Raw genomic sequence first — 57,671 nt, forward strand, 5'->3', positions numbered from 1 at the left:
CCGGGGTCGTCCCCCGACACCGCGTCGTGTACCTGGTGCAGGACTACGAACCCGGCTTCAGCCCGTGGTCGACCGAGTACGCGGTCGCTGCCTCGACCTACCGCGCCGGCTTCCGCATGCTCGTGAACTCCGAGCCGCTGCGCCGGTACCTGGCCGACGTCGAGGGCCTCGACGTCCCCTCCGAGCACACCTTCGCACCGCACCTCGACCTCGAGCTGCTCGAACGCGTGGCCGCTGCCCGCAAGCACGAGGACGTGGTCCGGGTCCTCTTCTACGGCCGTCCGAGCAAGCACCGGAACCTGTTCCGCCTCGGCGTCGCCGCGCTGCGGGTCGCGGTGCAGGAGCTGGCCGACGACGGCATCCGGGTCGAGTTCCACTCGGCCGGTGAACAGCACGGCGACGTCGAGCTGGACGGGGGCCGAGGCGACGTGAAGCTCGTCTCGCACGGCACCATGCCCTGGGACGACTACTTTCGGTTCATCGCATCGACGAACGTGGTGCTGTCGCTCCAGCACAGCCCGCACCCGAGCCACCCGCCGTTCGACGGCGCGGTGTCCGGCGCACTCGTCGTGACGAACGAGTTCCGCGGCACCCGGGCGCACCTGCACCCGAACCTCGAGGCGGTCCCCGCCGACGCCCGTTCCCTCGGCCTGGCCGTCGCCGACGCCGTCCGGCAGGCAGCTGCGGATGGCCCGACCGGGCACGTGCCCCTGGCCGCGGGAGTGCTCGGTGGCCCGCTGGAGACCGCCGTCGACGCCCTCGCACGTGCACTCGAAGCAGAGGAGTCCACCCGATGACCCGCTCCACCCTCGTCGTCGTGCCCGTGTACGGCGACCTCGACTCCCTGCTGCGGTGCGTCGACGGGCTCCTCGAGCACCTCGACACCGAGCGGCACCGCGCCCTGTTCGTCAACGACTGCGGGCCCGATGCGGACACCATCGAGCGGGCGCTGCTCGACCGGATCGGCGACCGCCCCGGGTTCCGGTACGAGCGGAACGACCACAACCTCGGGTTCGTCGGCACGTGCAACCGTGCTGTGGACGAACTCGACCGCGGTGCCGACGAGCCTGACACCGAGGCCGTCCTGCTCCTCAACAGCGACGCCGTGCCGACGGCGGGGTTCCTCGACGCGATGCTCGCGGTCCTCGACGAGGACCGCACCGGCGTCGTCACCGCGCGCAGTGACAACGCGACGATCGCGAGCATCCCCTACCGCCTGACCAACCGGGGTGCGGCCCGCACCGAGGACCGCACCCGACGGGTCTGGGGCGAGCTCGCACCGCTGCTCCCGGTGTCCCAGGTCATGCCCGTCGCGATGGGCTTCTGCTTCCTCACCCGCCGCGAGCTGATCGCCGAGCACGGTCTGTTCGACGAGGCCTTCGCGCCCGGCTACGGCGAGGAGAACGACTACTGCCTCCGGATCGCCGCCCACGGCTGGCTCGCCAAGATCGCCAACCGCGCGCTGGTCCTGCACGCCGGCGGCAAGAGCTTCTCCGGCAACCGCAGCGCCCTGCGCGCCGCGCACCAGCGCGTGCTCGAGGGCCGCTACCCGTTCCTGCCGGAGGCAGTGGCCGCGTACCAGCGGCACGGCATGACGGCGACCGAGCGGTTCGCCGACGTCCTCGTCCCCTCGGGGCAGCGCCCGAGGCTCGCCGTGGACCTGCGGCACGTCGAGGACGCCGACACGCTCGTCCGCCAGGTCGACGCGGCCTTCGGGGACGGCTTCGACCTGGAGGCCCGGCTCCCCGCCGGCACGTCGGCACCGGCCGCGTGGACCGTGACCACCGGAGACCCCAGCCCCGACGACCTCGTCACCGTCGCCGTGCTCGTGGACCCGGCGCCCGCGGACGTCGTCACGGCAAACCGCCGGGCGCTCCACCTGGTGGTCGTCCGGGCCGCGCAGAACGCGGTGCCGTGGTCGTCGCGAGCGCACCGGACGGGCGCCGACACCCTCGCGGCCGTCGTGGACCACTTCGCCGTGGTCGTCGCACCGGGCGCGGTCACCGACGCCCGTGCACGCATCGAGGACGCGCTGACGGCCCCGCTCGCGGGCACGACCGAAGCGCTCGAACGTCGGTGGGCGGCGCTGCTCCCCCTCGACCTCACGGCCGCCGACGTCGCCGCAGCCAGCGCAGCGGACGAGGTCGTGCGCCTGCGCCGCGAGCTCACCGACCTGCGGGCGAGCAGGTCCTTCCGCACCGGCCAGGCGATCGCGAAGGTCGCCGCACGACTGCCGGGGCGCCGCTGATGGCCGAGGCGAAGGGCATCGGCCGCGTCGCACGGCGCCTCGCCCGACCCTTCCGGGGCCCGGACAGACCGCTGACCGTGACCGACCGGCTCGACCGCTGGGCCCGTCGGATCGCCGAGTTCGAGGTGCTCGACCGCGCGTACTTCGAGGCACAGACCGGACGGACGTTCGACACCGACGCCGACGCCGTCGCGTTCTACGTGCACAACGACGGGCAGCGGGGGCTCTCGCTGCACCCGCTCATCGAGCACGAGTGGATGCGCGAGCACCAGCCCGTCCCCGCGATGTCCTGGTACGACGCCCTGCACCAGGAGGGCCCCGAGCTCTTCCAGACCGGGCCGCTCTTCGACGCAGGCGTGTACGCCGCCTCGGTGCCGGGAGCCGACCGCCCGGCGTCCACGCTCGATGCGCTCCGGCACTTCCTGCGGAACGCGACCGACGCGACCACGCTCCCCGTGCCTCCAGGCCGCCGTGGCGACGCTCCCACCTGGGGTGCCGCACGCGACGCAGCCGTCGCCGATGCGCGCGCCTTCGCCGGTGCGCAGCACCGCACCCGGCGACGCTACCGGTCCACGTGGGACGGGCCCGAGGTCGCCGAGGCCCTCGGCCGGTACCCGCGCGGTGTCGCGCGGCGCGACGCGGAGCAACCGCTCGTGTCGATCGTGATGCCGGTGTACCGGCGCGCCGACGTGGTCGGTGCGGCGATCGCTTCGGTGCGAGCGCAGCAGCACACGAACTGGGAACTCCTCGTGGTCGACGACGGGTCCGGCGACCACACCGTCGACGTCGTGCGCGGGCTCGCTGCCGGAGACGGGCGCATCCGGCTCCTCGAGCGGGAGAACGGCGGTGCCGGCGCCGCACGGAACACCGGACTCGCGGCCGTGCGTGGCGACTTCGTCGCGTTCCTCGACGCCGACAACACCTGGCGTCCGGAACACCTGACCGCAGCCCTCGCGGCACTGCTCGAGACCGACGGGCCCGCCGTGCACACGGGGCTGCGGATGGTCGGCGCGAACAACGCGGACGACCGGACCGCTCCCGTCGAGACGTACCGCGGCGAGGACGGCACGCTCGACGACCTGCTCGCGGGCAACTTCATCGACCTCAACGCGCTCGTGGTCCGCCGTGACGTCGCCGCAGGGGTCGGCCCGTTCGACGAGACGCTCCGACGCTGGATCGACTGGGAGTGGCTGCTCCGCATCGGGCAGCGGTTCGGGGTGCCCGCGTACGTGCCCGTCATCGGCGTCGACTACGACAACGTGCGGGACCAGCGACGGGTCTCCTCCGCCCAGCCCGCGTCGTGGCAGGAGGTCGCGCTCGCCCGCCACCGCATCGACTGGGACGCCCTGGCGTCCGCAGCACCGACGCGCGACACCGGACTCGTCTCGATCGTCGTCCCGGTGTTCCGCGACTGGACGATGACCCGGCGCGCAGTCGATGCCGTCCTCGGCGCGGCCGACCACGACGGCGACCGCGTCGAGGTCGTCCTGGTCGACAACGGCTCTCCGCGATCGGTCTCCGCGATCCTCGGTGCATGGTTCCGTGACGAACCCCGGGTGGTCCTGCAGCGCGAGGACCGGAACCGGAACTTCGCCCTGGGCAGCGACCTCGGACTCGCCCGGTCCTCGGGCGGCACCGTCGTCATGCTCAACAACGACACCGAGGTCACCACCGGCTGGCTGCGGCCGCTCGTCAGCGCGCTGGACGACCCGTCGGTCCTCGGCGCGCAGCCCCTGCTCGTGTACCCGGACGGCGTCGTGCAGGCCGCCGGCACGGTGTTCGGCGGGGACAAGGTGCTGCCCTGGCACTTCCTCGGCGAGCACCCGCGGCACGACGCCGACCGCGTGTTCGGGTCGGGCTCCGCCGGCGCAGTGCGGTTCTCGGCGATCACCGCAGCCGCCGCGGCGTTCCGTGCCGTCGACCTGATCCGCTGGCACGGGTTCGACCCCGTGTACGCCAACGGACTGGAGGACGTGGACCTGTGCCTCCGCGCACTGACGGCGTCACCGGCGGGCTCCGCCTTCGTCGTCGTCCCGTCGTCGGTCGTCGTCCACCACGAGAGCCGCACGCCGGGCCGGGACGACGCCCGGGTCGACAACCGCCGCGTCTTCGACGAGCGCTGGCGCGGGCGCTACCCCGACGCCGACGCCGTCGACCGGTACGACGCAGCCGGACTGCGCTACCTCGGAGTGGCCCCCGGGCTCCCCAAGGGCCACGGCGTGATGGTGCGGTCCTCGCGACCGGTCATCGTCCGGGAGGAGGGGGCTGCAGGCTTCCGTGTCGCCGTCAAGCACGACGGCACGCGCGTCGCGGACGTGTCCGCACTGGTCATCGCACTCGAAGCCGCGGGACACGTGGTGCAGGTCGACATGCCGACGTCCTGGTACCGGGGATCCAGCGGGTTGGACGAGGTGACCGTGCTGGTCGTGGGGGCACCGTCTTCGGGGCCGGGTGGCTCGTCGTTCGTGCCGCAGCCGGGGGCGCGGAACGTCGTGTGGCTGGCGGAGGGGCAGTCCGTCGCGGAGGGGGACTTCGCCGTCGTGGTCGGTGCTGCAGCGGAGGCGGGGCAGGTCGTCCGGTCGCTGTGAGCCGAGGCTTCGTCGCGTACCAGGCGGACTCTCTGGCGTCGTTCATCCGGTTCCGAGGCGATCGCACCCCGTTGTTCACCTTCAGCGCGCAGCATGAACGCATGTCGCTGATCTCAGACGTCGTGCGGTCGACCTTCACGACCAAGTGCTCGGTGTGCGGTGCGGTCATCCGGAAACGCGATGCGCTCGACCACGAGGGACTGGCGTTCTGCTCGGTCCTGCACGAGGCCGAGTACATCGTCGCCACGCTCGACTGACACCACCCCGCCTCCGGCCGAGTCCCCGTAGGATCGGTCGGTGCCCGATCACCTCCTCGCGGTGTTCCCTGCCTACCGCGACAACCCGTTCCTGAACCTCATGCTGCTGGCCCCACGGGCACGCGGCAGGAACGTCCTCGAGAGCCTGCGTCTGGAGCAGCTCGAGCAGCACCTCGGTCGCCTCGGTACCGGTGACGTCTTCCACATGCACTGGACGTCCCCGATCGTGCAACGAAACGACGACGACCTCGACGAAGCGCAGGCTCGTCTCGATCGTTTCCGCACCGCCGTCGACGCGGCGCGCACACGCGGAGCTCGGCTCGTCTGGACGATCCACAACGTCCTCCCCCACGATGCGCGGCACCTCGAGCTCGAACTCGAACTGAACCGCTACCTGGCCGACGCCGCAGACGTCGTCCACGTGATGAACAGGGACACGCCCACGGCCGTGTCCTCGTACTACGAGCTCGACCCTGCAAAGGTCGTACACCTCCCGCACCCGAGCTACCAGGGCGTGTACCCGGACTCGGTTTCGCGCGAGGAAGCGCGCGCCTCGCTCGGGCTCACGGACCGCGACCACGCGGTCCTCGCCTTCGGCCAGATGCGCCCTTACAAGGGCATCGACGTCCTGGTCGATGCCGTGCGTCGGACGGAGCCGTCCGAGCGGCCAGTACTCCTGCTGGCCGGCCGGACCACGTCCGACGACCGCGGGGAGATCGACCGGCTGCTCGGCGACGACGTGCGTGCGGTGCGCGAGCACGATCAGGTCGAGGACATCGACGTCCAGCGGTGGTTCCGCGCAGCGGACACCGCCGTCTTCCCCTACCGGCGGGTGCTCAACTCGGGGGTCCTGCACCTCGCCGCGTCGTTCGGCGTGCCGTCGGTCCTGCCGGACGAGCCGCACCTGCGTGCCGAGTTCGGCGACGAGGCCTGGGTCAGGTGGTTCGACGCCGGCGATGCCGCGGAGTCCTTGCGGGTGGCGCTCGCGGCGCCCGCCGCGGGTGCTGACGAGGCCGCGGAGTTCAGCCGTCGGCTGGCGCCGTTCGCATTGTCGCGGCGGTACGCGAAGTTGCTCGACGCCGTTCAGGGGTAGTGGCGCGGCCCCTCGTCGGGGCTCAGGTGTCGAATGACCCGGGGCCGTCGGCTCAGAACAGGAAGCGCTTCGCCGGGGTCGCCCGCAGGACGAGCGCGACGAGGAGCGGCACGAAGTACGCGATGAGGAACGTCCACTTCGACGACGGCAGGCCGAGACGCTCCGTGATCGCCAGTGACAGCGTGTGCGTCAGGATCATCGGGATCGCGGAGGCGGCGACGGCGAAGACCACGGTCCGGCCCCAGCCCGGGATCCATCGTTCCGTCCCCTCAGCGACCAGGAGCATGCCACACGAGATCGCCGCCGCCATCAGCACGCTGAGCAACGGCGTACCGAGGTTGCCGGCCTTCATGTTGAGCGTGTCGAGGGCTCCCGACCAACCGAGCCACCACGACGGGATGAGCAGGACCAGCCCCGTGACGATCGGGCGGTCGATCGTGGTGCGGAAACGACGGAGGAGCATCCCGACGAGCATGAACGCGAGCGCGGGCATCGCCATGCCCGCCGACTCCGGGATGTGCGCGATGGCGAAGCGGTCACCGATGCACCAGGCGATCCCGACGCCTGCAACGAACCAGGGCAGGACCGGGTGGACGCGTTCGAGCCACCGCATCAGCACTGCAGCGACGAAGAGGCAGGTGACGAACCAGAACGCCGAGTACGGCCGCGAGATCCAGTCGCCGCCGAGGGGCAGCAGGGTGAGCGTCCTGGTGTCCAACGGATCGCCCAGCGCAGTACGGAACCCGAACCAGATCAGGGTCACGAGGACGAGCCAGCTGAGGTAGGGGACCAAGAGGGTGCGCGCACGCCGCCCGAGTTCGTCGGGGGCTGAACGACCGGGCTTCCACAGGTAACCGGTCAGGACGAAGAAGACCGGGACGTGCCACGTGTAGAGACCCGCCTGGGCGAAGTGCCGCTGGTCCCAGGTGTGCCCGGCGACGATCGCGACGACGCCCACCACCCGGACGAGGTCGACCGCGACCGAACGGTCCGATCGGCTCCGGCGCGTCGCGAGGTGTTCCGGGACGGCCGGCGTCGAGAGCATGCTTCATCGTACCGATCGACAGAGGACGGGCCGGCCGCAGCGTCAGCGGCGATCGTCCTGTGCGGCGGACGTCCCCACGGCCAGGATGATGCTCCGGAACGCCTCGCCGAGCTGCTGGTACTCGGCGGCGCCCGCCGGGTGTGTGCCGTCAGTGCTCACTCCGGCCGCCCACGAGGACCCGGACCGGGCGAACGTCCACGGGTCCGCCCACGTCCACCCTTCGTCGGCGACGAACTGCTGCAGCGCCGTCCGGTAGGTGGCCGCTGCTCCCGGCCGCCACCGGTACGGCGGCAGGTCCGCCACGATGACCTTGCGGGCGCCGACCGTCTCGACGATCCGCTCGTACGCCGAGCGCTCCTCGTCGAGCGACTTACCGACGCGGACGGCGTTCGTGCCCGCCAGGATCACCAGCACGTCGACGTCGACGACCGGTCTGACGGCTGCTGCCATGGCGTCCGGGGTCGCGCCGGCCCGTGCCCATCCACCGGCGTACTCGATGCCGTCGCCCCGTGCGTACGTCATCCAGCTCTCGTCGTCCAGGCCGTTCCCGAGGAAACCCGATCGTCCCGCGCTCAGGGAGTCGCCAACCACGGCGACACGCAGGTCGTGCTCGGGCGCGACCTCGGCTGCTCGGAGAGCGTTCGGTTCGACGGTCACCACGGGGATCGTGACGGCGACTGCCAGCGCAACGGCAGCCATCAGGTATCGAGAGCGACGCACGAATGACATTCTCTCGCACCAGGGGTCCCCGACGGCACGTGCGGGTACCCCCAGATCAGCCGACGACGCTGAGCGGCTGGGTACGGTCCAGAGCGGTCGCGAGCCACGGACCGAGCGAAGCGCTGTAGGTGTTGGACAGGTGGGACCCGTCGAAGTAGACGGAGACGCCGCCGATCGCCGAGTAACAGCGACCGTCGTGACAGAACTGCGACTCGACCGGGACCCAGCGCACGACGTCCCCGTAGCCTTCGTCCACGAGCAGACGCTGTGGCAGCGAGGTCGACGGCGGCAGAGCGTGTGCGACGTCGTTCGTGCACGACCCACCCGATGCAAGGCACGACGGGCCGATCACCTTGTCCTCGAGGGTCTGTCCTGTGAGCGGCACGTGCTGCAGCATCGTCACCGGCAGCCCAGCATCCCGAACGCCGTCGATGAGCTCGGAGTAGCCGTCCGCTTGGGCCGAGTCCGTCCCCGCGAAACGGTAGTTCGCCCAGAGGTCAGCGAGCACGACGCGATCGGCACGTGGGACCAGCGTCTTCATCACCCAGTCGTTCCGCGCCGCGCACCACCCGCGTTGATCGGCCGGGATCACGTCCCCGTAGGTCGTGCCGGTCGGGGCTTCCATGCTCGACGGGCACCGGTTCCGCGCCGCGACGATCACCTTCACGTGGTCGAGTTTCCCCGCGATGTCGAAGGCACTCGACCAGGCACCAGCGTGCGAATCTCCCCAGAGCAAGAGGGTCTCGGATGCGTCGGGGTCACCGTAGGTGCAGTACTTCTCGGTGTTCTCCGTGACGTCGTCGATGCAGTCGTCCTTCCAGACGAGCGGCTTGTCCGACAGTGGCGCTGGAACGTCGGCCACGTCGATGTCACCCCACGGGTCAGCGCACGACCGGTCGCCGATCGCACCTGCGCCGAGGCACGTCTGCCCTCCGGTGACCTGCGCGAGGAGTCGGTCGTCCGCAGCGTCCATCTGGGCGTTCGCCACCCCCACCGTGCCGAAGCACCCGGCGACCAACACGAGGAGGGTCGCACCGCCGGCGACGAAGCTGCGTCGACGTCGCTTCGTGAGGACCGCACTCCGACGGACCGGGTTCTCGACGTACCGGTGGGAAGCCCACGCCAGGACGACCGTGGCGCACAGGATGGCGAGCTTCAACCGCAGGCCGAGGTCCACTCCGAGCCACTGCGGAACGAGGATGATGAGGGGCCAGTGCCAGAGGTACGCGGAGTACGAGACGTCGCCGAGCCAGCGCACCGGTCCGAACGAAGCGAGGAACCCGAACGACCACGGTTCCGCTGCGGGTGCGCGTCCGGCGATCACGACCGCAGCGCCGACCGTCGGCAGCACCGCAGCGATGCCGGGGAACGGCGTGGCCTCGGAGTAGAGCAGTGCGGCGGCCGCGATGGCGGCCAGCCCCACCCACGGCACCCAGAGCCGTGTGCGCGGACCGGGCAGGGGCACGAACGCGACGAGCGCCCCGACCGCGAACTGCCAGGCCCGAGCGGTGGTGTCGAAGAACGCCGCATCCTGGTTGGTCGCGGTGTGGAGGAGCCCCCAGCAGAAGCTCACGATGCCGACCGCGCCGATCACGACGACGATCCAGGTCGCGCGACGACGTGCGAGGAGGGCGATCGCGGCCAGCAGGACGAGCGGCCAGACGATGTAGAACTGCTCCTCGACCGAGAGCGACCAGAAGTGCTGCACCGCGGAGGGGACGGCGTCGGCGTCGAGGTAGCTGACCGACTGGGCGGCGAGGAACCAGTTCTCGGAGAACAACGACGCGGCGAGCACGTTCGAGCCCGTCGCCGACCAGGTCGATGCCGGCAGCAGGAGCACCGTGAACACCAGGACCGCGACCAGCACGACGACCGCGGCGGGCGCCAGCCGTCGGATCCGGCGTGCGTAGAACCCGATGAGCATCGGGACCGGCCGTTCGCGCTCGGCAGCCTTCAGGATGTGACCGGTGATCAGGAAGCCGGAGATGACGAAGAAGACGTCGACGCCCACGTACCCGCCGGTGATCCGGTTCGGCCAGAGGTGGTACAGGATGACCAGGGCGATGGCGACCGCTCGGATCCCCTGGATGTCGGCTCGGAATCCTCGCTGGGGCCCATCGGACCCGTCCTTCGCACGACGCACCCGGCGATGCTACCGGAGCCGCGCTCAGGTCCGTGAACGGCGCAGTCGCTCCGCGGCCGACCGGACCCGGCTGAGCACCGATCGGGGCGCCCGGTGATCGACCAGGAAACGCCAGCCGTCGCGCCGATCGCTCAGTGGTTGCAGCACGTGGCGCGCGTCGAGCGGAGGCAACGGCATCCGCGCGGTCACGACCGGGACCTCGACGTCGATGGTGGACAGCCGGAACCCGGCGGTGACCGTCCAACGCCCCGCTGCGTCGGGACCCCCGTCGGCGGGGATCCGCCCCAGCCATCGGGGACCTGCCCCGTCGAGGTCGACCGTGCGGACCTGATCGCCCGAACGCAGCACCAGCCGCATGGACGATGACAGGGACGGTGACGGCGCCGGCCCCTCGACACGGAGCGCGTCGACGCTGGGCGTGACCTGGTCGACGACCACCGGAGCGTGGTGCCGCAACAGCGAGATGAGACGGACAGCCTCGGGATCAGCAGACAGCACAGCTCGACGGGTCGCCCCGAGGAGTTCGGACCCGCCGGGGCCCGTCGGAGCGCGCCGGACGACACGCTCAGCAGCGGCGACGAGCGGTGCGAGGCCCGGGGCATCGATCCGGTCCGCCGCGTGCAGCAGTGCGGTCAGGAGACCGTCATCAACCAGCGCCGACCGGTCGAGGCCAGCGGGTCCCACGGAGTCGAGCAGGACCGCGGTGGCCGACACCCATTCCCGGAGGAACCGTTCGGGCTCTGACTCCCGAGCACGCATCGCAGCGGCGAAGTCGGACGCGGCATCAGGCTGCCCGGCCCACAGCAGGGCGAAGAAGCACCGGCGCTCGGCGGCGACGTCGTCGAGGACCGCTGCGTCCAACTCGTCGAGCAGGCGGTCGAGGGACTGCTCGACACCGCCCGGCATCGGCGAGCCGGACGGGACCGATGCGAAGTACCGGTCGAGGTGCACCCAGCCGTCCGCGTCGAGGACCAGCAGTGACTGCTGGCGGACGACCGCCGGGGATGCCGCACGCACGAGTATCGCGCACGCCGTCTCCTCACACAGGTAGTCGAGCAGGGCAGCCTCGTCCACCTGGTTCGACATCGATCCGCCAGCTCCCCCGGCGCGCTCGCGGTAGAGGTACACGCACGTCGTGATGACGTCGATCGCACGCGCCTCCACGACCGACCGTGTCATCGGCTCGATGTCATCGGCGTGGCCGACGTTCGGGAACCCCAGCGCAGCCCGCTCCCAGAACGACCGCCGGAAGAGTCGGTTCCAGCACGCTCTGCCGGTCAGGAGTGCCGGGGTCTCGGCAAGGGTGGTCCCCTGCAGCGCGTGGTCAAAGGTGCGCCACCGCGCGGTGGGACTCCAGGTGCGCGTCGGTGAGAACTTGAGGTGGTCGCCGATCACCAGATCTGACCCGGACGCCTCGAGCGACCCGACCATCGCTCGGTACGCGCCGGGCGGCACGAGATCGTCCGAATCGGCGAAGACGAGGTACTCCCCCCGGGCGGCTGCGGCTCCGGTGTTCCGTGCCGCAGCCCCGCCGGGGGCGTCTGATCGGAGGTGCTGGACGCGCGGATCACGAGCACGGAACGAACCGATGATCACCGCCGTCCCGTCGGACGAGCGATCGTCGACCACCAGGACCTCCATCGCCTCGACGTCCTGGTCCAGCACGCTGTCGAGCAGCTCACCGATCCACGGCGCGGCGTCGTGCACCGGGATGACGACCGAGAGGAGTGGATCTGACACGTTCTCGACACCCCTCGTCTGTGGTCCCCCGTTCGGTGGATACCGTCCGCAGCCGAGACAGTCTAGCGTCGAGCGGAGATCAGATCAGGGGGTCGAGATGTCTTCTCGTTGGATCACTCGTTTCGCCGTCGTCGGCGCGATCGCAGTGTCGTCGGTGCTCGTCGTGGCACCAGCACAGGCCGCGACGAAGCCCGCGCAGGTCACCGGAGTCGCGAAGGCCACACAGGACTGGGCCGGCAAGAGCGTCAAGATGACCTGGAAAGCCGTGCCGAAGGCGACCAGCTACGTCCTCAAGTGGTCCGCACGGTCGGATCTCGGCAGCCCCGTCTACAAGGACTCGACCGCCGTCGGAGCATGGATGACGAAGCTCCAGCCCGACAAGACCTATTACGTGACGGTCGCCGCGAAGACCGGCACGACGGCCGGTGCCTGGGCGAAGACGGTGACGACGAAGCTCCAGCCGAACGCCGTGGCGACCTTCGGGACGATCACGGCGAAGCCCGCGACGAACGGCGTCACTGTGTCGATTCCCGAGGTCGCCAACGCGAGCGACTACCAAGTCCGATGGTCAGCGGGTCCCAACGAGAACCGGACCCCTGACCGGTGGACGCCGCACTTCACGCCGTGGTCGTCGGCGTTCGACCCGGCCACCCGCACGTGGACCCTGCCGGGGTCCGACAGCGACCTGACCTCGGTCGCGTACGGGAACCCCATCTACGTCCGCGCGATGGCGCGCAACACCTACTTCAACTCGACCTTCGTCCGGAAGTCGGCGCAGGTGAGCGCCTGGCCCACGCCCACGAAGCCGAATGCTACCGGCACGCCCGTGCACCTCGCCAGCTACAACGTCCTGTGCTCCGGCTGCGAGACGAGCGGCACGCCCGGCTGGGCGAAGCGAGCGCCGGCGATCGCCAAGGTGATCAACGACAAGGCCCCGGATGTGCTCACCGTCCTCGAGGCCAGTGGTCTCTCGAACGGTGCCGGATCCGAGCAGGCCTACCGGGATCTCGATCGACGCCTCCCGAACCTGCAGCTCGTCGACACGGCCCCGATGACCGTCAGCAAGTCCCACCAGGGCAACCGGATCTACTACGACCCGGCGAAGTACACGGTCCTCGACCACGGTGTCCTCGCTGGCGTCAAGGACTACGAGGTCTCCCCTGCGTCGGCGGCGCCGGACACGAACACCCCGTGGGCGAAGTTGCAGGCCAATGACGGCAGCGGGACCACCTTCTACGTCGTCGCCGCCCACTACGGCATCCCGTCGAGCGCGTACAGCACACCGCGGAAGACGCTCCTCGGTCAGAACTCCGCGCAACTCCTGACGGCGCTCAACCGGGTCAACACACCGAACGCCGCGGGCAAGCGGCTTCCCGTCCTACTGGGCGGCGACCTCAACGACAGCCGGTACCCGGAAGACGCGATCGACGGCGCGCAGCCCACGTTGATCCGAGGGGGCTTCTACGACGCGTCGGCCTCCCAGCGCCGTTACGGCACGGCGAAGACGACGTACAACAACTACCAGGCGCCGTCGAACCAGGCCGACGATCCGAACAAGGACGGTCAACGGATCGACTACATCCTGACCCAGGGCCTCCAGGGCAGCGACGAGTTCGTCAACAACTGGAACCCCGGGACGTCGGTGATCCCCTCCGACCACAACATGATCGAGGCGAAGGTCCGCGTCCCCGCGCTGGGCTGACGGGGCTCAGCTACTGGTCACGCGTTCCACGGCCTGCTGGGGCTCCGTGATGCGTGGAGCCCCGTCGAGCGCGAGCATCGCGTCGATGACCCGCTCGGCGTTGTGCTCGTCGCGGGTCACGAAGGCCGCCGCAGTGCGCGCGAGGTACTCCGGGGCGGACACCCACGCGTCGCCGCCGATGCGTTCGATCGCGGCCTCGACACCGGCGACGGTGTCGGCAACCGGGCCGAACCCGTCGCGGTCGTAGTCGAAGTAGCCGCGGCGACCGACGTGCGATCCGTCGAAGAACGATGCCGCGTCGAACTGGAAGTAGACCAGCGGAACGTCGATGAACGCCGCCTCGAACCCCAGCGAGGAGTAGTCGGTCACCATCGACGCGGCGCGGGCGAGGACGTCCTGCACGTTCACTGCCGCGAAGTCCCACACCTCGACCCAGTCGGGCACCGTGAAGTCGGTCAGGTAGGGACGCATGTTCGGGTGCGGCATGAAGACGATGCGCTTGCCGGTACGAGCGGCGACGTCCCGGAGCCGTTCGGAACCGATGAGCGCGTCGAACTCCAAGGCGTACTGGCTGGATGCGAACAGCGGGTTCTTCGCCCGCTCGTTGCTGCCCGGCACTTGCTGACCGGCGAGCTTCTTCCGCCAGGTCGGCATGATGAGGATCAGGTCACGGTCCGCCGGCGGCGTCGCACGCCGCTTCCGCAGCAACTCGTCGTGACGCGGGAACCCGGTCAGGACGACTTCACGCTCGGTGAAGGTGTAGGGCCCGTCGCCCGCGATGGACGCCTTCTCCTGCGGGGTGACAGTCACGAACAGCTCGGCGGGCTTGGAGTTCACCCACCGGGAGATGTCGTAGTTGGTCACACCGTGCTGCAACCAGGTGAAGGTGAACCGCGGCTGTCCGTAGCGCCAGCGCGGGAGCGGGCTCACCACGTAGACGTCGATGTGCGATGAGGCGAGGTGCGCCGCGTGCATGATGAGCTTCCGCCACTCTGACGACTTGTACGCAACCAGTCGGAAGCCCTCCGTCCGCAACCGATCCCAGTCCTTCGAGCCCCGCGCCAGGACGAACCACGAGTTGATCTCGGGGTGGTTCGCTCGCACCCACCGGTACAGGTGCTCAGCGTTGTCGTTCGCATCGGTGTCACGGTCCATGAACACCCAGGCGTCTTCGTACCGCTCGCGTGTCCGACGCGTCCGCACCGAGACACCGAGGATCGCGTCCTCGGTCCGGCGGCGGTACCGCCCGGATCGAACGCTCTCGTACACCTCGCGCGCCTGGCGCTTGAGGTGCTGCAGTGCAGGGGTCGACACGTCCGACCACCGACCCTCGAGTCGTTTGCGCTGTCCGAGGATCTGGGGCCGGAGCTGGCGGAGCGTCAGGGCCTCGTCCGGCTCGTACCGCTCGCCTCGGCTGAACGGGACCACCGCACCGTCGATCCAGAGCCGCGTCAGCCGACCACGGTCGACCCACACGTGGCGTTGGCGGAGCACCGCGGCGCCGTAGAAGACGAGGTCTTGGGTCTTCGCGTACACCGGGGCGACGTCACGCCCGTCGGTGACGATCCGCTCGTCCGGCAGCTCGCCGGTGAACCAGTACGTGAACTTGACGTGCTGACGAGTCTCATCGACCCGTTCCACCTTCGCGTACTGCGGTCGGACCGGAGCACCGGTGTACCCGTCGAGGAGTGCTTTGCGCACGGCGAACTCGACGCCCATCGCGTCGAAGGAGCGGATGGCGTCGTCCGAGATCCCAGCGCGGATCGACGCGATCAACGTGTGGAACTCGTCGAAGGTGTGGCTCGGGGCCAGTGCCGAAGCCGAGTTCAGGGCACGTTCGTTCTTGAAGTACCAGAACAGGTCGTAGAGCAGCGTGTTCTCGAGCCACCTGGGGACGCCGCCAAGACGTTCGGCCGAGCGGATGAGGTCGAGGTGGCCGTACCGGAGCACGTCGGTGTACTTGCCCGGGTGGTCGAAGTGACTCTCCATCAGCGACGTGCCGTCGCCTCGCACGCGGTAGTGGTACTTCGCCGAGGCGAGGATCCCGACGTCGCTCAGTCCGGACGCCAGCAGGTAGGAGCCGATGAAGTGGGCATCCTCGAACACCGGGCGGACGCGCCCGTCGAAGCGGATCTGGTGTTCCTGGATCGCTGCGGTCCGGAAGAAGGCCGAGTTGACGGCCATCTGGATGACGGGCTCCTGCGTCAGGTCGACGATCCGCGACCCCTTCGCGAACTTGGCCCGGAGCGGATGCGAGTCAACGAGCTCGAGCTGCTCGTTGAGCCGCAGCTGGTGCATGACCAGCATGCCGACGCGTGGAGCACCGTGCAGGCCGATGAACTTGACGACCTCTTCGAAGTAGCGCTCGTCGAACACGTCGTCCGGGTCCGCGAAGGTCACCCACTCCGCATCCAGGTGTTCGATCCCCGTGTTGCGGGCAGCGGCGACCCACGCGTTCGTCTGCCCCACGACCGTGACGTGGTCACGGCGGGACTCGGCCCATTCCTGCAGGAGTTCCAGGCTGCCATCGGTGGAGCCGTCGTCGACGAAGACGAGCTGCACGTCGGTCAGCGGGTGCGTCTGCCGCTCGAGCGATCCCAGCAGGTCGGGCAGGTAGCGCGCGACGTTGTACACGGCCAGGACCACGCCGACCGTGAACCGGCGTTCGAACCGCATCGTCGCGGGGGTCTCTTCGGACACGTCTGTTCCCTCTCGCAGTCGAGCTCGCGCTCAGACGGTCTCGTTGTACGCCTTGACGACGTCGTTCGTCTTGCCGATCATCTTCAGCTCGCCCTCGTTGAGCCAAGCCACCTCGTCGCACATGTCCTTCACCGTGCTCATCGAGTGGGAGACGAGGATGACGGTGCGGCCCTCGTCCTTCATCTCCTTGAACTTCGTCCGGCAGCGCTTCTGGAAGGTCGCGTCACCGACGGCGAGCACCTCGTCCACGACGAGCACGTCCGGGGTGACCGCGACCGCAACAGAGAACCCGAGTCGCACGTACATGCCCGACGAGTAGTTCTTCACGGGCTGGTCGATGAAGTGACCGACGCCGGAGAACGAAACGATGTCGTCGAACTTCCGCGTGACCTCCTTGCGGCTCATCCCGAGGATCGAGCCGTTCAGGAACACGTTCTCGCGACCGGAGAGCTCGGGGTGGAACCCGGAACCGACCTCGAGCAGCGATGCCTGCTTGCCGCGGGCGGTGATCGAGCCCTCTTCGGGCCAGAGGATCTTCGCCAGGCACTTCAGCAGCGTGGACTTACCCGAGCCGTTCTTGCCGATGAGGCCGAAGGTCTTACCCTGTGGTACCTCGAACGACACGTCCTTCAGGGCCCAGAAGTCCTCGTGCACGGACTTCTTGCCACGCATGACCATGCTCTTCAGCGAGTCGTTGCGCTCGCTGTACATGCGGAATCGTTTCGACACGTGGTCGACGGTGACGGCAGCATCGGTCACAGCAGTTCAGCCAGCTTCTTCTCGTTGCGGGAGAACACGAAGTAGCCGAGTGCGAGCGAGGCGCATCCAGCGATGGCGCACGCGACCAGGTCGGTCCAGTTCGGGAGGCGGTTGTCGTACATGAGGTTCCGGAAGACCTCGGAGAACCGCTCGATCGGGTTGAGCTTGTAAACGTGGATGATCCACGGGTGTCCGGCCTTGTGCGCGGCGTCCTCGACGAGCGAGAGCGGGTAGATGATCGGCGACAGGTACATCCACATCTGCAGGCCGATGCCGACGAGGTGCTGCATGTCGCGGAAGTGCACGTTGATGATCGACAGGATCAGCCCGAGGCCGGCGGCGAACATGGCGAGGAACACCATCGTCAGCGCGATCAACGGAAGGTAGATCCAGAAGTTCGACCCCGCGATCGCGAGGGCGATCAACAGCACCCCCATCTCCACCAGCCACGTGAACCCGAAGGACCCGACGGCCGCGAGCGGCAGCGTCATCCGCGGGAAGTACACCTTCTTGATCAGCGAGCCGTTGGCGACGATCGACGTCATGCCCGAGTTGATGACGTTGCGCGCGAAGATCCACGGCAGCAGGCCGCACATCAACCACAGCGGGTAGATGTTCAGTCCGCTGGGGTCGCCGACCTCGAGTCGTGCCCGGAAGATGAACGAGTACACGATCGTGTAGATCAACATCGTCGCGAGCGGGTTGATCAGGGACCACAGTTGCCCGAAGACCGTGCGGCGGTACTTGCCCTTGACCTCGCGGGCGGTGAGGTTCGCCAGGAGTTCCCGCGACGACATGAGCTCGTTCAGGTACGTCATGCTTCGGGTGCAGGCTCCTCCGGGGCGCAACGCAGCGCTCCTCACAGGGATTCGGGGACGAGGCATTCTCGCACACTCGTTGCACGACGCACGTTCGACGCGGTGACTCGGGTGCGCGGCGAGTGGCCAGAGAGCAAACGCTTGGAAAATCGTTAGTAGGGTTGGTGGGTGATCGTCAGCTTCGCCAACCACTCCACCGCGCCGGTGAACCTCGGCGGGGCGGAACGGTCACTCATCCGCTTCGTGGAGGACTGGCAGGCGCAGGACCCGGACATGACGCCGACCTTCATCACCAAGGCCCCGCGCGGCAAGTTCATCGATGCCCTCGACGAGCGTGGCTGGTCGTACGACGCGCTGCGGTTCCGCGGCTGGGCCCTGCCGAGTCCGCAGCCCGCACCGGCTGCCGAACGCGCCGCCTTCGCGACCGTCGACTACGCCGCCGTGAACGCGATCATCCGGAAGTACGAGCGCGAGCGCCCGGACCTCGTCGTCACCAACACACTCGTCGCCCCGTGGGCGTCGTTCGCCGCCGCGGTCCTCGGGATCCCGCAGGCGTGGTTCGTCCGTGAGTACGGCGACCTCGACCACGGTCTGCAGTTCCAGACGGGCCGTGCGGGCGTCCTCGGCGACATCGGCCTGCTGTCCGGGGCCGTCGTCACCAACTCCGAGGCGATGCGCGAGCACCTGGCGCAGTACATCCCCGCCGACAAGCTCTCCGTCGCGTACCCGACGGTCGACACGAGCCGACTCCTGGCGACGAAGGACGACACGCCTGCCGTCACCCCCTTCCCGCAGGCAGAACCCGGCCTCCGGATCACGGTCCTCGGCCGCGTCGAGGAGTCCAAGGGGCAACACCGCGTCGTCGACGCGCTCGGCGCGCTGCGCCGACGAGGCGTGACCGCGAGCGTCTGTTTCGTCGGGAGCTGGAAGCAACCGGGTGAGGACCAGCGGCTCACCGACCGCGCCCGCGCGCTCGGTGTCGCCGAGCACGTCGTCTTCGCTGGCGAGCAGCACACGCCCGCGCCCTTCATCCAGGCGGCCGACGTCTGCGTCACGCCCTCCACCATCGAGGCCTTCGGTCGCACCACCGCCGAGTACATGGCGCTCGGCAGGGCCGTCGTCGCCACGCACCAAGGCGGCAGCGCGGAACTCGTGGAGCCCGGCGTGACCGGCGCGTTGGTCGAGGCCGACGACACGAACGCCCTCGCCGACGCCCTCGCGGCGTACGCGGCCGACCCGGACACGGCCAGGAGGCACGGTGCGGCTGCACCGGACCGCCTCGCCACCGTCACGGGTGCGGGCCACGACAACGCGGCGGCCATCGCACGGTTGGTCGCGCTGGTCGGCACCGAGGGCTACCGGCTCCCCCAGGCGGCGCGCTACTGGTTCGAGCTGCCCGGCGCGTACGCCTCGCTCGGTGCGACGAGCGCCAGAGCCGCCGTCGGACTCCTCGCGAGCCGCGTGCGATCCCGCTCCGGGGCCGTCGGCCGACTCCTCGCCCAGCCCGGCGTCGTCGTCCGGAAGCTGGCTCGGCGATGACGCGCGACCGTCGTCCGGTCACGATCGTCGTCCCGATCTACGACGACCTCCCCGGTCTCGAGCGCTGCATCGAGGCACTGCTCGAGACGGTGGACTTCGCCGTCGACCGCGTGCTCCTGGCGAACGACATGGGCCCCCGCGTCGACGCGATCGAGGCCCGTGTGCTCGAGCTCGTCGGCGACCACGAAGGGTTCGAGTACACCCGCAACAGCCGCAACCTCGGCTTCGTCGGCAACTGCAACCGGGCGGTCCTCGAGCTCGACCGCACGGGCAACGACCTCCTGCTCCTCAACAGCGACACCGTCCCGATGCCGGGGTTCCTGGACGAGATGACCGCGGTCCTGGCCTCGGACGACTCGATCGGCGTCGTGTGCGCGAGGAGCGACAACGCCACGATCGCGTCCTTCCCCTACGCGCGGCGGAACCCGCGCGCGAGCCTCGCACCGCGCCGCACCCGCGAGCTGCACGGCCGGACGAAGTACCTGCTCCCGCGGCACACGGTCTCCCCGGTGGCGATGGGCTTCTGCTTCCTCATCCGGCGCGAGATGGTCGACCGTTTCGGCTTGTTCGACGACGTCTTCTCCCCCGGCTACGGCGAGGAGAACGACTTCTGCCTGCGGATCAACGAGCACGGCTTCACCTCGGTGTTGGCGAACCGTGCGCTGGTCCTGCACACGGGCTCGACGAGCTTCAGCGGGGATCGCGGTCCCTCGCTCCGACTCGAGCACGAGCGGATCCTGCTCGAGCGCTACCCCTTCTACGGCGGAGCGATCGCCCTCTTCCTCGCCCGGTACCGTGACGCCGTCGACGTGTTCGCCGATGCGTTCCTGCCCGACGACGACGTCGTCCGCGTGGCGCTGCACCTCCCGGCCGACCTGACCCACGAGGTCATCGCCCGGACCCGCAGCACCCTCACTGCAGCGCCGGATGACGTCGTCGTCACGGTCATCGTCGCGAAGTCGCAGATCCGGGACGCCCGTGAGGCGTTCCCGGGCGCTGCGATCGCCGTCGGGGGCCGGCCACGGCAGATCTTCGACGTCGCGGTCGCACTCGGCGCCCTGACCACGTTCGCGCAGCTCTCCGCGCTCAACGCCAACGCTCCCCGCTGGATCCTCGTCGACCCCGTGTCGCAGGACGTCCGGTGGTCACACGCGGTCGCGAACCACCGTGCGTCGGCGATCGACCGCATCCTGCGCCGCTTCGAGAACCAGAGCACGAGCTGGCGCGACGGGGACGACCTCGTCCGGCTCGTCCGCACAGCCGCCGCGAACGAGATCGACCCGGCGTCCCTGCGTGCTCGCTGGCACGCGGTTTCGGACATCGCCGAAGCGACCGGCCTCCTGGTGCACCGCGCGACGGTGTCGGTCCGACGCCTCGCCGCGCTCACGTTCGGTGCGCGCAACCCGCGCATCGTCGCCCGCCTCCGCGCGATCGCCGGCCGCGGCGCCTGAGCGACGACCGACGAGCGGACGGGAGGCCCGTGGCGGCGCCGCCACGGGCCTCCCGTCCGTCACGCGAGTGCGTCGACGACCGCACGGTGTCGCGCGATGCTGCCCACGTCGAACGCACCGAGCAGGTGCAGCGTGGCGATCCGGAACACGAGGGCGCGCAAGAGCAACTGCCGCCACTCGTGTTCGCCCTCGCCGAGATCGTCGAGGCGGTCGACGGGCACGCCGTGCCAGCAGACCGCGTCCACCGCGGCGATCGCGGCTCCCGTGCCGGCCGGACGCCAGTACGGTGGCCAGTCGATGATCGCGGGCGCGAGTCCCTCCGCGAACAGGACGTTGCCCAGCAGGTCCCCGTGGATCAACTGCGCCGGCGCGTGGACGGGACGGAACGCCGCGGCCAGGCGGTCGAGGGTCGGGTCGGTCGGCAGTGGTGCCTCGCCCCAGGCCATGCGGTCGGCGCGACGCCACGGGTCGTCGGTCTCGGGGTCGGCCGTCCGGAGGAACGCGGGGCACCCGACGTCGGCGACTGCGCGGTGGAAGGCCCGACCCGCTCGGATGACGTCGTCGACACGGGTCTCGTCAGCTGCCCCGGCGACGAACTCCCACGTCTCCCACTCCCCGCACCGCCAGGCACCGGCGCGAGTGGGCACCGGTCTCGGAGTCCGGAACGCCGACGTGTGGCCCAGGTCCGTCAGCACCGCAGCGCGCCAGTCGGTCACGAGCGCACCGTCGTGGGGCCGGAGGACGATGTCGCCCGCCCGCCAGGAGAGCCCGCGGCCCCCCACGAGTGGCACCGGTGTGGCTGCTCCCACACCGAACGCGGCGAGCACTCCGGGGTCCGGGGGCGCCGGCCGCGAGTGGGTCACGCGGTCCGGAGGATCTTCGCCATCGGCCGGCCCTTGGCGACCTCGTCGACGAGTTTGTCGAGGTACCGGATCTGCCGCATGAGCGGGTCGTCGAGCTCCTCGATCCGCACCCCGCAGATCACCCCGGTGATGAGCGGGGCGTTCGGGTTGAGGTGCGCGCCGGCGAAGAAGTCCTCGAACGTGGTCCGGTCGGCCAGGTGCTGCGCGAGCGCCCGGTCGTCGAAACCGGTCAACCACTCGATGACGGTGTCGAGCTCCGCCTTCGTGTGGCCCTTCCGCTCCACCTTCGCCAGGTAGTGCCTGTAGACGTCCGCGACGGGCGTCCCGAAGATCCGGTGACCGGCCATGGTCGCTGCTCCTACACCAGGCAGCGGGGTCCGAGCAGGCTCTTCAGCTCGCCGAACAGGTCGGGGGTCAGGTTCACCGGGAACGGCAGCTCGAACGTGCGCGCGACGTCGTCCTTGAGCAGCTTCAGCCGGACCTCGGTGTCACCCTGGTGGCGGCCGAGCACGGCGGCGAGTTCCGTCACCGTGGTCGTCGTGGCCTGTCGTTCCGGAAGGGACAGGGTGAGCGGGCCGGAGCCCATCGCGTCGCCGACGTTCGGCTGGAACATGCTCACCGCGTGCAGGGCCTTGCCGTCGTCGCGGACGTTGACGCGGCCGCGCAGGACGACGATCGAGTCGGGCACCAGGGACGGGCCGAACTCCTGGTACGTCTTACCCAGGAACATCACGCCGATCTGGCCGCCGAAGTCCTCGATGTCGACGATGCCGTACGGGTTGCCGCTCGTCTTCGCCACCCGGTGCTGCACGCTCGTCAGCAGGCCGGCGACGGTCACCGTCTCGCCCTCGATCGAGTCGTCGGCGGTGAGCAGGTCGGCGATGGTGATCGACTGGTGCTTCGCGAGCTCGATCTCGAGCCCGGCGAGCGGGTGGTCGGACACGTAGAGCCCGAGCATGTCCCGCTCGAACGCCAGCTTGTCGCGCTTGGACCACTCCGGACGGTCCGGCACCTGGGACACCGCGGCACTCGGGGCGTCCTCGGCGGCCTCGGCGAAGAGCGAGTCGAAGTCGAACCCGACGTTGCCGTGGGCCTCGTCGCGCTTGACCTTCACCGCGCCCTCGACCGCGCCCTCGTGGATCTCCACCAGGGCTCGGCGGGTGTCGCCGAACTCGTCGAAGGCACCGGCCTTGATGAGCGACTCGACCGTGCGCTTGTTCGCCGACGAGATCGGGATCTTGCGCAGGAAGTCGTGGAACGACTCGAAGGCGCCCTTCTCGGTCCGCGCCTTGACGATGTCGTCGACGACGTTGAACCCGACGTTGCGGATGGCACCCATGCCGAAGCGGATGTCGTCGCCGACTGCGGCGAAGAAGCCGATCGACTCGTTGACGTCCGGCGGCATCACCTTGATGCCCATCCGGCGGCACTCGTTCAGGTAGAGCGCGAGCTTGTCGCGGGCGTCGCCGACGCTCGTCAGCAGCGCCGCCATGTACTCGGCCGGGTAGTGCGCCTTGAGGTACGCGGTCCAGAAGGACACCACCCCGTAGGCCGCCGAGTGCGCCTTGTTGAACGCGTAGTCGGAGAAGGGCAGCAGGATGTCCCACAGCGTCTTGATCGCCGCGTCGGAGTACCCGTTGTCCTTCATGCCCTGTTGGAAGCCCGCGTACTGCTTGTCGAGCTCGGACTTCTTCTTCTTGCCCATCGCGCGGCGGAGGATGTCCGCCTGGCCGAGGGAGAACCCGGCGACCTTCTGCGCGATGGCCATGACCTGCTCCTGGTAGATGATCAGGCCGTAGGTCGTACCGATGATGTCCTTGAGGGGCTCCTCGAGCTCCGGGTGGATCGGCGTGATCGGCTGTTCGCCGTTCTTGCGGAGCGCGTAGTTCGTGTGCGAGTTCGCACCCATGGGCCCCGGGCGGTACAGGGCGATGAGCGCGGAGATGTCCTCGAAGTTGTCGGGCTTCATCAGCCGCAGCAGGCCGCGCATCGGCCCGCCGTCGAGCTGGAACACGCCGAGGGTGTCGCCGCGCTGCAGGAGCGCGTACGCCTCGGGGTCCTCGAGCCCCATGTTCTCGAGGTCGAGCTCGGTCCCACGGTTCGTCTTGATGTTGTCGAGGGCGTCACTGATGATCGTGAGGTTGCGGAGCCCCAGGAAGTCCATCTTGATCAGGCCGAGCGACTCCGCTGCCGGGTAGTCGAACTGCGTGACGATCTGGCCGTCCTGCTCCCGCTTCATGATCGGGATGATGTCGATGAGCGGGTCGCTCGACATGATGACGCCGGCAGCGTGCACGCCCCACTGGCGCTTCAGCCCCTCGAGCCCGAGCGCGGTGTCGAAGACGGTCTTCGCCTCGGGGTCGGTCTCGACCACGGTGCGGACGTCGACGGCTTCCTTGTAGCGCGGGTGGTCCTTGTCGAAGATCCCGGTGAGCGGGATGTCCTTGCCCATCACGGGCGGCGGCATCGCCTTGGTGAGCTTCTCGCCCATGCCGAACGGGAACCCGAGGACGCGCGAGGAGTCCTTGAGCGCCTGCTTCGCCTTGATCGTGCCGTACGTGACGATCTGCGCCACGCGCTCCGACCCGTACTTCTCGGTGACGTACTTGATCGCCTCACCGCGGCGCCGGTCGTCGAAGTCGACGTCGAAGTCGGGCATCGAGACGCGGTCCGGGTTGAGGAAGCGCTCGAAGATCAGGCCGTGCCGGATCGGGTCGAGGTCGGTGATGCGCATCGCGTACGCCACCATCGAGCCGGCGCCGGAGCCACGACCCGGACCGACGCGGATGCCGTTGTTCTTGGACCAGTTGATGAAGTCCGCGACCACCAGGAAGTAGCCCGGGAACCCCATCTGGTTGATGATGCCGACCTCGTAGTCGGCACGGTCCTGCACCTCTTTCGAGATGCCGTCCGGGTACCGGTAGTCCAGCCCCTTCGCGACCTCTTTCTCGAACCAGGAGTGCTCGGTCTCGCCCTCGGGCACCGGGAATTTCGGCATGTAGTTGGCCGAGGTGTCGAACTCCACGTTGCAGCGTTCCGCGATGAGCAGCGTGTTGTCGCAGGCCTCGAGGTTGTCGCGGAAGACGTGCCGCATCTGCGCCGGGGTCTTCAGGTAGAACTCGTCGGCGTCGAACTTGAAGCGGTTCGGGTCGTTGAGGGTCGAGCCGGACTGCACGCAGAGCAGTGCAGCGTGCGACTTGGCGTCGTGGGCGTGCGTGTAGTGGAGGTCGTTCGTGCCGACCAGCGGGATGTCGAGGTCCTTCGCCAGGCGGATCAGGTCGCTCATGATCCGGCGTTCGATCTCGAGGCCGTGGTCCATGACCTCCGCGAAGTAGTTCTCCTTGCCGAAGATGTCGCGGTAGTCGGCGGCGGCCTGCACCGCTTCGTCGTACTGGCCGAGCCGCAGGCGCGTCTGGATCTCCCCCGAGGGGCAGCCCGTCGTGGCGATGATGCCCTCGTGGTACTCCTGCAGGAGCTCGATGTCCATACGGGGCTTGAAGTAGTAGCCCTCGAGCGACGCCTTGGACGACAACCGGAACAGGTTGTGCATGCCCGTGGTGTTCTCGGCGAACATCGTCATGTGCGTGTACGAGCCGGCGCCGGACACGTCGTCGCCCCCGCCGTCACCCCAGCGCACACGGGTCTTGTCCGAGCGGTGCGTGCGGGGCGTGATGTACGCCTCGGTCCCGATGATCGGTTTGACGCCACCGGCCTTGGCGGCCTTCCAGAACTCGAAGGCGCCGAACATGTTGCCGTGGTCGGTCACCGCCACGGCGGGCATCCCCTGCGCGGCGGTCTCCGCCACGAGGTCGGAGAGCCTGGCGGCACCGTCGAGCATCGAGTACTCGCTGTGCACGTGCAGGTGGACGAAGGAGTCGGAATCCGACACGGAACCTCCGGTTCGTACGGTGTGCTGCGGGGTGGGAACAGCCTAACCGCGGCCGCCCACATTCCCGCGCGCGTCGGGGCGGACGGGAGGCTCGGGGCGGGGCCGCAGCGCGCCTCCAGACCGGCTACGGGTCGCGACGCGCGCGGGGCGCCACGCCGAGGGGGCAGGACACGCCGCAGGCAGACCGCCGAGGGCGCAGAAAGCGTCGCCTGGCGGCGCCGCAGCCGACAGTTCATGTCCCCTCGGCGCGAGCGGCCGGGCGCGTCGGTCTGGACACGCTCGGGGCGCCCCGCCGAGAGAGCAGGACACGCCGCACGCGCTCCCCCGCGGGCACACAAAGCGTCGCCTGGCGGCGCCGCAGCCGACACTTCGTGACCCCTCGGCGCAACGGCCCGGGCACGGCGGACGGGAGGCTCGTGGCGGGGCCGCACCGCGCCTCCAGGCCGGCACCGGGTCGCCACACGCGCGGGGCGCCCCGCCGAGAGGCCAGGACACGCCGCACGCGCTCCGCCGCCGGCGCAGAAAGCGTCGCCTGGCGGCGCCGCAGCCGACAGCTCGCGACCCCTCGGCGCAAGCGCCCGGGCGCGTCGGCCTGGAGGCGCGGGTCGGGGCCGCACCGCGCCTCCAGACTGGAACCGCGTAACGACACGCGCGAGGCGGCCCGCCGAGAGGGCAGGACACGCCGCACGCCGGCCGCCGCGGGCGCAGAAAGCGTCGTCTGACGGCCTCCCAGCCGACAGCTCACGACCACTCGGCGCAAGCGCCCGGGCGCGTCAGAGCGACGCACTCCGGATCTGCTCCAGCGCTGCCTGCAGGTCGTCCGGGTACTGCGCCTCGAAGGACACCCACTCGCCCGTACGGGGGTGGTCGAAGCCCAGCCGGACGGCGTCGAGCCACTGGCGCGTCAGCCCGAGCTCGGCCGCCAGCACCGGGTCGGCGCCGTACATCGTGTCCCCGACGAGCGGGTGGCGCGTGGCAGCCATGTGCACCCGGATCTGGTGGGTGCGCCCGGTCTCCAGGTGCACCTCGAGCAGGGTGGCGGCACGGAAGGCCTCGAGCGTCTCGTAGTGGGTGACGCTCGGCTTGCCCTCGGACGTGACCGCGAACTTCCAGTCACTCGACGGGTGCCTCCCGATGGGGGCGTCGATCGTGCCCGAGGTCGGGTCGGGGTGGCCCTGCGCGAGTGCGTGGTAGACCTTCTCGACCGTGCGCTCCTTGAAGGCCCGCTTCAGGTGCGTGTACGCCAGCTCGGTCTTCGCGACGACCATCAGGCCCGAGGTCCCGACGTCGAGGCGGTGCACGATCCCGGCACGTTCGGCGGCGCCCGACGTCGCGATCGTGAACCCGGCGGCGGCGAGGCCCCCGGGCACGGTCGGACCGTCCCACCCCGGCGAGGGGTGCGCGGCGACACCGACGGGCTTGTCCACGACGACGATGTCCTCGTCGTCGTGCACGATCGTCATGCCCGGCACGGCCGCCGGCACGATGCGCGGCGGCTCCTTCGGGGTCCACTCGACCTCGAGCCAGGAGTCGGCGTGCAGCCGGTCCGACTTGTCGACGGGGACGCCGTCGACGCGGACGCCGCCGGCCGCGACGACGTCGGCCGCGAACGACCGGCTGAAGCCGAGGAGCTTCGCGATGGCGGCGTCGACGCGCTCACCGGCGAGCCCGTCGGGCACGGGAAGAGAACGCGATTCGCTCACGTGGCGTCGTGGCCCAGCGTGTCGCGACGGTCGCGGTCCTCCGGCCTGGAGGCGCGGGTCGGCTCGTCGAGAGCGGCGTCGGCCGACGAGAACGCGGCCCCACCGTCGAGCGGCTCCGCCGCGTCGACCGGCTGCGCCGCGTCGAGCTGCGCCTGGCGCTTGGCAGAGAGCGTGCGGGTGCCGTCGAGGTTCACCCCGAGGATCACCAGCAGCACGAAGACCACCATGCTGATGCAGATGAAGGAGTCGGCGACGTTGTAGATCGCCGGCATCATCCACGGCGTCGAGATGAAGTCGACGACGTGGCCCCGACCGAAGCCGGGCTCACGGAAGAGCCGGTCGAGCAGGTTGCCCAGCGCGCCGCCGAGCAGCATGCCGAGCACGATGGCCCACCACATCGACCGGATGCGACGCGAGTACACGATGATCGCGACGACGACCGCGGCCGAGATGACCGAGAACACCCAGGTCATGTTCACCGCGAACGAGAACGCGGCCCCCGGGTTCCGGACGTACAGGAACTGCAACGCCCCGCCGAGGACCGGGACGGGGGTGCCGTAGGGCAGGTTCGCGACGACCAGCGTCTTGGCGACCTGGTCGAACGCCACCACCACGACAGCGGCGAAGGCCAGTGCCGCGATCGCGCGGACACTGACCTTCGCTCGTGATGCTGGTCGCGACAACGTCAGTTGCCGAAGCCCTGCGCCGAAGCCGGCGCCGGGGTGAGACCGGACTGCTCGCCCGAGGTGTCGAGCTCGGAGAGCTGACCCTGGATGTAGCTCTTGAGCTGCGCACGGTAGTCGCGCTCGAAGGTCCGGAGCTCGTCGATCTTGCCCTCGAGCTGGCGCTGCTCCTGCTCGAGCACCGCGACACGCTGACGGTTCGTGTTCTCGGTGTCGGCGATGATCTGGCGCTGCTTCGCCTCGGCCTCGGAGACCAGGCGAGCCGCCTGGGCCGTGCCCTCGGCGATGAGCGCGTCGCGCTTCTCGATGCCCTCGCGGACGTGCTCCTCGTGGAGACGACGCGCCAGGGTCAGGAGGTTCGTGGTGCCCTCGGTGTCCTCGTCGGCGGGGACCGTCGTGGCCGGAGCCGCCGCCGCGACCGGAGCGGGCTCCGGTGCTGCCTCGACCGGGGCCGGGGTGGGCTCCGGCTCGGCTGCGGGAGCGGGCTGCTCGGCCTGCGCCGGCTGCGGGGCCGACTCGGCCGCCTGCAGGCGCTGGCGGAGCTCGTCGTTCTCCGCGGTCAGGCGACGGAGCTCGACCACGACCTCGTCGAGGAAGTCGTCGACCTCGTCCTGGTCGTAGCCCTCGCGGAACTTCGTCGGCTGGAACCGCTTGTTGACTACGTCTTCCGGCGTCAAAGCCATTGCCGTCACCTCAATAGAACTGCTGAACGTGTGGAACCGCGTGCGGTGCGACCGAATCTACCAGTCGTACCGTGCGGTGCGGATGCGCCACCGGAGCGGGCATCGATCCCGACCACCGTACACCGACGATGGGGCGGAACCGTGACCTGAGCCGGGCGTGGCGCGTGTCGCGGACGGGAGTCCGCTCAGATACCGCGTGCCAGAGCGGCGACCACGAACCGGGCGATGATGACGACGAGCATCACGATCGTCCAGCCGAAGTCGAGCGCCACCGGCCCGAGGCGGAGCGGCGGGAGGACCCGTCGCACCGCTCGGATGGGCGGATCCGTGACCGTGTAGACGAACTCGGACACCACGAGCATGCCCCCGCGCGGCCGCCAGGAACGGTTGAAGCTCTGCACGAGGTCGAGCGCGAAGCGCCCCCACATCACGAAGAAGTACAGGAGCAACGCGAGGGAGATGATCCCTAGGATCACGGACACGATGGGGCTCGCTCGTCTCGGGCGAGCGTCGTCAGACGACGCTCAGGGGCGGGTGTGCCGGGTACGGCTCAGGACTGGGCGAAGAAGTTCGCCTCGATGTCGGACTCTACCTCAGCGGGCTCACCGCTCACTGCGACGTGGGCCGGCGACAGGAGGAAGACCTTGTTCGTGACGCGCTCGATCTTGCCGAACAGGCCGAGCGACAGCCCGGAGGCGAAGTCGATCATGCGTCGGGCGTCGCCCTCGGTCATCTGCGAGAGGTTGATGATGACGGGGATGCCGTCGCGGAAGCTCTCGGCGATGGACTGGGCGTCCTTGTACTCGCGCGGGTGGACGGTGAGGATCTCGTTCATTTCCTGGACCGGGGTCGCCTTCTGTGCGGTCGTGTGCGAGCGGCGGAGCGGAGTGACCTGGGCGCCGCGCTGGTGGGTGTGCGTCTTGGTGGGAGCCGGCGCCGCTGCGGGAGCGGCCGCCGGGGCTGCTGCCGCGGCGGGGGCTTCCTGCGGTTCGGCGGGCGCCGGAGCAGCCGCTGCGGCCTGGCGAGCAGGGGCTGCCTGCTGGCGCGCGGGCTCGGCCTGCTGCTCGTCCTCGTAGTCGAGTTCCTCATCGGCGAGGCCGAGGTAGACCATCGTCTTCTTCAGCGGGTTGGCCATGGTTCCTCCGGGGTTCGTGCTCGTGGTGCCCTGCAACGAGGCTAGGGTGCGGGCGGCCGGTTTCCCGTGATTGCGGTGCCGATCCGCAGGTGTGTCGCGCCCTCGAGGATCGCCTCGGCGTAGTCCCCGCTCATGCCGGCCGAGATGTCGGTGGCGCCGGGCTCGAGCGACACGACGCGTTCGGAGATCGAGCGGAGTCGGGCGAAGGCGGCTCGGGGCTCCTCGTCCAGGGGTGCGACCGCCATCACACCCCGCAGTCGGATGGTCCCGGTGGCCAGGACACGGGCCACCATCGCCTCGACGTCGTCCGGCTGCACCCCGCCACGCCCGGGGTCGTCGGTGAGGTTCACCTGAACGAAGCCGTCGATGACCGGCGGCTCCGGCTCGGCCTCGGTCGGGGCGAACGCGTCGACGACGGAGCCACGGTCGAGCGACTGCACGACGTGGGCGTACCGCCGGGCCTGCCGGGCCTTCTTCGACTGCAGCTGCCCGACGAAGTGCCAGGTCAGGCCGAGGTCCTCCAGTTCGGCGGCCTTCGCCTGCGCCTCCTGGTGGCGGTTCTCCCCCACGTCCGTCACGCCGAGTGCGGCGAGCTCGCGCACGAGCAACGCCGGGTGGTACTTCGTGACGACGACGAGCGTGAGTTCGTCGGGTGAGCGCCCTGCGGCGCGCGCCGCGTCGGCGATGCCGCTCCGGACGGACGCAACGCGCGCCTCCAGTCCGTCGTCGTGAGACGAGGCGGACGGGAGGCGCGTGTCGGCTACCAAGGGTGGGTTACTTCAGGAAGTCGGGGACGTCGAGCTCGTCGTCGTCGTCGAACGCCGGGTCGGCGGCGCGCTGCACCGGCGGCTGGTGCTCCTGCGAGGCCCAGGACGGGCTCGACGTGGTGGAGTCCTCGATCGCGCCGGTCGAGGCGGCGACGGGCGCCGCTGCGCTCGACTCCGGGTCGACGTAGCTCGAGCGACGTTCCTTCTGCTGCTGCGCCGGCTCGCCGCCGTCGAAGCCCGCGGCGATGACGGTCACGCGGACCTCGTCGCCCAGGGTGTCGTCGATGACCGCACCGAAGATGATGTTCGCCTCGGGGTGCACGGCTTCCTGCACCAGACGTGCGGCGTCGTTGATCTCGAAGATACCGAGGTTCGAGCCACCCTGGATCGACAGCAGCACGCCGTGCGCACCGTCGATCGAGGCCTCGAGCAGCGGCGACGCGACGGCGAGTTCGGCCGCCTTGATCGCACGGTCGGCGCCGCGCGACGAGCCGATGCCCATGAGCGCGGACCCCGCACCCTGCATGACGCTCTTGACGTCGGCGAAGTCGAGGTTGATCAGGCCCGGGGTCGTGATGAGGTCGGTGATGCCCTGCACACCGGCCAGGAGGACCTGGTCGGCCGTGGCGAACGCCTCGACCATGGAGATGCCGCGGTCGCTGATCTCGAGCAGGCGGTCGTTCGGGACGACGATGAGCGTGTCCACCTCGTCCTTGAGGCCCGCGACGCCGTTCTCGGCCTGCGACTGGCGACGCTTGCCCTCGAAGCTGAAGGGCTTCGTGACGACACCGATGGTCAGTGCGCCGATGGACTTCGCGATGCGCGCGACGACCGGTGCGCCACCGGTGCCGGTGCCGCCACCCTCGCCCGCGGTGACGAACACCATGTCGGCGCCGGCCAGGGCCTCTTCGATCTCCTCGGCGTGGTCCTCGGCGGCACGACGGCCGACCTCGGGGTCCGCGCCGGCACCGAGGCCGCGGGTGATCTCGCGGCCGACGTCGAGCTTGACGTCGGCGTCGCTGAGCAGCAGCGCCTGGGCGTCGGTGTTGATCGCGATGAACTCGACCCCACGGAGACCGAGCTCGATCATGCGGTTGACGGCGTTGACGCCGCCGCCGCCGACGCCGACGACCTTGATGACGGCGAGGTAGTTGTGGTTCGTGGTCACGTCAGTCAGGCCTCCGGTAGAACCCTCAACCTCTACTTGAAGTTCAGGGGCAATGCTGGTAGATGTGGTGCTTCCTCCGACGCTACGGGTGCGTTCGGCGCAGTGTCGCCCCGCCACGCCGCGTGTCGCCGATCAGGTCCGGCAATTCAGTCCTTGGCGCGGATCACGCCGTTGTCCGGTGCCGAAACGTCGTACTCGACGACGACGCCGGGGTTCCGTGCCGCGTGGTCCTTGACCAGCGCGGCGAGCAGTTCGGCCTTCGCGACCGAGTCGTCCGGGCTCCCCCACACGACGGTCGAGCCGTCCTTGAGGGTCAAGGTGACGTCGTCGGCCGTCGACCCGGCGACGCGCGTCACCTGGGACCGGACCGTCGAGGGCAGCGCCAGCACGACCTCGGTCATCGTGCGGAAGCTCGAGGACCCCAGGCGCGCGCGGGCGATGTCGGCGAGCGGCATGGTCGCCGGGCGCTTCGGCGACGACTGCACGACGATGCCCGCGGGGTCGACGAGATCGAAGGTGCTGCCGGAGCGCACCGCGACCACCGGCGTGCGCTCGGTCACCGTGACGACGAGCGTGTGCGGCGGGGCCTCTTCGGTCACGTAGCTCTCGATGAGCGGGAACCCGGCGACGTCCCGCTTGATCGCGTCGAAGTCGAGCCGGGCGAGGGGCGTGCCGATCTGGTCGGACAGGGCCTGGCGGAGCGCGGACTCGTCGACGCGGTTCGTGCCCTTGACCTCGATCGTGCGGAGCGCCATCAACGGGGAGAACACCGCGACGAGGATCGAGACCCCGAGCACCAGGACGACGCTCGCCGCCGTGATCCACGCGGCGCGACGGTGCCGGCTGCGCCGGGTGAACCGGCGGACCTCGGCACGCTCGAGCAGCCGGCGGCGCCGCTTCGCGATGCGCGCCTCGCGGGCGGTCTCGGCAGCGCGCACCCGCGCCCCGATGGGCGCCTCGGCGTGCTGGTCGGTCCGGGAGGCACTGCCCGCGTCGAGCACGTCGGTCACGGTCGCGTCGCGGTCGGCTCCACCGCTCGAGGCCGCTCGGCGTTCCGCGTCGCGACGGTCGGCCTCCGGGTCCCGGTGGTCCTCGTTCGGGGTGTACTCGCGCAGGCGGTCGGCGACGGTGGAGAGCCCGGCGCCGAACCGGCGTCCGGCCGCGCCGGCGAACGCGCCGACGCGGTCCCGGTGCGGACCCGACGTGTCGGCGGCGGGCCGGTCCGCGGGGGTGGGCTCGGCGGTGTCGGCGACCGTCTCGTCGACCGGGGCGTCCGGGGCGGACGCGGGACGGGCCTCCCGGTCGCCGGCGACGCGTCCGCGGAACGGCAGCCGCGGCTTCGAGGGACCACGCCGCTGCCGGGGCGCTTCCGCGGCCTCGGCCGGGGCGTCCCTGCGGGCGTCCCCCTCGTCGAACCCCTCGGGGCGCTTCACCGGGACGACGCTCCGTCGGTGCCCAGGGCGCCGAGCACCTGCGGGATGATCCGGTACACGTCGCCGCAGCTGAGCGTCATGATGATGTCGCCGTCACGGGCGACCGCGGCCGCGCGGGCCGCCGCTTCGTCCCAGTCGGGCAGGAACTCGACGCACGACTGGTCGGCGAAGCGCTCCTGCACCAGGGCACCGGTCACGCCGGGCTCCGGGTCCTCGCGGGCGCCGTAGACGTCGAGCACGACCGTGTGGTCGGCGAGCTCCTCGTACACCTTGGCGAAGTCGCCGGCCATCAGGCGGGTGCGCGAGTACAGGTGCGGCTGGTGGATCGCGATGATGCGACCGTCACCGACGACGTTGCGGGCGGCCTTGAGCGCCGCGGCGACCTCGGTCGGGTGGTGCGCGTAGTCGTCGTAGACCGAGACGCCGCGCTCGACACCGTGCAGCTCGAAGCGGCGCTGGGTGCCACCGAACGCCTCGAGCCCGCGGACCGCGTCGGCCGGGGCGACGCCGAGGCCGGTCAGGACCGCGAAGGCGCCGACGGCGTTGATCGCGTTGTGCCGGCCGGGCACGCGGAGGGTCAGGTGGTACGCCTCGCCACCGGCGCGGAAGTCGACCTCGACGCCGGCCGACTCGGTGATGCCCTCGATGCGGACGTCCGCGTCGACGGCCTCGCCGAACGTGACGATCTCGGGGGCGTCGGCGCGCTGGCGGATGCCGGCGGTGACCGTCTTCGCACCGGCGTCGTCGCTCGAGATGACGACGCGCTCGCTCGCCTTCGCGGCGAACTCGACGAAGGCCTCGGTGAAGGCCTCCTCGCTGCCGTAGTGGTCCAGGTGATCGGCGTCGACGTTGGTGATCAGGGCCACGGCGACGTCGTAGAGCAGGAACGAGCCGTCGGACTCGTCGGCCTCGACCACGAACAGGTCGCTGGACCCCGGGGCCGAGCTGGTGCCGAGGGACTGGATGACGCCGCCGTTGACGAAGCTCGGGTCCAGGCCGAGCTCGACCATCGCGGTGACGATCATGCCGGTCGAGGTGGTCTTGCCGTGCGCACCGGCGACCGCGACCAGGCGGTGCTCGGCGATCAGGGCGGCGAGGGCCTGCGAGCGGTGGAGCACCGGCAGACCGCGGCGCTGCGCCTCGAGGAGTTCGGGGTTGTCGGGCCAGAGGGCGCTCGTGACGACGATGGTGTCGGCCTCGCCGACGTTCGCGGCGTCGTGACCGATGTGCACGGTCGCGCCGAGGTCGCGCATCGTGCCGGTCGTCTCCGTCTCGCGGGAGTCGCTGCCCGTCACGCGGTGCCCGGCGGCGAGGAACATCCGGGCGATCCCGCTCATGCCCGCGCCGCCGATGCCGACGAAGTGCACCGTGCCCAGGTCGTCCGGGATCGGCTGGGTCAGGTCCGGCTTGATGGTCATCGTTCCTCCGTGGTGCTGGGGGCCTGCTTCGCGGCGTCGAGGACCAGGTCGGTCATCCGGTCGGCGCCGTCGCGGTGGCCGACGCTGCCCGCCCGCACGGTCATGTCCGCGATGCGGGAGCGGTCCTGCAGGATGCTCAGCAGCTGGAACGTCACCCAGTCCTGGTCGAATTCCCCGTCGGCCACCAGGACGGCTCCCCCGGCGTCGACGACGTCCTTCGCGTTGTGGCGCTGCTCACCGTTGCCCACCGGGTACGGCACGAGCACGCTCGGCAGCCCGACGGCGGTCAGCTCGCACACCATGCCGGCGCCGGATCGCGACACGACGAAGTCGCTCGCCGCGTACGCGAGGTCCATCCGGTCGCAGTAGGGCAGCACGTGGTAGCCGTCGAGGTCGCTCGGGCCGATGTCCGACGCGGCGCCCACGACGTGCAGGACCTGCCAGCCGGCACCCACGATGGCGGCGGCGGACTTGTTGATCGTCCGGTTGATGCTCCGTGCGCCCGAGGAGCCACCGGTCACGAGCAGCACGGGACGGTCCGGGTCGAGCCCGAACTCGGCGAGCCCCTCGGCCCGGACGGCACGGCGGTCGAGCGACTCGATCTCGCGACGGAGCGGCATGCCGACGACGCGGCCGTGGCGCAGGCGCGTGTTCGAGAAGGTCAGGCCGACGTGCTCGGTGAGGAAGGCGGCGAGGCGGTTCGCCAGCCCGGGCTTGGCGTTCTGCTCGTGCACGACGATCGGGGTGCCGGTGCGGCGGGCGGCGATGTACGCCGGAGCGGCCGCGTAGCCACCGACGCCGAGGACCACCTCGATCTCGTGGTCGCGGATGATCTGCTCGGTCCGCTTGACCGCCGCCGCGAATCGCTGCGGGAAGCGCAGGGCCGCGCCGTTCAGCTTCCGCGGGAACGGCAGGCGCGGGATCGTCAGCAGCTCGTAGCCGCGCATCGGGACGAGACGGGACTCCAGGCCCTCGGCGGTGCCCAGCACGAGCACCTCGGCGCCCGGCTCCCGCTCGGTCAGCCGGTCGGCGACCGCGAGCAGGGGGTTGACGTGGCCGGCGGTGCCGCCGCCGGCGAAGAGGTACTTGCTCACCGCAGTGATCCGTTCGTGGAGGTCCGGCCGAGTGGGGCGTTCGTCAGGCCGGGGTCGTTCTTGCCGGGAAGGTCACGGGCGAAGGAGAGCACGACGCCGATCGCCACCAGGGTCATGATGAGGGCCGAACCACCGGCCGAGATGAGTGGCAGCGGCACACCGAGCACGGGCAGCAGGCCGAGGACGACCGCGATGTTGATGAGCGCCTGGCCGATGATCCACGCGAGGATGCCACCGGTGACGGTCTTCACGAAGGGGTCGCGGGACTGCCGGATGATCTTGATCATGCCGACGGCGAGCACCACGAACAGGCTGAGCACCACGACGGCGCCGATCAGGCCGAGCTCCTCGCCGATGATCGCGAAGATGTAGTCGTTGTCCGCCTCGGGCAGCCACGACCACTTCGCCTTGGAGTTGCCGAGGCCGACGCCGAACACGCCGCCGGACGCGAGCGCCCACATGCCGTGCACGGGCTGCCAGCAGATGTCCTGGTACTGGCTGGTGTCGGTGCACCCGGACAGCCAGGCGCTGATGCGGGTCGAGCGCGAGGCCGAGGCCATCGTCACGAAGGGCAGCATCACGGCGAACGCGCCGAGGCCGACGAGCAGGTGCCGGGCGCGGACGCCGCCGATGTACAGCGCGCCGAACACCAGGATGAGCATGACCATCGCGGTGCCCTGGTCACCGCCGAGGACGACGAGCCCGAGCGAGAGCATCGAGGCGATCCCGATCGGGATGAACACCTCTTTCCAGTCGTCGAGCTTGTCCCGCTTGACGTAGATGATGGCGCCGATGCCGAGCACCAGGCCGAGCTTCACGACCTCGGACGGCTGCGCGGTGAACGACCCGAGTTCGATCCAGTTCCGGTTGCCCTGGATGTCGATGCCGAGCGGGGTGAACACGAGCAGCTGCAGGACGAGCGCCGCACCGAGCAGCCGCATCGCCCACTTCCGCCAGATCCGGGTCGGGACCCGGCTTGCGATGAGCATGAGCGGCACGCCGAGCACGGCGTACAGACCCTGGCGGGACGCCGCCCCGAAGAAGTCGTGGGTCGCCGCGTACTCCTCGACGCTCGACGAGGACAGCACCATCACGACGCCGAAGACGACGAGGAACAGCGTGACGCCGAGGATCGTGTAGAAGGTGCTGGACTCCGCGACGAAGACGTTCTTGACGGCGACGATCGCGCCGTTCGTCCGTCGTGGGGTCGTCGCGGTCCGGCCGTTACGGCTGTTCGGAAGATCCGTCGGTGTCGTCGCCATCGACTTCTCCTCCCAGGTGCTCGTTGACCGCGGCCGCGAAACGCTGCCCCCGGTCGGCGTAGGAGCCGAACTGGTCGAACGACGCAGCCGCCGGGGCGAGGAGGACGGTGTCGCCCGGCCTCGCGACCGATGCGGCATGCCGGACCGCCTCGCGCATGACCTGATCAGTGTCCGTCGTCTCGACCTGGAGCACCGGGACCGTGGACGCGTGTCGCGCGAATGCCTCGAGGACCGGGGTCCGGTCGGTGCCGATGACCACGACGGCGCGGACGCCGGGGCCGAAGCGCTCGACCAGCCCGTCGACGTCGACGCCCTTGAACAGACCGCCGACGATCCACACCACGGTGTCGAACGACGCGAGCGACGCGGTGGCGGCGTGCGGGTTCGTGGCCTTGGAGTCGTCGACCCAGGTGATGCCGTCCGCCTGGGCGACGAGCTCGGTGCGGTGGTGGTCGGCGCGGAACGCCCGGACGGCCGACTGGATGGCGCTCGGCTGGACGGTGCCGGCACGGGCCAGGGCAGCGGCGGCCAGGACGTTCATGGTCATGTGCGGGCTGGCGAGCCCGGCGGCCTCGAGGTCGGCGATGGTCGACAGCTCAAGCGCGCTGTTGCGGCGGTCCTCGTTGAAGGCCCGGTCGCACAGGACGTCCTCGACGATGCCGACGTCACCGGGAGCGGGGACGCCGGGGGTGAAGCCGACCGCACGGCAGCCCTCCACCACGTCGGCCTCCTGCACCATCTGCCGGGTGGCCTCGTCCGAGGTGTTGTAGACGCACGCCATCACGGTGCGCTCGTAGACCTTGGCCTTCGCCGCGCGGTACGCCTCGGCGGAGCCGTGCCACTCCAGGTGGTCGTCGGCGATGTTGAGGCAGGCGCTCGCGAGCGGCACCACGGCGCCGTCACCGGACGTCGCCGCGTAGTGCAACTGGTGGCTCGAGAGCTCGACGACGAGCACGTCGTAGCCGACCGGGTCGCGGACGACGTCGAGCACCGGCACGCCGATGTTCCCGCACGCGACGGCACGCAGGCCGCCGGCCTCGTACATCGCTGTCGTGAGCTGTGTCGTCGTGGTCTTGCCGTTCGTGCCCGTGATCGTGATCCAGGGGGCCGCGACCGGGCCGCGGACGACCTTGTCGCGCACGCGCCAGGCGAGCTCGATGTCGCCCCAGACGGTGCTGTTCGTCACCGACCACTGCACGGTGGCGTTGTGCGGGGGCAGCCCCGGCGACACGATGACGACGTCGGGCGCCTGCTGCACGAGGGCGTCCGGCACGGTGTCGAGCGGGGTCTGCAGGAACCGGGCACCGATCACGTCGAGCAGCTCGACGCTGTCGGCGGGGGCGTCGGACGAGTAGACCGTCACCTCGCTGCCGAGCTCCACGAGCGTGTCGGCGACCGAGAACCCGGTGGCACCGAGGCCGAGGACGGCGACGTTGAGTCCCTTCCACCCCTCGGAGTACCAGCTGTCGAGGGACTGGAGGCGGGACGGCGAGGACACCGGGTCAACCAACGCGTGCGATCCATTCGAGGTAGAAGAGTCCGACCCCCGCCGCGACGAAGAGCCCGGCGATGATCCAGAAGCGGACGACGACGGTCACCTCGGCCCACCCCTTCAGTTCGAAGTGGTGGTGCAGCGGACTCATCAGGAAGATGCGCTTGCCGTGGGTGATCTTGAAGTAGGCCCGCTGCAGGATGACGGAGCCGGTGACGATGAAGAACAGGCCACCGATGAGGATGAGCAGCAGCTCGGTGCGGCTGAGGATCGCGAGGCCGGCCAGGGCACCGCCGAGGCCGAGCGACCCGGTGTCACCGAGGAAGATCTGCGCCGGCGAGGTGTTGTACCAGAGGAACCCGATGAGCCCACCGCAGACCGCGGCCGCGACCACGGCGAGGTCGAGCGGGTTCGAGACGGTGTAGCAGGCGTGGGCGGTGTTCGAGTCGAGCCGTGCCCCGCCGCAGATCTGGTTCGACTGCCAGAAGCCGATGATGACGTACGAGCCGATCGCCAGGATGCTCGACCCGGTGGCCAGGCCGTCGAGCCCGTCGGCCACGTTCACGCCGTTCGACGTGGACACCGTCAGCAGGACGATCCAGGCGAGGAACAGCACGGTGCCGATGACGGTGCCGAGCGCCATGAAGTCGAGCCACGGCACGTCGCGGATCGCCGAGATCATCGTGGACGCCGGCGGCTTGCCGTTCGACGTGGGCACGACCAGGGCGATCGTGGCGAAGATGACGCCGACGATGACCTGGCCGAGGATCTTGGCCCAGCCGCCGAGCCCGAGGCTCCGCTGACGGCGCACCTTGAGGAAGTCGTCGATGAAGCCGACGAACCCGAGCCCGACCATCAGGAACAGCACGAGCAGGCCGGACAGCGTGATCGAGTCGCCTCCGATCAGGTGGCCGACGAAGTACCCGATCACCGCACCGATGATCAGGACGATGCCGCCCATGGTGGCGGTCCCGCGCTTGGTGTGGTGGGACTGCGGACCGTCGTCACGGATGAACTGCCCCCACCCGAGACGGTGGAAGAGCTTGATGAAGGACGGGGTGAGCAGCAACGTGAACACCAGCGACGTGGCGCCGGCGATGAGGAGCGCGATCATTCGGTGACACCTCCGAGGCGGTCGCCGAGGAATCGCAGTTCGGCAGACTTCGAGGACTTGACGAGGACGACGTCGCCGGGGCGGAGCATCTCCTGCATGGCACGGACGGCGTCGTCGACGTCCTCGATGTACACGGACTCGCCGTCCCACGATCCCTCGAGGGTGGCGGCCTGGTGGATGGGCATCGCGCCGCGGCCGACGACCACGAGCTGTCCGATGCCGAGGCGGACGACGAGCCGACCGATGCGGTCGTGCTCCTCGACGGAGTACTCACCGAGCTCGGCCATCTCACCGAGCACCGCGACGGTCCGCTCCCCCGGGCGCACGATCTGCGCCAGGGTCCGCAGCGCCGCCGCGGTGGAGTCGGGCGACGCGTTGTACGCGTCGTTGATCACGGTGACGCCCTCGGGGCCGCCCTGGAGCAGCTCCATGCGCCAGCGCTCGGCGCGCGTCATCGACGCGAGCGCCGCGGCGCCGTCGGCGAGCGGGACGCCCCACAGGTGGGCGACGGTGAGCGCGGCGGACGCGTTCATCGCGTGGTGCTCACCCAGGATCGCGAGGCGCACGTCGACCTGATCCGGGCCTCCAGGCTGTCCTGGAGGCGCGGTGAGGGTGAAGCGGGTGCCGCTGCGGTCCGTCTCGATGCCGGTGATGCGGTAGTCGGCCTCGGCCGACGTGCCGAAGCCCACCACCCGCGCGGCCGTCAGGTCGCGCATCGACGCGACGCGGTCGTCGTCGACGTTGAGCAAGGCCGTCGCGGTCTCGGGCAGGTCGGTGACCATCTCGGACTTCGCGCGCTGCGTCGCCTCGATGCCGCCGAACTCGCCGGCGTGCGCGAGGCCCACCTTGAGGACGACGCCGACGTCGGGCTCGGCGATCGAGACGAGCTTGGCGATGTGGCCGACGCCGCTCGCACCCATCTCGACCACCAGGCACCGGGTGTCGTACGTCACGCGGAGCATCGAGATCGGTGCGCCGACGTGGTTGTTGAACGAGCCCTCGGGCGCGACGGTCGCGCCGTGCTGCTCGAGGATCGTGCGGAGCATGTTCTTCGTGCTCGTCTTGCCGTTCGAGCCGGTGATGCCGACGACCCGCAGGGGTGCCGGGCGACCGTCGGCGTCGACGCGGTCCGCGGTGCTCATCCGGACGCGCGTGACGACCTCGTGCGCGAGCGCGGCGAGGGCCTCGTACCCGTCGGCGACGACGATCTGCGGCGCGGTCGTGTCCACGCGCTCGGGCGTGATCACCAGGGCGGCACCGGCGTCGACCGCTGCGGGCACGAAGCGTCGGCCGTCGGTGACCTCACCGGGCAGGGCGAAGAAGACGCTGCCGGGGCGGACCAGGCGGGAGTCGGTCTCGACCGAGCCCTCGACGACCAGGTCGCCGGGCTCGGCGACGTCGGTCGCCTGCGCGCCGCCGATCAGCTCGCCGCCGACCGCGGTGGCGATCTCGGCGAGGGTCAAGGCGATCATCGGACGTCCTCCGCCGGACCGGAGTTCGGCTCCCAGCCGGCCTCGCGCAGGGCCACGCGGGCCTCGTCGCGGGCGGAGTACGGCGTGCGGACGCCCTGGATGTCGCGGTAGTCCTGGTGGCCCGGGCCGGCCCAGAGGATCGAGTCCCCCTCGCCGACCAGGCTCACGGCCGTGCGGATGGCGGCCTCGGGCGGGCTGACCTCGTGGATCTCGTGGTCGGGGTACGCCGCACGTGCGGCGTCGACCAGGGTCTTCCGGATCGACGCGGCGTCCTCGAAGCGGGGGTGGTGGTCGGTCACGACGAGGATGTCGCTGCCGGCCGCGGCCACGCGGGCCATGTCGCCGCGCTTCGTGGTGTCGCGGTCGCCGTCGGCGCCGAACAGCATCAGGACCTTGCCGGAGGTGAACTGCCGGACCGCGGCGAGGGTGTTCTCGAACGCGTCGGCGCTGTGGCCGAAGTCGACGTAGACGCTCGGGCCGTGCTCGCCGGAGACGCGCTCGGTGCGGCCGGGCAGGTAGCACTCGATGGCGGAGACGCGGCGGGTCTCGCCGTCACGCTCGCTCGCGTCGTCCTCGTCGGGGTAGCGGCGGTGGTTGCTCTCCAGCGCGTGCGCGATGGCACCCAGCTCGAACCCGCCCTCGACGAGCATGACGATCGCGAGTGCCGCGTTCGCCGCCATGTGCCATCCGATCAGCGGCACACGGGTGGTCAGTTCGCGGCCCTCGGGGCCGGTCAGACGGAACTCGGTGTAGGCGGCGTGCGCCTCGACGATGTCGACGTGCCACTCGGCCTCGACGTCGGGGTGCACGGTGATCGTGGTGACCGGGATGCGGGAGTCCTGCACCACGCGGTGGCCCCAGTCGGTGTCCAGCGAGACGACGCCGCGACGGGCGTGCTCGGGCTGGAACAGCGGGAGCTTCGCCTGGTAGTACTCCTCCATGTCGGCGTAGTCGTCGAGGTGGTCGTGCGACAGGTTCGTGAAGGCCGCGACGTCGAAGACGATGCCGTCGACGCGGTGCCGGCTGAGGGCCTGGGCGCTGACCTCGACGGCGACCGCGCGGACCTCGCTCTCGCGCATGCGGGCGAGGAGCGCGTGCATCTCGCTGGCCTCGGGCGTGGTCAGGCGGCTCGTCACGCTGAGCGAACCGATGTGGCGCTCGGCGGTCGAGCTCAGGCCGGTGACCAGGCCGAGCTGCTTGAGGATGCCCTCGAGGATGTAGGACGTGCTCGTCTTGCCGTTCGTGCCGGTGACGGCGAACAGCTGCGGCAGGTCGGTGGCCTCGTCGGGGTGGGTGCGGTAGACCCACGCCGCGACGTCGCCGAGGGCGGCGCGGGGGTCGTCGACGACGAGCACCGGCAGGCCGGACGGCTCGACCAGTGCGACGCCGTCCTGGTCGGTCAGGACGGCGACGGCGCCGCGCTCGGCGGCCTCCGTCGCGAACTGTGCGCCGTGCCGGTTCGCACCGTGCACGCCGACGAACAGGTCACCCGGCTGCACCTCGGTGGCGCTCAGGGTGACACCGGTGGTCTCGATGCTGTCGACCGAGCCGACGACTCGCAGACCGAACGCGTTGGCGAGTTCGGAGACGGCCCTCGGGGTCGGGTGTTCGGGTCGGAGGACCGGGGGGATCCGTGCGGACAAGTGTTCCTTCTTCCTCACCACGTGGACGGGTAGAGCTTCGCCTCGGACGCGGAGGGGGCTACTCGGTACTTCTCGAGCACCTGGGACATGAGTGTGCGGAACGCCGGAGCCGCTCCGCTGGACCACTTGTTGGTCTGCGGCTTCGTGAACGTCACCGTGACAACATACTGGGGGTCTTCGGCGGGTGCCATTCCGGCCACCGACGTGATGCGCTGACCGCCGTAGCCCTGCGACCCCTCTGCGACCTCGGCGGTGCCCGTCTTCGCGGCGATGTTGTAGCCGGAGATCGGCTTCATGCCCACCAGCGTGCCACCCGTGACCACGCTCTGCAGCATGCCGGTGACCTGCGTGGCGGCGGCTGCGGAGACCACCCGCTGCTTCTGCACGTCGGGCGCGTCGATCGTCTTGCCGTCGGCCGTGGTGCAGCCCTTGACGAAGTGCAGCGGGATCCGGACACCGTCGTTCGCGATCGTCTGGAACACGCTCGCGACCTGCACGGCCGTCGTCGAGATGCCCTGACCGAACATCGAGTTGATGTTCGTCTGCTGGTCCCAGTTCGGGCTCGTGCCGTAGTCCATCGAGGGCTGGCCCGGGTAGTCGATGGCCGTCTCCGGCTCGAACAGCCCGAACTTCTTCATGTAGTCGAAGCGCTGCTGGGCGGTCAGCCGTGCGCCGAGCTCGGTGATGCCGACGTTCGACGAGTTCTGCAGGATGCCGGTCAGCGTCAGGTTCTCGGTGGGGTGGAACTCCGAGTCGTGGATCGTGCCGCCCCAGGGGAACGTGCGCGAGTACGGCACGACCGCCTGGTCGGTGGGGTTCGACTTGCCCTGGTCGAGCAGCGCGGCGGCGATGGCGGCCTTGATCGTGGAGCCCGGCTCGTACGACGCCGTCAGGGCACGGGAACCGAAGGCGCCCTTGTCGGTCGTGGCGTCGACGTCGTTCGGGTCCACCGTCGGGTAGTCGGCGACCGCGAGCAGCTCACCCGTCTTGACGCTCGTGACCGTCGCCGTCGCGGACTCCGCCTGCAGGGTCTTGGCGGCGGACGCGATGGTCTGCTGTGCCATGTACTGCAGGTCGCTGTCGATCGTGGTCTCGAGCGTGCCGCCGTCCTTGGCCTTCTTCGTGGTCACGGTGCTGCCCGGGAGCTGCACGCCGTCCTCGCCGCGCTCGTAGGTCTCGGACCCGTTGGTGCCCGCCAGGCACTGGTTGTAGGAGTACTCCAGGCCGGCCTGGGCGCCGTCGGTGCCCATGAAGCCAGTGAGGTTGCCCGTGGTCGCACCCGTCGGGTACACCCGCGCCGCCTGCGGCTCCGGGTACAGCCAGGGGATGCCGAGTGCCCGCACGGCCTCGTAGTGCTGCACGTCGAGGCCCTTGACCAGGTACGCGAAGTCGGACTTCGGGTTCGCGGCGATGTTCTTCCGCATGGTCGCGACGTCGCCCCCGGAGGCCTTCGCCAACGCGCTGAGTGCGGTGCCGACGCTGACGTCCTTGATGCGGGTGCCGCCGAGCTTGCCCTTGAACTGCTTGACCAGACGCGGCGAGGTCGTGATGTTGTACCGGGTGACGCTGTCGGCGAGTTCGGTGCCGTTGCGGTCCACGATCGACCCCCGGGTGCCGTAGATCGTCACGGGGATGCTGCGCTTCTGGGCCGACGCCTTGTTCAGCTCGGACGCCTGGACGACCTGGATGTCGACGAGCCGCACCACGAACACCCCGACGAGGGCGATCACGGCGAGCATCACGATGCTGTAGCGCAGGCGTCGGTTGCGGATCGTCTTCGTCACGCGGTGCGGTCCTTCCCGGGCGGTGCTGAGGGTGCGGCGGACCCGCCGGTCACCGGGTGGAGGGCGCCTGGAGCGGGTTCGCGTCGGACTCTACGGACGACTTCGCCGTCCCCTGGTCCGACGCGCTGGCGCCGCTCGTCTTCTCAGACATGGCGGTGCTGTCGGTGGTTCCCGTGGTGCCCGTGGCGCCCGACGAGTCCTTCGTGCTCGACGTGCCCGACGTGTCCGTCGTGCTCGTCGTGCCCGTCTCCTTGCTGGTGGAGGTGTCCCCCGGCTTCGTGGCCAGCGGGACGTCGTTCAGCAGCGAGTTCGGCACCTGATTCTCGGTGGACGCCGTGGCCTCGTCGGGCTTCGCCGGCGTCGGCGTGCCGTACACCCGACCGGTCTTCGGGTCGAGGTACACGGGCGTCGAGTTGGCGATCATGCCGAGCGACTGCGCGTTGCGGGCCAGGTTCTGCGGCGAGTCGAGGACCCGGAGCTGCTCGGACAGCGACTGCTGCGTGCGGGACAGGTTCGTCTGCTCGGCCGACAGCGAGTTGAGCGTGTAGGCGCCCTGGCTGAGCACCATGCTGATGCCGAGCTGGGCCAGCAGCAGGATGCCGAGCGCGGCGACGGCCACCACGGCGTACCCGATGCGGGGGCGAGCCCGGCGCTGGGCCGCGGTCGGGGTGACCTCGACCAGCTCGGGGCGGTGCTGACGGTCGGGGCGCGGGGCCCGCGACGGGACGACCGCAGGGTCGACGAGTGCGAGGTTCGTGCTCATGTCAGTTCCGGATCCGCTCGGCCGCGCGCAGGCGCACGGGGGTTGCTCGGGGGTTGGCGGCGCGTTCGGCCTCGTCGGCCAGCTCGGCGCCCTTGACGATCAGGGAGAAGGTCGGGGCGTGCTCGGGCAGCTCCACCGGCAGGCCGGCGGGGGCGCTCGACTTCGTGCGCTCCACCAGGGCCCGCTTGACGATGCGGTCCTCGAGAGACTGGTACGACTCGACGACGATCCGGCCGCCGACCGCGATGGCGTCCAGCGCCGCCGGGATCGCCCGCTCGAGCACGCTGAGTTCGGCGTTGACCTCGATGCGGAGTGCCTGGAAGACGCGCTTGGCCGGGTGCCCCTGACGCTGGATGGCGACCGGGGTCGCGTCGTGGAGCACCTGGACCAGGTCACCGGACATCTCGAACGGCTTCGTCGCCCGCCGCTCGACGATCGCTCGGGCGTAGCGGCCGGCGAGCTTCTCCTCGCCGTAGCGCTGGAAGATGCGGCGGAGTTCGCCCTCGTCGTAGGTGGCCAGGACGTCGGCGGCGGTCTGCCCCTCGGTCCGGTCCATGCGCATGTCGAGCGGTGCGTCCTGGCTGTACGCGAACCCGCGCTCGGCCCGGTCGAGCTGCAGCGAGCTCACGCCGAGGTCGAACAGCACACCGTCGACCTTCGTGAAGCCCTCGCCCTCGATCGCGTCGACGATGCCGTCGTACACGGTGTGCACGAGGCGGACGCGGTCGCCGAAGCGGGCCAGGCGCTCCCCCGCGATGCCGAGTGCGTCGGTGTCGCGGTCGAGTCCGATGAGCGTGAGCTCCGGGAACCGCTCGAGCAGGCCCTCGGAGTGGCCGCCCATGCCGAGCGTGGCGTCGACGACGACCTTGCCCGGGCCCTCGAGCGTCGGCGTGAAGAGGTCGACGATGCGCTGGAGCATCACCGGCGTGTGCGGGAAGCGTGGCGTCTCGTTGTCGTTGTCGGCCATGTGCAGCCCCTCGTCTCCTGGGCCGTGGGTCCGGATCCCCATCCATGCGACCTGACACCGGGGAAGTGGCGTCAGGGCTTCACGGCTGGGAGTCCCGATCCGCGGATCAGAAGATCCCCGGGATCACCTCCTCGTCGTTGTCGGCGAATGCCTCTTCGGCTTCGGCGTAGTAGGCCTCCCACGCGGGGGTGGACCAGATCTCGGCACGGTCACCGCTGCCGATGACCGTGAGGTCCCGCTCGAGCCCCGCGTACTCGCGGAGGTTCTGCGGGATCGTCACGCGGTTCTGCTTGTCGGGCTGTTCGGCGCTGGCCCCCGAGAGGAACAGACGCATGTAGTCCCTGGTGCGCTTCGACGTCATCGGGGCGGTCCGGATGCGCTCGTGGAGTTCCTCGAACGTCCGGGCGCTGAAGACCACGACGCAGCGTTCCTGGCCGCGGGTCATCACGAGCCCGCCGGACAGTTCGTCCCGGAACTTGGCGGGGAGGATCACGCGACCCTTCTCGTCGAGCTTCGGGGCATGAGTACCGAGCAGCACGTCGGGCCTCCCCTCCGCTCCACCGGACCGTTGCGAGCCCCACTTTACTCCACTCCCCTCCCCTCGACTAGGAATCCGCTCCCTTTTCTGCCCGCGGCACCCCTACTGGGGGCATCGAAGCCGGAATGCACCCCGCGGGGATGACCGCGGATGCCCGGATCCATGCGGTTCGCGAGCGCCGGAGCAGCCGTGGAGGAAAGTGGAGGACTTTCGCAGCCGGTGGAGCGCCCCGGGGCGCGCCGCGGGCGCACGACGCCGACTGGGCACGGACCGTCGCTCGCGCGGCCCCCAGCCGACAGTTCCTGCGCCCTCGGCGGCCAGCACGCGGCATGTCGTGACCACTCGCGCCGGCACGACCCCGGCCCGCCCCCCCCACCAGCCCCCGGGGAACACGAAACGGGGCCGACCCGAAGGCCGACCCCGTGGAGGAGTGTGGAGGGAGTCCTGGTGACCCCCGTCAGCTACTGACTCTGGTCGTTTACTAGCTCTGGTCGTTGCGCTTGTCCCAGCGCTCGTTCATCCGGTCCATGAAGGACCCGCCACCGCCGGCGGACGGACGCGCCGACCCACCGGACGCGGGCTTGCCCGGCCGTGCGGGCTTCGCCTTCGGGGCACGCATGCCCGGGCGCAGCGCGAACAGGACACCGGCCAGCATCACGACGAAACCGAGGATGCCGAGCAGCGGCGCCTTGATCACCAGGCCGACGATGACGATGGCGACCCCGGCGAGTGCACCGAGGACACCGAGCGTGATGGCTGTGTACGTCGGACGACCCTGTCGACGTGTGACACGAGCCACGAAATCGGAATCGTTCTGGTAGAGGCTGCGCTCCATCTCTTCGAGAAGGCGCTGCTCCTGTTCCGAGAGCGGCATCTTGGTTCCCTCTGTTCCTGGGATCGACGCGGGGTTGAAAAACGCGGGTTGAGTGGACCGATTCTATGCCTCGACCACTCCACTAGGGTAGGGATCGTGGCTGAGAGTACGCGATTAGTGGACCTCGTATCGGCGCGTATCGACCGGGCACTCGACGAGCAGCGTGAACGGCTCCTCGCGATCAGCCCCGACCTCGCGCCGTTCGACCGGTACGCCCGAGACCTGTTGTCCGGCGGCAAGCGCTTCCGGGCGCTGTTCTGCTACTGGGGATGGCAGTCGGTGGCGGGCCGTTCGGGCTCGTTCGACCCGCTGGCCGAAGGGTCCCGGCAGACCACCGCCGAGGCCGTCGTCACGGTCGCCGCAGCGCTCGAGGTCTTCCACGCCGCAGCTCTGGTGCACGACGACATCATGGACCGCTCGGACACCCGTCGTGGGCGTCCAGCCGCGCACCGCCGCTTCGAGTCCCTGCACGAGGAGTCCGGCTTCGTCGGCGACCGCGGGCAGTACGGCACGAACTCCGCGCTGCTCCTCGGCGACCTGCTGCTCTCGCTGAGCGACTCGGTCTTCGACGAGGGCCTCGCGCTCCTCGACCCGGTGCGGGCCCGCATCGTCCGCCAGGAGTTCCACGCGATGCGCCTCGACGTCACGGCGGGGCAGTACCTCGACGTGCACGAGGAGACCGCCTGGCCCGTCATCGACGAGTCCGAGCACCTGCTCCGCGCCCAGCGCGTCATCGTCTTCAAGTCGGCGAAGTACTCGATCGAGGCCCCGCTGGTCATCGGCGCCCTCGTCGCCGGCGCGAGCGACTCCCAGCTCGAGGGCCTCCGCGCCTTCGGGCTCCCCCTCGGCGTGGCGTACCAGCTCCGTGACGACATGCTCGGGGTCTTCGGTGACCCCGAGGTCACCGGCAAGCCGGCCGGCGACGACCTGCGCGAGGGCAAGCGCACCGTCCTCATCGCCTCGGCGCGCAAGACGCTGGCGAGCGGCCCGCGGCAGCTCCTGGACGAGCTCCTCGGCGACCCCGACCTCGACGAGGAGCAGGTGCAGATGCTCCGCGCGACCCTCACCGAGTCCGGTGCCGTGGCCGCCGTGGAGCGGTCGATCGAGCGGCACGTCCAGCGCGCCAAGGCGGCACTGGACGCCTCGCCGCTGACACCGTCGGCACGCGAGCAGCTCGCGTCGCTGGCCGACACGGTCAGCCGCCGGTCGTCCTAGACACACCCCCAGGACAGACGGGAGGCCCGGTGCCAGCTGGCACCGGGCCTCCCGTCTGTCCGGAACGCGTCTAGAGCAGCGACTGGGCGATGCGACGCACCTCGGCCTTGCGACCGGCGCGCAGCGCCGCGATCGGCGTGGTGCCCATCGCGTCGTCGACGGTGAGCATCCAGCGCACCGCCTCGTCGTCGGTGAAGCCGTTGTCACCGAGCACGATCAGCGTGCCGCGGAGTTCGGGCATGGGCTCGCCGTCCTCCAGGAACTCGACGGGCACGCGCAGCACACCGCCGACGCGGGCTGCGAGCAGGGTCTTCTGCTCGAAGAGTCGGTGGATCCGTCCGGGGCTGGTGCTGAACATGTCCACCAGCTCGGGGACGGTCAGCCAGCGTTCGGAGAGGGACAGGTCGTCGACGGGTGCGGCACTCACACGCCCATGGTGCCAGAGTGACCGCCGGAGTGAATGCGCCTCGTTCGTCACATTCGTCACATCCACCCCATCTGACTCTCTGGTTGACTTGGGAATCAGGCCATGCCAGCGTTGTGGCACCTGTGAGTGCGCGCATGCGTGCGCACGGCTCAGTCGAGATCAGGAGAAACCCGTGGACCACGCTGCAGACGAAGTCGCCCGGCGCGCACGATCCGCCCGGTTCGCCACCATGCCCATCGTCCTCGCGGGCACCATCGCCGTGACCGCCGGCCTCACCGGCCCGGTCGCGCACGCCGAGCCGCGGCACGACGACGCCGACGCGAACCACAAGCGCCACGTCGACCAGGACCGCGCCGTGACCGACCGCCCGGTGTTCGGCACCGCCGTTGCCCGGCCGTCGCAGACCGTCGTGCGGACCGTCGCCGCGACCACGAAGGCCCCCACCACGTACACCGTCCACCACGGCGACACGGTCTCGGGCATCGCCGCCCGCTTCGGCCTGTCGGCGCAGGAGATCCTCGTGCGCAACGGCCTCGGCTGGAACACGATCATCCACCCCGGACAGACGCTCCACCTGGCGTCGACCCCCGCCGTCACCACCGCCGCGGTCCGGACCTCCGGGTCGACCGGCGGCTCCGGCTCGGACACCTCGAGCTACCACGTGAAGCACGGCGACACCGTCTCCGGCATCGCGTCCCGCGTCGGCGTCTCGACCACGGCGCTCCTCAGCGCGAACCAGCTGTCGCAGCGCAGCGTCATCTACCCCGGCCAGACGCTGCGGGTGCCGCACGGCTCGTCGTCGACGCCGTCGGTCTCCACCGCCTCGGCCCCGTCGACCAAGTCGAGCGTGAAGATCAGCGCCGGCGACACCGTGGCCTCGATCGCCGCCGCGCACCACGTCTCGGTCAAGTCGCTCCTGTCGGCGAACGGCCTGTCGTACACGAGCACGATCTACGCCGGCAAGACACTCGTCATCCCGTCGTCGAACGCCACCGCCGCGCCCGCGGTCGCCGCGAGTGCCGCGGTGAGCGGTGCCGTCGGCCTGAGCGCCGAGCAGCGCCAGAACGCCGCGACCATCGTCGCCGTCGGTCGATCGCTCGGCGTCCCGGACCGCGGCATCGTCGTGGCCCTCGCCGCCGCGATGCAGGAGTCGAGCCTCCGGAACCTGCCGCACGGCGACCGCGACTCGGTCGGCCTGTTCCAGCAGCGGCCGAGCCAGGGTTGGGGCAGCGCGGCGAAGCTGCAGGACCCGGCGCACGCCACCGCGCTGTTCTTCGGCGGGCGGAACAACCCGAACGCCGGCAAGACCCGCGGGCTGCTCGACGTGCCCGGCTGGTCCTCGATGAGCATCACCGACGCGGCCCAGGCCGTGCAGCTCTCCGCCTACCCGAAGGCCTACGCCACCTGGGCGAGCGCCGCCGAGGGCTGGCTGGCGACCCTCTGAGCCTCATCCGGAAGATCGAGATTGGGTCACGGCCGGTGCGCCGGTGCGTCCGAGTGCGGTCTCGATTCGTAGAATGCCGCCGATGACCACCAACGCCGCCACGGACCCGATGATCGGTCGCATGATCGATCAGCGGTACCGCGTCCGCTCCCGCATCGCGCGCGGGGGCATGGCGACCGTCTACCTCGCGACCGACGTGCGCCTCGAGCGACGCGTCGCGATCAAGATCATGCACGGGCACCTGGCCGACGACCAGGCCTTCCGTGAGCGCTTCATCCAGGAGGCCCGTTCGGCCGCCCGGCTGTCGCACCCGAACCTGGTGGGCGTCTACGACCAGGGCGCCGAGGGCGAGATCGCCTACATCGTCATGGAGTACATCCCCGGCATCACGCTGCGGGACCTGCTGCAGGAGCACCACGCCCTGACGCCCGAGCAGGCGACGGACATCCTGCGCGCCGTGCTGGCCGGCCTCGCCTCGGCCCACCGCGCCGGGATCGTGCACCGCGACCTGAAGCCCGAGAACGTCCTGCTCGCCGACGACGGTCGCATCAAGCTCGGCGACTTCGGCCTGGCCAGGGCCACGACCGCGAACACGGCGACCGGCGCGGCACTGCTCGGCACGATCGCCTACCTGTCCCCCGAGCTCGTGACCCGCGGCGCCGCCGACTCGCGCAGCGACATCTACGCGCTCGGCATCATGCTCTACGAGATGCTCACCGGCGAGCAGCCCTACAAGGGCGAGCAGCCGATGCAGATCGCCTACCAGCACGCCAACGACTCCGTGCCGGCACCGAGTGCCGCCGTGTCCGGGGTGCCGCCGGAGCTCGACGAACTGGTCGCCTGGTCGACCGCGCGCGACCCCGAGGACCGCCCCCGCGACGCCCGCGAGATGCTCGACCACATGTCGGGCAACCAGCAGCGCGCGACCGGCCAGTACCGCACGGCCGTGCTCCGCCCCGAGAACGGCACCGCAATCCTGCCCTCCGGTGGCGCCGGCACACTCGGCGCCGCAGCGGCCGCCGCCTCGGTCGGGGCTGCAGGAGCCACAGGTGCGGACGAGACCGCCATCATCGACCGGTCCGGCGACCGGGACACCGGCGACCGCGGTCGAGCGCCCGCCCGTGCGCGTGGCAACGCCCCGGGCCCCCGTCGCACCGGGGCCCAGCCGGGCGTGCTCTCCCCCGCCGGACAGCGGCTCGCCGACCAGTCGGCGAAGCGCCGGAAGCGCGGCTGGATCCTGCTGTCCGTGGTCGTCGTGCTCGCGCTGATCGGAGCCGGCTTCGGCTGGTACTTCGGCCCGGGGCCGGGTGGCAACGTGCGGATCCCGGAAGTCACGGGCAAGTCGGTCTCGCAGGCCCGGCAGCTGCTCGAAGCACAGGGCCTGCAGGCGGCGTCGAAGACCGGGACACGGTTCGACGCCGTCGTCGCGAAGGGGCAGGTCTCCACGACGAAGCCGGCCGCGGAGCGCGAGGTGCAGAAGGGCACGGCGGTGCAGATCGTCGTGTCGAACGGCCCCCGGATGATCCCGCTGCCGGCGATCGTCGGGCAGCCGCTCTCCACCGTGACGGCCGCGCTCGACGACGACTTCGAGCTGCAGGACGACCGGTACGAGTTCTCCGCCGATGCCCCGAAGGACACCGTGGTCGCGGCGACCGGTCGGGCGTCCGGCGGCAAGGCCCTCGACCTCACGACGGTGCAGGCCTACGGCGAGACCGGGCCGGTCACCCTGACCGTCTCGCTCGGGCCGGTTCCCGACGTGGTCGGCAAGACGGTCGACGAGGCCTCCGCCGCACTCGACGAGGTCGGCCTGATCCTCGGCGCCCGCACCGAGGAGTACAGCGACACCGTGCCCGCCGGCCAGATCGTCTCCGCCGCCGTGCAGGACTCCCCCGCCGTGCGCGGGTCGGCGCTGGACGTCGTCGTGTCGAAGGGGCCGACGCCGATCACCGTACCGGACCTCGGAGCGGAGCGGCCCACGATCAACGAGGCGACGAAGACCCTCGAGGACCTCGGCCTCAAGGTGTCCGTGCCCGACTGCACGAACATCCTCTGCGGCTTCTACGACTGGAAGTCCAAGCTGCCCGTCACCGGCACCGACCCGGGGGCTGGTGCCACGGTCTACCGCGGCGACACGATCACCCTGTCCTACGACCAGTAGGTGCGGACACCGCACCCTCGGCCCTGGACGCGACCCCAGGACGGACGGGAGGCCCGTGGCGGCGCCGTCACGGGCCTCCCGTCCGACACGCGAAAGCGACAGAACCCCGCGAACATGCCGCGGGGTTCTGTCGCTTCGGCGAAACGGTTCCTGCGTTACGAGCGGTCGGGCTGGTGCGCGCCGAGTTCCTCGGCCACCAGGAAGGCGAGCTCGAGGGACTGCATGTGGTTCAGGCGCGGGTCGCACAGCGACTCGTAGCGGGTGGCGAGGGTGGCCTCGTCGATGTGCTCCGAGCCGCCGAGGCACTCGGTGACGTCGTCACCGGTGAGCTCGACGTGCATGCCACCCGGGTACGTGCCGACCTGGCGGTGCGCCTCGAAGAAGCCGAGGACCTCGTCCACGACGTCGTCGAACCGGCGGGTCTTGTAGCCCGTCGGCGTGGTCAGGCCGTTGCCGTGCATCGGGTCGGTGACCCACAGCGGGTCGGCGTCCATGCCCTTGATCGCCTCGAGCAGCTTGGGCAGCTCGTCGCGGATCTTGCCGGCGCCCATCCGCGTGATGAAGGTCAGGCGACCCGGCTCACGGTTGGGGTCGAGCTTGTCGACGAGCGCCTTCATGTCGTCGACGCTCGTCGTCGGGCCGAGCTTCACGCCGATCGGGTTGCGCACCCGCGACAGGAAGTCCACGTGGGCGCCGTCGATGTCCCGCGTGCGCTCACCGATCCAGATGAAGTGCCCGGACGTGTCGTAGGCCAGCCCGGAGCGCGAGTCGATGCGGGTCATCGGGCGCTCGTAGTCCATCAGCAGCCCCTCGTGCGAGGCGTAGAACTCGACGTGCTTGAGCGCCTCGAAGTCGGCACCGCAGGCGTCCATGAAGCGGATCGCGCGGTCGATCTCCTTGGCGAGGTGCTCGTAGCGGGCGTTCGCGGGGTTCGAGGCGAAGCCCTTGTTCCACGAGTGCACCTGGCGCAGGTCGGCGAAGCCCCCCTGCGTGAAGGCACGGACGAGGTTCAGCGTCGAAGCGGCGGTGTGGTACCCCTGCACCAGGCGGCGCGGGTCGGCCGTCCGGCTCTCCGGCGTGAAGTCGTAGCCGTTCACGATGTCACCGCGGTATGCCGGCAGCGTGACGTCGCCACGGGTCTCGAAGTCGCTCGAGCGGGGCTTGGCGAACTGCCCGGCCATGCGCCCCATCTTGATGACGGGCATCGAGGCGCCGTAGGTCAGCACGACGGCCATCTGCAGGATCGTCTTGACCCGGTCGCGGATGGAGTCGGCGGTGGCACCGGCGAAGGTCTCGGCGCAGTCACCGCCCTGCAGCAGGAAGGCCTTGCCCTGGGCAGCGGCGGCGAGCCGCTCACGCAGCTTGTCGACCTCGCCCGCGAACACGAGCGGCGGGAGCGTGGCGATCTCGGCCGAGGCGGCCTCGGCCGCGGCTGCGTCCGGCCAGGTCGGCTGCTGCTTGATCGGGAGCGTCCGCCAATAGTCGAGCCCCTCGATGACGTCCGGATCCTGCAGGGCGACGAAGTCGGTCGACTCGGGCAAGGGCGTTACCTCGGTGTTCTGTGCGGGCGGCCCGACGACGCTGACCGGCACCGGGCCGCGCGTCGTCGATGGGCGTCCTGGCGGGGTGCCGGGACCATCAGAGCCTAACGTGCAGGCGTCGACTTCCGTTCCCGCATGACGGCCTCGCGCGCGGAGCTCGCCCGCTCCTTCACGCTGGTCGCGTAGACGTCCACGTACTCCTGACGGCTCAGGCCGGCGAGCTCGTGCATGACCTCGTCCGTGACGCTGCGGAGGATGAAGCGGTCGGTCTCGAACCCCTGGAACCGCGAGAAGTCGAGCGGCTTGCCGAACACGACCCCGACGCGCTTGATCTTCGGGAAGCGCTGCCCGATCTGCTGCACCTCGCGCGTGCCGACCATGGCCACGGGGACGACGAGCACGCGCCCCTCGAGGATCATCCGGGCGATGCCGGTGCGGCCGCGGTAGAGCTTGCCGTCGGGGCTGCGGGTGCCCTCGGGGTAGATGCCGAGCTGCTCACCGCGCGCCAGGACCTGCAGGCCGGTGCGCAGCGATGCCTCGGACGCCTTGCCGCCGGAGCGGTCGATCGGCAGCTGGCCGATGGCGTTGAAGAACGTCTTCGTCGCCCAGCCCTTCAGGCCACGGCCGGTGAAGTAGTCGCTCTTCGCCAGGAACGAGAGCCGACGGTCGAGCACCGCCGGCAGGATCACCGAGTCGATGAACGAGATGTGGTTCGACGCGAAGATGACCGGGCCCGAGGTCGGGACGTGCTCACGCCCGACGACCCACGGCCGGAACAGGGTGAGGATGAGCGGGCCGAGCACGAAGTTCTTCAGCAGCCAGTAGGTCATCGACGACTCCAGGTGGTGAGAAGGTCCGGGTGGTGCACGGCTCGGGGTGGGCGGTCGTTCGTGTGTGCGTGTGTGCGCGCCGACCCTACGCCGTGCGGGCGTGGATGCGGGCGAGGTCGGCGGCACCGACGACGCCGGCGTCGTTGACGAGTTCGGCGATCACGAAGTCCGGCTCGGGGTGGTACCCGCGGGCCGGCAGGTTGTTGAGGTACGCCTGCTTGATCGGGTCGAGCAGCCGGTCCCCCGCGCTGGCGACGCCGCCGCCGAACACGAAGAGCTGCGGGTCGAGCACCGCGGACAGCGACGCGCACGCCTCGCCGAGGTGCCGACCGAGCCGACGGAGGGCCGCGAGGGCACCCGGGTCGTCGGCCAGGATCAGGTCGCCGACGATCTTGCCGTCGAGCTGGCCGCCGTTGTCAGCGCGGGCGTCGGCCAGTGCCGAACCGATGCCACCGGCGTCGGCGACGTCGTTCGCCATGCGCTGCAGAGCCCGGCCGGAGCCGTACTGCTCGATGCAGCCGCGGGCACCGCAGCCGCAGGGCAGCCCGTTCGGGACGATGCGCAGGTGGCCGATCTCGCCGCCGGTGCCGAAGCCCCCGCGGAACAGGCGGTCCTCGGTCACGATGGCGCCGCCGACACCCGTGCCGATGGTGAGCATGGTCATGTCGGACACGAGTCGACCGGCGCCGAACCGGAACTCGGCCCAGCCGGCGGCGTTCGCGTCGTTGTCCACCGTGATGTGGAGGTCGCCGAGGCGCTGCTGCAGCTTCTGCCGGAGCGGTTCGTTCCGCCACCGGATGTTCGGCGTGTAGTAGACGATCGACTGCGAGGCGTCGATGAACCCGGGGGCAGCGACCCCCACGGCGCCGACCTGGTGGAGCGAGCTGAGTCGCTCGACCATCGAGACGACGTCGTCGAGCATGGCGTTCGGGTCCGCAGCGTTGGTGGCCACGCGGTCCTCGGCGACGATCTCGCCCAGTTCCGTCACGACCGCACCCGCGATCTTGGTGCCCCCGATGTCGATTCCGATGGCGTGCACGAGCAACGAGCCTACCGGTTCGCCGCGAAGTCACGGAACGCCCGGTGACGCGTCCTATGCTGGCGGTGTCGCCTCGGTGTTGAGGCGCACTCGAGTCGAACCGGCAGACAAGGGAGTCACCGTGAACGATCAGCGTCCTGCACGCAGCAGCGCCTCCACCGACACGTCCACCGCTGGCAGCGCCGCCACCGGGACCACGCCGTCGGCCGGGAGGCACGCCACACCGCCCAGCGCCGGTCCGGTCGCCCCGGACCACGGCTCGGCAGCGCGGCTCCTCGGCGACCGCGTCCGCCTGACGCCCGACCGTCCGATCCTCGCCCAGCGCCACGGCGACACCTGGACCACCTTCACCGCGGCGGAGACGCTCGCCCGGGTGCGCGGCATCGCGAAGGGCTTCGTCGCCGCCGGGCTCGAACCGGGCGCGCACGTCGCGATCCTGTCCCGCACCCGTCTGGAGTGGACCCTGGTCGACTTCGCCGTGTGGACAGCCGGCCTGGTGTCCGTGCCGGTGTACGAGACGAGCTCCCCCGACCAGGTGCGCTGGATCCTGTCCGACTCCGAGTCGGTCGCGATCATCGTGGAGCAAGAGGAACACGCGCGCCGCGTCGCCTCCATCGCACCCGACCTGCCGTCCCTGGGCCAGCACTGGACGATCGACGGCGGCGGCCTCGACGACCTGACCCGGCTCGGCGAGGACGTCACCGACGACGAACTCGACGCCCGGACCGCGAACGTGCACGGCCACGACGACGCCACGATCATCTACACCTCGGGCAGCACCGGTCGACCGAAGGGCTGCGTCCTGCGGCACGACAACTTCACCGCCACGGTGGAGGGCGCGAGCGAAGCGATGCCCGAGGTCGTCGCCGACGGCGCCTCGACCCTGCTGTTCATCCCGCTCGCCCACGTCTTCGCCCGGTTCATCGCCGCGATGTCGGTGTCCGCAGGCGTCCTCGTCGGCCACGAGCCGGACACCAAGGACCTGATGCGGGCGGTGTCGACCTTCAAGCCGATGTTCCTGCTCGCGGTCCCCCGGGTGTTCGAGAAGATCTACAACTCCGCCGAGCAGAAGGCCGACCTCGGTGGCAAGGGCAGGATCTTCCGCGCGGCGGCCGACACCGCGGTCGCCCACTCCGAGGCCCTCGCAGCCGGCAGGGTGCCGTTCCTGCTCGGGCTGAAGTTCAAGCTGTTCGACCGGCTCGTGTACGCCAAGCTCCGCGACGCCCTCGGTGGCCGGGTCGAGTACGCCGTCAGCGGTTCGGCGCCCCTCTCCCCGCGGCTCTCGCACTTCTTCCGGTCGATCGGGGTGCTCATCCTCGAGGGCTACGGCCTGACCGAGACCACCGCACCCGCCACCGTCAACCGTGCCCGGGAACTCCGCATCGGGACGGTCGGGCGCGCGCTGCCCGGCATCGAGGTCCGGATCGCCGACGACGGCGAGATCCTGATCCGCGGCGTCGACGTCTTCG

Annotated in this window: 46 protein-coding genes (2 of these 46 cut by a window edge); 12 read left to right on the plus strand and 34 right to left on the minus strand. The window is 70.3% G+C overall.

Features of this window, described 5'->3' with window-relative positions; all coding sequences use genetic code 11:
* From DEJ06_RS09625 to DEJ06_RS09645, 5 genes are all read left to right on the plus strand, one after another.
* Positions 1-797 carry the 3' portion of a hypothetical protein gene (locus DEJ06_RS09625; RefSeq protein ID WP_111039139.1) on the plus strand. The gene continues 562 nt to the left of window position 1, outside the view, so 797 of the gene's 1,359 nt are visible here — the last part of the coding sequence; the start codon falls outside the window, past its left edge; it ends in the stop codon at positions 795-797.
* Positions 794-2,248, plus strand: coding sequence for a glycosyltransferase family 2 protein (locus DEJ06_RS09630; RefSeq protein WP_111039140.1), 1,455 nt, complete (start codon positions 794-796; stop codon positions 2,246-2,248). Before DEJ06_RS09625 ends, DEJ06_RS09630 begins: the two co-directional genes overlap by 4 nt.
* Positions 2,248-4,836, plus strand: a complete 2,589-nt coding sequence (locus DEJ06_RS09635) for a glycosyltransferase (protein ID WP_111039141.1) — start codon at positions 2,248-2,250, stop codon at positions 4,834-4,836. The genes DEJ06_RS09630 and DEJ06_RS09635 overlap by 1 nt, the downstream gene beginning before the upstream one ends.
* Before the next feature lie 101 nt (positions 4,837-4,937).
* Positions 4,938-5,093, plus strand: coding sequence for a hypothetical protein (locus DEJ06_RS18260; RefSeq protein WP_181436829.1), 156 nt, complete (start codon positions 4,938-4,940; stop codon positions 5,091-5,093).
* Positions 5,094-5,133: 40 nt separating this feature from the next.
* Positions 5,134-6,186 (plus strand): glycosyltransferase, encoded by a 1,053-nt coding sequence (locus DEJ06_RS09645; protein ID WP_111039143.1) that lies wholly within the window; start codon positions 5,134-5,136, stop codon positions 6,184-6,186.
* Positions 6,187-6,238: 52 nt separating this feature from the next.
* Here the strand turns inward: DEJ06_RS09645 and DEJ06_RS09650 are convergent, their stop codons facing one another.
* The 4 genes from DEJ06_RS09650 to DEJ06_RS09665 are packed head-to-tail and all read right to left on the minus strand — an operon-like array spanning position 6,239 to position 11,834.
* Positions 6,239-7,231 carry an acyltransferase family protein gene (locus DEJ06_RS09650; protein WP_111039144.1) on the minus strand — a complete coding sequence of 331 codons (993 nt, stop codon included), beginning with the start codon at positions 7,229-7,231 and terminating at the stop codon, positions 6,239-6,241.
* Positions 7,232-7,273: 42 nt separating this feature from the next.
* Positions 7,274-7,951 carry an SGNH/GDSL hydrolase family protein gene (locus DEJ06_RS09655; RefSeq protein ID WP_181436830.1) on the minus strand — a complete coding sequence of 226 codons (678 nt, stop codon included), beginning with the start codon at positions 7,949-7,951 and terminating at the stop codon, positions 7,274-7,276.
* A 55-nt stretch (positions 7,952-8,006) separates the two neighbouring features.
* Entirely contained in the window at positions 8,007-10,094 is a 2,088-nt protein-coding gene (locus DEJ06_RS09660; protein ID WP_111039146.1) for an acyltransferase family protein, read from the minus strand.
* A 24-nt stretch (positions 10,095-10,118) separates the two neighbouring features.
* Positions 10,119-11,834, minus strand: a complete 1,716-nt coding sequence (locus tag DEJ06_RS09665) for a glycosyltransferase family 2 protein (RefSeq protein ID WP_111039147.1) — start codon at positions 11,832-11,834, stop codon at positions 10,119-10,121.
* A 97-nt stretch (positions 11,835-11,931) separates the two neighbouring features.
* On the opposite strand from DEJ06_RS09665, the gene DEJ06_RS09670 reads away from it, so the two are divergent.
* On the plus strand, positions 11,932-13,536 hold the full coding sequence (locus DEJ06_RS09670) for a hypothetical protein (RefSeq protein WP_146245823.1): 1,605 nt from the start codon (positions 11,932-11,934) through the stop codon (positions 13,534-13,536).
* A 6-nt stretch (positions 13,537-13,542) separates the two neighbouring features.
* Here DEJ06_RS09670 and DEJ06_RS09675 read toward each other — a convergent pair whose 3' ends face one another.
* The 3 genes from DEJ06_RS09675 to DEJ06_RS09685 are packed head-to-tail and all read right to left on the minus strand — an operon-like array spanning position 13,543 to position 17,813.
* Complete coding sequence (locus tag DEJ06_RS09675; RefSeq protein WP_111039149.1) at positions 13,543-16,236, minus strand: CDP-glycerol glycerophosphotransferase family protein; 2,694 nt, start codon at positions 16,234-16,236, stop codon at positions 13,543-13,545.
* Positions 16,237-16,266: 30 nt separating this feature from the next.
* Positions 16,267-16,947, minus strand: coding sequence for an ABC transporter ATP-binding protein (locus DEJ06_RS09680; RefSeq protein ID WP_111039170.1), 681 nt, complete (start codon positions 16,945-16,947; stop codon positions 16,267-16,269).
* A gap of 44 nt (positions 16,948-16,991) precedes the next feature.
* A complete protein-coding gene (locus DEJ06_RS09685) occupies positions 16,992-17,813 on the minus strand; it encodes an ABC transporter permease (protein WP_111039150.1) in 822 nt (273 codons plus the stop codon).
* A gap of 168 nt (positions 17,814-17,981) precedes the next feature.
* Here DEJ06_RS09685 and DEJ06_RS09690 point away from each other — a divergent pair, with 168 nt between their 5' ends.
* Complete coding sequence (locus DEJ06_RS09690) at positions 17,982-19,352, plus strand: glycosyltransferase family 4 protein (protein WP_111039151.1); 1,371 nt, start codon at positions 17,982-17,984, stop codon at positions 19,350-19,352.
* Entirely contained in the window at positions 19,349-20,803 is a 1,455-nt protein-coding gene (locus tag DEJ06_RS09695; protein ID WP_111039152.1) for a glycosyltransferase family 2 protein, read from the plus strand. The genes DEJ06_RS09690 and DEJ06_RS09695 overlap by 4 nt, the downstream gene beginning before the upstream one ends.
* A 59-nt stretch (positions 20,804-20,862) precedes the next feature.
* Here DEJ06_RS09695 and DEJ06_RS09700 read toward each other — a convergent pair whose 3' ends face one another.
* The 23 genes from DEJ06_RS09700 to DEJ06_RS09810 form a co-directional block, all read right to left on the minus strand.
* Complete coding sequence (locus DEJ06_RS09700; protein ID WP_258372481.1) at positions 20,863-21,519, minus strand: hypothetical protein; 657 nt, start codon at positions 21,517-21,519, stop codon at positions 20,863-20,865.
* A 143-nt stretch (positions 21,520-21,662) separates the two neighbouring features.
* Positions 21,663-22,013: a DUF2200 domain-containing protein gene (locus tag DEJ06_RS09705; protein WP_111039154.1), complete on the minus strand. Its 351-nt coding sequence runs from the start codon at positions 22,011-22,013 to the stop codon at positions 21,663-21,665.
* A gap of 11 nt (positions 22,014-22,024) precedes the next feature.
* A complete protein-coding gene (dnaE, locus tag DEJ06_RS09710; protein WP_071245757.1) occupies positions 22,025-25,504 on the minus strand; it encodes a DNA polymerase III subunit alpha in 3,480 nt (1,159 codons plus the stop codon).
* An 824-nt stretch (positions 25,505-26,328) separates the two neighbouring features.
* Positions 26,329-27,258 carry an RluA family pseudouridine synthase gene (locus DEJ06_RS09715; RefSeq protein ID WP_110864623.1) on the minus strand — a complete coding sequence of 310 codons (930 nt, stop codon included), beginning with the start codon at positions 27,256-27,258 and terminating at the stop codon, positions 26,329-26,331.
* Positions 27,255-27,941, minus strand: coding sequence for a signal peptidase II (gene lspA / locus DEJ06_RS09720; protein WP_241660342.1), 687 nt, complete (start codon positions 27,939-27,941; stop codon positions 27,255-27,257). Before lspA ends, DEJ06_RS09715 begins: the two co-directional genes overlap by 4 nt.
* Positions 27,942-27,943: 2 nt before the next feature.
* Positions 27,944-28,624 carry a DivIVA domain-containing protein gene (locus DEJ06_RS09725; protein WP_071405424.1) on the minus strand — a complete coding sequence of 227 codons (681 nt, stop codon included), beginning with the start codon at positions 28,622-28,624 and terminating at the stop codon, positions 27,944-27,946.
* 185 nt (positions 28,625-28,809) lie between these two features.
* Positions 28,810-29,106, minus strand: coding sequence for a YggT family protein (locus tag DEJ06_RS09730; RefSeq protein WP_084741074.1), 297 nt, complete (start codon positions 29,104-29,106; stop codon positions 28,810-28,812).
* Positions 29,107-29,174: 68 nt separating this feature from the next.
* Positions 29,175-29,759: a cell division protein SepF gene (locus tag DEJ06_RS09735; RefSeq protein ID WP_071405422.1), complete on the minus strand. Its 585-nt coding sequence runs from the start codon at positions 29,757-29,759 to the stop codon at positions 29,175-29,177.
* Between the two features lie 41 nt (positions 29,760-29,800).
* Positions 29,801-30,526: a YggS family pyridoxal phosphate-dependent enzyme gene (locus DEJ06_RS09740; RefSeq protein WP_111039155.1), complete on the minus strand. Its 726-nt coding sequence runs from the start codon at positions 30,524-30,526 to the stop codon at positions 29,801-29,803.
* Between the two features lie 7 nt (positions 30,527-30,533).
* Positions 30,534-31,694: a cell division protein FtsZ gene (gene ftsZ / locus DEJ06_RS09745; RefSeq protein WP_027465251.1), complete on the minus strand. Its 1,161-nt coding sequence runs from the start codon at positions 31,692-31,694 to the stop codon at positions 30,534-30,536.
* Between the two features lie 146 nt (positions 31,695-31,840).
* Complete coding sequence (locus tag DEJ06_RS09750; protein WP_111039156.1) at positions 31,841-33,127, minus strand: FtsQ-type POTRA domain-containing protein; 1,287 nt, start codon at positions 33,125-33,127, stop codon at positions 31,841-31,843.
* The gene (murC, locus tag DEJ06_RS09755) at positions 33,124-34,545 is read right to left on the minus strand and encodes a UDP-N-acetylmuramate--L-alanine ligase (protein ID WP_111039157.1); all 1,422 of its coding nucleotides are present in this window, start codon (positions 34,543-34,545) and stop codon (positions 33,124-33,126) included. The genes DEJ06_RS09750 and murC overlap by 4 nt, the downstream gene beginning before the upstream one ends.
* Positions 34,542-35,639, minus strand: coding sequence for an undecaprenyldiphospho-muramoylpentapeptide beta-N-acetylglucosaminyltransferase (gene murG, locus DEJ06_RS09760; protein WP_071405419.1), 1,098 nt, complete (start codon positions 35,637-35,639; stop codon positions 34,542-34,544). The genes murC and murG overlap by 4 nt, the downstream gene beginning before the upstream one ends.
* Complete coding sequence (ftsW, locus tag DEJ06_RS09765; RefSeq protein ID WP_110864618.1) at positions 35,636-36,901, minus strand: putative lipid II flippase FtsW; 1,266 nt, start codon at positions 36,899-36,901, stop codon at positions 35,636-35,638. The genes murG and ftsW overlap by 4 nt, the downstream gene beginning before the upstream one ends.
* Positions 36,864-38,399 carry a UDP-N-acetylmuramoyl-L-alanine--D-glutamate ligase gene (murD, locus tag DEJ06_RS09770; RefSeq protein WP_111023104.1) on the minus strand — a complete coding sequence of 512 codons (1,536 nt, stop codon included), beginning with the start codon at positions 38,397-38,399 and terminating at the stop codon, positions 36,864-36,866. Before murD ends, ftsW begins: the two co-directional genes overlap by 38 nt.
* 4 nt (positions 38,400-38,403) lie before the next feature.
* Positions 38,404-39,507 (minus strand): phospho-N-acetylmuramoyl-pentapeptide-transferase, encoded by a 1,104-nt coding sequence (mraY, locus tag DEJ06_RS09775; protein ID WP_071405416.1) that lies wholly within the window; start codon positions 39,505-39,507, stop codon positions 38,404-38,406.
* Entirely contained in the window at positions 39,504-40,979 is a 1,476-nt protein-coding gene (murF, locus tag DEJ06_RS09780; protein ID WP_111039158.1) for a UDP-N-acetylmuramoyl-tripeptide--D-alanyl-D-alanine ligase, read from the minus strand. The genes mraY and murF overlap by 4 nt, the downstream gene beginning before the upstream one ends.
* Positions 40,976-42,622 carry a Mur ligase family protein gene (locus tag DEJ06_RS09785; RefSeq protein ID WP_111039159.1) on the minus strand — a complete coding sequence of 549 codons (1,647 nt, stop codon included), beginning with the start codon at positions 42,620-42,622 and terminating at the stop codon, positions 40,976-40,978. The genes murF and DEJ06_RS09785 overlap by 4 nt, the downstream gene beginning before the upstream one ends.
* Positions 42,623-42,636: 14 nt before the next feature.
* Entirely contained in the window at positions 42,637-44,406 is a 1,770-nt protein-coding gene (locus tag DEJ06_RS09790) for a penicillin-binding protein 2 (RefSeq protein WP_111023101.1), read from the minus strand.
* A gap of 49 nt (positions 44,407-44,455) precedes the next feature.
* Complete coding sequence (locus tag DEJ06_RS09795) at positions 44,456-45,169, minus strand: hypothetical protein (RefSeq protein WP_111039160.1); 714 nt, start codon at positions 45,167-45,169, stop codon at positions 44,456-44,458.
* A 1-nt stretch (position 45,170) separates the two neighbouring features.
* Positions 45,171-46,136: a 16S rRNA (cytosine(1402)-N(4))-methyltransferase RsmH gene (gene rsmH / locus DEJ06_RS09800; protein WP_071405412.1), complete on the minus strand. Its 966-nt coding sequence runs from the start codon at positions 46,134-46,136 to the stop codon at positions 45,171-45,173.
* A gap of 106 nt (positions 46,137-46,242) precedes the next feature.
* Positions 46,243-46,674 carry a division/cell wall cluster transcriptional repressor MraZ gene (mraZ, locus tag DEJ06_RS09805; RefSeq protein WP_017886616.1) on the minus strand — a complete coding sequence of 144 codons (432 nt, stop codon included), beginning with the start codon at positions 46,672-46,674 and terminating at the stop codon, positions 46,243-46,245.
* 481 nt (positions 46,675-47,155) lie between these two features.
* The gene (locus DEJ06_RS09810; RefSeq protein ID WP_111039161.1) at positions 47,156-47,548 is read right to left on the minus strand and encodes a DUF3040 domain-containing protein; all 393 of its coding nucleotides are present in this window, start codon (positions 47,546-47,548) and stop codon (positions 47,156-47,158) included.
* 96 nt (positions 47,549-47,644) lie between these two features.
* On the opposite strand from DEJ06_RS09810, the gene DEJ06_RS09815 reads away from it, so the two are divergent.
* Entirely contained in the window at positions 47,645-48,763 is a 1,119-nt protein-coding gene (locus DEJ06_RS09815) for a polyprenyl synthetase family protein (RefSeq protein ID WP_071405410.1), read from the plus strand.
* Positions 48,764-48,833: 70 nt separating this feature from the next.
* Here DEJ06_RS09815 and DEJ06_RS09820 read toward each other — a convergent pair whose 3' ends face one another.
* The gene (locus DEJ06_RS09820; RefSeq protein ID WP_171907813.1) at positions 48,834-49,190 is read right to left on the minus strand and encodes an Rv2175c family DNA-binding protein; all 357 of its coding nucleotides are present in this window, start codon (positions 49,188-49,190) and stop codon (positions 48,834-48,836) included.
* Positions 49,191-49,362: 172 nt separating this feature from the next.
* On the opposite strand from DEJ06_RS09820, the gene DEJ06_RS09825 reads away from it, so the two are divergent.
* Complete coding sequence (locus DEJ06_RS09825; RefSeq protein WP_258372482.1) at positions 49,363-50,634, plus strand: LysM peptidoglycan-binding domain-containing protein; 1,272 nt, start codon at positions 49,363-49,365, stop codon at positions 50,632-50,634.
* Positions 50,635-50,716: 82 nt separating this feature from the next.
* Positions 50,717-52,792 (plus strand): Stk1 family PASTA domain-containing Ser/Thr kinase, encoded by a 2,076-nt coding sequence (pknB, locus tag DEJ06_RS09830; protein WP_111039172.1) that lies wholly within the window; start codon positions 50,717-50,719, stop codon positions 52,790-52,792.
* 155 nt (positions 52,793-52,947) lie between these two features.
* Here pknB and DEJ06_RS09835 read toward each other — a convergent pair whose 3' ends face one another.
* The 3 genes from DEJ06_RS09835 to DEJ06_RS09845 all read right to left on the minus strand — a co-directional run bounded on the left by DEJ06_RS09835 (position 52,948) and on the right by DEJ06_RS09845 (position 56,202).
* On the minus strand, positions 52,948-54,333 hold the full coding sequence (locus tag DEJ06_RS09835) for a class II 3-deoxy-7-phosphoheptulonate synthase (RefSeq protein ID WP_111039173.1): 1,386 nt from the start codon (positions 54,331-54,333) through the stop codon (positions 52,948-52,950).
* A gap of 104 nt (positions 54,334-54,437) precedes the next feature.
* Positions 54,438-55,163 (minus strand): 1-acyl-sn-glycerol-3-phosphate acyltransferase, encoded by a 726-nt coding sequence (locus DEJ06_RS09840; RefSeq protein WP_071405408.1) that lies wholly within the window; start codon positions 55,161-55,163, stop codon positions 54,438-54,440.
* Between the two features lie 85 nt (positions 55,164-55,248).
* Positions 55,249-56,202: an ROK family glucokinase gene (locus DEJ06_RS09845; RefSeq protein WP_017886608.1), complete on the minus strand. Its 954-nt coding sequence runs from the start codon at positions 56,200-56,202 to the stop codon at positions 55,249-55,251.
* A gap of 121 nt (positions 56,203-56,323) precedes the next feature.
* Between DEJ06_RS09845 and DEJ06_RS09850 the strand changes: the two genes are divergently transcribed.
* Positions 56,324-57,671 carry the 5' portion of a long-chain fatty acid--CoA ligase gene (locus DEJ06_RS09850; RefSeq protein ID WP_111039162.1) on the plus strand. It continues 590 nt past the right edge of the window, so the window shows 1,348 of its 1,938 coding nt (coding positions 1-1,348); it begins with the start codon at positions 56,324-56,326; its stop codon lies off the right edge, out of view.

Origin of the sequence: Curtobacterium sp. MCLR17_051 (assembly GCF_003234395.1) — a bacterium.
Classification (GTDB): Bacteria; Actinomycetota; Actinomycetes; order Actinomycetales; family Microbacteriaceae; genus Curtobacterium; species Curtobacterium flaccumfaciens.

Excerpts from the sequence above, each read along its gene's own strand:
- DEJ06_RS09840 (WP_071405408.1), bottom strand. The coding sequence starts at position 55,163 with ATGACCTACTGGCTGCTGAAGAACTTCGTGCTCGGCCCGCTCATCCTC.
- DEJ06_RS09670 (WP_146245823.1), top strand. The coding sequence starts at position 11,932 with ATGTCTTCTCGTTGGATCACTCGTTTCGCCGTCGTCGGCGCGATCGCA.
- DEJ06_RS09650 (WP_111039144.1), bottom strand. The coding sequence starts at position 7,231 with ATGCTCTCGACGCCGGCCGTCCCGGAACACCTCGCGACGCGCCGGAGC.
- DEJ06_RS09630 (WP_111039140.1), top strand. The coding sequence starts at position 794 with ATGACCCGCTCCACCCTCGTCGTCGTGCCCGTGTACGGCGACCTCGAC.
- DEJ06_RS09635 (WP_111039141.1), top strand. The coding sequence starts at position 2,248 with ATGGCCGAGGCGAAGGGCATCGGCCGCGTCGCACGGCGCCTCGCCCGA.
- DEJ06_RS18260 (WP_181436829.1), top strand. The coding sequence starts at position 4,938 with ATGTCGCTGATCTCAGACGTCGTGCGGTCGACCTTCACGACCAAGTGC.
- DEJ06_RS09705 (WP_111039154.1), bottom strand. The coding sequence starts at position 22,013 with ATGGCCGGTCACCGGATCTTCGGGACGCCCGTCGCGGACGTCTACAGG.
- murC (WP_111039157.1), bottom strand. The coding sequence starts at position 34,545 with ATGACCATCAAGCCGGACCTGACCCAGCCGATCCCGGACGACCTGGGC.
- ftsW (WP_110864618.1), bottom strand. The coding sequence starts at position 36,901 with ATGGCGACGACACCGACGGATCTTCCGAACAGCCGTAACGGCCGGACC.
- DEJ06_RS09685 (WP_111039150.1), bottom strand. The coding sequence starts at position 17,813 with ATGACGTACCTGAACGAGCTCATGTCGTCGCGGGAACTCCTGGCGAAC.
- mraY (WP_071405416.1), bottom strand. The coding sequence starts at position 39,507 with ATGATCGCGCTCCTCATCGCCGGCGCCACGTCGCTGGTGTTCACGTTG.
- DEJ06_RS09795 (WP_111039160.1), bottom strand. The coding sequence starts at position 45,169 with ATGAGCACGAACCTCGCACTCGTCGACCCTGCGGTCGTCCCGTCGCGG.
- pknB (WP_111039172.1), top strand. The coding sequence starts at position 50,717 with ATGACCACCAACGCCGCCACGGACCCGATGATCGGTCGCATGATCGAT.
- DEJ06_RS09735 (WP_071405422.1), bottom strand. The coding sequence starts at position 29,759 with ATGGCCAACCCGCTGAAGAAGACGATGGTCTACCTCGGCCTCGCCGAT.
- DEJ06_RS09810 (WP_111039161.1), bottom strand. The coding sequence starts at position 47,548 with ATGCCGCTCTCGGAACAGGAGCAGCGCCTTCTCGAAGAGATGGAGCGC.
- rsmH (WP_071405412.1), bottom strand. The coding sequence starts at position 46,136 with ATGGCCGACAACGACAACGAGACGCCACGCTTCCCGCACACGCCGGTG.
- DEJ06_RS09680 (WP_111039170.1), bottom strand. The coding sequence starts at position 16,947 with ATGTACAGCGAGCGCAACGACTCGCTGAAGAGCATGGTCATGCGTGGC.
- dnaE (WP_071245757.1), bottom strand. The coding sequence starts at position 25,504 with ATGCTCGACGGTGCCGCCAGGCTCTCCGACCTCGTGGCGGAGACCGCC.
- DEJ06_RS09725 (WP_071405424.1), bottom strand. The coding sequence starts at position 28,624 with ATGGCTTTGACGCCGGAAGACGTAGTCAACAAGCGGTTCCAGCCGACG.
- DEJ06_RS09695 (WP_111039152.1), top strand. The coding sequence starts at position 19,349 with ATGACGCGCGACCGTCGTCCGGTCACGATCGTCGTCCCGATCTACGAC.
- murF (WP_111039158.1), bottom strand. The coding sequence starts at position 40,979 with ATGATCGCCTTGACCCTCGCCGAGATCGCCACCGCGGTCGGCGGCGAG.